The organism is Diaphorobacter limosus, assembly GCF_033100095.1.
In the GTDB taxonomy this organism is placed as follows: Bacteria; Pseudomonadota; Gammaproteobacteria; order Burkholderiales; family Burkholderiaceae_C; genus Alicycliphilus; species Alicycliphilus limosus.
In genome coordinates this window covers 538,316-594,548 of the sequence record NZ_CP136921.1, presented here as the reverse complement: position 1 = coordinate 594,548, position 56,233 = coordinate 538,316, and the positions used below count along the sequence as shown (strand labels likewise).

Sequence of the window (56,233 nt, the reverse complement as noted above, 5' to 3'; positions counted from 1 at the left end):
AGGCAGATATCGAGGGAGACGGGGCTATCGAGGAACACGGTGGCCAAGTGGCTCGATGAGGTTGAGTCGCTCGAGCCCAAGTACCGCCGGGAGGCGGTCAAGACCACGAAGCTGTCGGCCTATGAGGCCGAACTCACACAAGCGTTGAAGGCCGATGCCAGGCGGCCCAAGAAGGAGCGGCGCACGGCCAAGGCGCTGTTTGCGCAGATCAAGGCGGCCGGATACGAGGGTGGGTACACACGGGTGACGGACTTCATCCGCAAGTGGCGCCAAGGCAAAGGCCAGGGCGATGCAGCCAAGGCTTTCGTGCCCCTGACGTTCGAGCTGGGCGAGGCCTTCCAGTTCGACTGGAGCGAAGACGGGCTGGTGATCGGTGGGGTGTACTACCGGCTGCAGGTCTCGCACATGTTGCTGTGCGCCAGCGGCGCGTTCTGGCTGGTGGCCTACCCCAGCCAGGGCCACGAGATGCTGTTCGATGCCCACACACGCAGCTTTGAGGCCCTGGGCGGCGTGGCGCGCCGGGGTATTTACGACAATATGAAGACGGCCGTTGACAAGGTCAAGAAGGGCAAGGGCCGCGTGGTCAACGCCCGCTTTGCCGCCATGTGCGCGCACTACCTGTTCGATGCGGACTTTTGCAACCGCGCCAGCGGCTGGGAGAAGGGGCGCGTGGAGAAGGACGTGCAGGACAGTCGCAGGCGCATCTGGCTGGAGGCCGGGCAGCGGCGCTTTGGCAGCTTTGCCGAACTCAACGCCTGGCTGGGCGAGCGCTGCCGGGCCCTGTGGCAGGAGTTGCGCCACCCGCAGCACAAAGAATTCAGCATCGCTGAGATGCTCGAACTCGAGCAAGAGCACCTCATGCCCATGCCTGCGGCGTTTGACGGCTACGTCGAGCACCCGGTGCGGGTCAGCAGCACCTGCCTGGTGACAGTGGCGCGCAACCGCTACTCGGTGCCCTGTGAATGGGCAGGGCAGATGGTCAGCACGCACCTGTACCCGGCGCAGATCGTGGTGGTGGCCGGCGATACCGTGGTGGCCACGCACGAGCGCCTGAGCGAGCGCAACCAGACACGCTACGACTGGCAGCACTACGTGCCACTGATCGAGCGCAAGCCAGGGGCGCTGCGCAACGGCGCTCCGTTTGCCGATCTGCCCGACCCCTTGCAACGCATGCGGCGCGCCCTGCTGCATCAGGACGGCGGCGACAAGGTCATGGCGCAGGTGCTGGCCGAAGTGCCCAAGCAAGGGCTGGACGCGGTACTGGTGGCGGTGGAGCTGGCGCTGCAGAGCGCCCCACCCTCAGGGCGGGTGAGCTGCGAACACGTCATCAACGTGCTGGCACGCTTGCAGGCACAGCCCCTGCCCGAGACAGTTGCGACCATCCTGCAGGTGAGCCAGGCCCCCCTGGCCGACACGGCACGCTACGACAGCCTGCGCACAGACATTGTCGTGCAGGAGGCCGATCATGCGTGAGTTGGACAAAGAGCTCAAAGAGCTGCGCCTGTATGGCATGGCGGGGGCCTGGGAGGATCTGGTCAAGCAAGGCGGTCATGCGACATTGGAGAGCTCGCGCTGGTTGCTGGAGCACCTGCTGCAGGCCGAGGCGGCGACCGTGCCATGCGCTCGATCAGCTACCAGATGCACACGGCCAAGTTCCCTGTGCACCGCGACCTGGCGGGCTTTGACTTCGAGTGCTCGCCGGTGGGCAGAAAGCTGATCGAACAGCTCGCAGGCATGGCGTTCACCGAGCAGGCGCACAACGTGGTGCTGGTAGGTGGCCCCGGCACGGGCAAGACGCACCTGGCCACGGCCATCGGCGTGGCGGGCATCACGCGCCATGGCTCACGGGTGCGGTTTTACTCCACAGTGGATCTGGTCAACGCGCTGGAGCAGGAGAAGGCCCAGGGCAAGGCGGGGCGCATCGCAGCGAGCTTGCAGCGCATGGATCTGGTCATCCTCGATGAACTGGGTTATCTGCCCTTCAGCCAGGCTGGAGGTGCCTTGTTGTTCCATCTGCTCTCCAAGCTCTACGAGCACACCAGCGTGATGATCACGACCAACCTGGACTTCAAGGAGTGGTCCAGCGTGTTTGGCGACGCCAAGATGACCACGGCGCTGCTGGATCGGCTCACGCACCATTGCCACATCGTGGAGACGGGCAACGAGTCGCACCGCTTCCTGCACAGCACGGCCGTGGCCAAGAAACGCATCAAGGCACGTGAACAGGCACACAAGGGGCAGCCGTTTTGAAGGCCAGAAGGCAAGCCGCTGGCGCGGCTTGCCTTCTTCAATACCGATGACAACAGTCCTTCAAGGAGATTACTAACCGGGATCAGGCACTACACTTATCCACAGCCGGCCCTCTCAGGCTGGCTTGCAGCCCTGGCTCAAAATTCAAGCGGCACGGTGGCTCAATTTTGAATCGGCGCCAACAGGCTGATCCGCCTGTGGGCTTGGCTTGGCCGGGCGCATAGCCTAGGTGATGACTCATCTCGGCGCCCAGCGCCCGCTCAAGAATTGACTTCTTGAACTGATCGAACAGCCCTTGGACTTGGCCCGGCGTCATGGGCCCGGTCACCAACTGGTCAAGCAGCTCGGCCGGGATGTGAAATTGCGGCTGTGCCGCCTGGTCCGCCAAAGCGGTGGGTTTGGTCTTGCGTGGCATTCATGCTCCTTGTCGACATGCTATGCCTCACACACAAAATTTCTGACAAGCTCCGGGCTTCTTTTCCAGGCAGCGCCAGTAAGGGACTACGCAGCAGCCTTCACTTTGTCGATCAACGCCAGAGCGACATGTTCCTGGCCTACTTCACCGATGGCTTTATCCAGCGCAGCCAACAGTTGTGCACGGAGTTGCATGTGTGCATTCACCCTTGCGATGTACTGTGTAGATGACATAGGAACCTCAGGTAGTAGTAGTTGAAATAGATCGCAAAACAAGCCAACGACCTTCCTTCTTCGCATCAAAGTCGGAGCCCGATGACTGAAGAGTCGCTAGTAGCGTAGTAAGCAACTTTAGCATAGCTTCATTCCGCCCGTACAACTTCAAGGTATCCGCGTTGTGCTCAAGCTGCGCATCAAACGCACCAGAAACCGCAGTGCGATACGCCATGACAGCAGTTTGGATAGCCTCCACATCCCCCGCTTCAACCTTCGCTTCCACCTCAGGGGAGAGGATGACGCTCAAGAGCTTCAGCCAGCGCTCATTCATTGTCTTCCGAGAAATGACCAGCTCGCATACCGCTGCCGGTACGTCTGAGCCCACGGTGAAAACGCCATACGCCAACGACCGATAGTTCGGGTCACCCTTGCCGTTAGACAAAAGTTCACCGACCCAGCGAAGTTTGCGCTCTACCTCGTGAGGGAAAACGTCATTGGCATCAGCCTCCCATGTCCAGCGCTCCAAGGTGGCTTTGTAGCTCTGTTCGTTGAGTTGTTCAAACTGCATCGCTTCTCCTTCTTTCTTATCCATTCTATGGCTCACAGTCCATGTTGGAGTCTGCCCGGCACTCTTCAAGGTGCCCGTACAGCAATGCCATCAGCCAGAGTGCCCTACCAATTCGAAGTGTTGGGCTATTTGTTGGGCTATTTCCACGGAAAAGAAAAAGGACTTAGCTCCTTTCGAAGCTAAGTCCTTGATATAAATGGTCGGCGTGGCGGGATTCGAACTCGCGACCCCTTGCACCCCATGCAAGTGCGCTACCAGGCTGCGCTACACGCCGACAAGACTTGGATTCTATACCGAAAAATCAGCACTAAAAAAGAAGTGCGCGAATTTCTTCCAATTCCGTTCTGAGCGCATTGGAGTCCAGCGGCAGGGCCAGGGCGGGGGCACGATCAATCGGCTGATCGTCCAATGCATCCGGCGGCAACGCGGCGTCACGCGCTCCCTTGTCTGCCTGCGCCAGCTCATGCAGTCGGTTGCGTGCGCCGACGATGGTGAAACCCTGGTCGTACAGCAGGTCGCGGATACGGCGGATCATCAGCACCTCGTGGTGCTGGTAGTAGCGCCGGTTACCCTGGCGCTTCATGGGGCGCAGCTGGGTGAACTCCTGTTCCCAATAGCGCAGCACATGGGGCTTGACGCCGCACAACTGCGCCACCTCACCAATCGTGAAGTAGCGCTTGACTGGTATGGCGGGCAGCGACTGGCTCATGGTGATGCGTTGACGCGGCGAAAGCGTTGAGAGTACTGCAGGTCTATTGCGGCCACCAGGCTTGCCACCGGTTGCAAAAGCAAAGCAGTGTCAACCTGGCATTGGCGCCGCTCACCCCTGGATCTGCTCCTTGAGCTTGCTGCTGGCATGGAAGGTGACCACGCGGCGTGCCTCGATGGGAATGGCCTCGCCAGTGCGCGGATTGCGCCCGGGCCGCGCGGCCTTGGTGCGGATCTGGAAGTTGCCAAAACCCGAGAGCTTGACATCTTCGCCAGCGATCAGGCTTTGCGCGATCAGGTCGAAAAACGCGTCCACCATGTCCTTGGACTCGCGCTTGTTCAGGCCGATATGCTCGAACAGCAAATCGGCCAGCTGCGCCTTGGTGAGCGCCGGCGACTCCAGACTGTCCACGGCAAACTCGATTGCCATCGGCTCGGATTCCATCGTCATCGCAACCTCGCTGCGGTTTGCTGGGTCAACGCCTGCAGCACGGACTGCACGGCGGCATCAATTTGCGCATCGGTCAAGGCCTCGGCGTCGCTGCCCAGGGTCAGGCGAATGGCCAGGCTCTTCTCGCCCTGGGCGATGGCACCAGCAGCCATAGCCTCACCTGCGCGTTGCGGCTGAGGGCGGAAGACGTCGAACAGCACAGCCGAGCGCAACAGTTCACCCGGCAACGAGCCTCGGATGGCACGCATCACCTCGTCATGCGTAACGCGCTCGGCCACCACCACGGCAATGTCACGCTCCACCAGCTGACGCTTGGCGACGGCGCGGAAGGCCGGCACCTGGCGCTGCAGCACGGCGTCGAGCTCCAGCTCGAACAGCATTGGTGCCGTCGGCAGATCCCAGGACTGGCGCCACTGCGGATGCAGCTCGCCGACATAGCCAATGGCCTGGCCGGCCAGCAGCACACGGGCGCAGCGGCCCGGGTGCAGCGCGGGGTGCGTGGCCGACTCGAACGTTGGGCGCAGCGGCGCCAGCAGCGCCTCCACGTCGCCCTTGGCGTCGTAGAAGTCCACGGCCTTATCCTTGCGGCCCCATTGCAGCGCATCGGGCGCGCCATAGGCCAGACCGGCCACGCGCATGGGCTGATGAAAGCCCTCCACCGTGGTGTCGGTGTTCTTCACGCTGGCATCACGCAGGAATACACGGCCCAGTTCAAACACGCGCACGCGGGCAGCCTTGCGATCCAGGTTGAACTTCAAGACCTGCAAGAGCGAACCCAGCAACGACGAGCGCATCACGCTCAGCTGGCTGGCAATGGGGTTGAGCAGCTTGATGGGCGTGTCATTGCCGGCCAGCTCCTTCTCCCAGTGCTCTTCGACAAAGCTGAAGTTGATGGTTTCCTGGTAGCCCAGGGCGGCCAGTTCGCGGCGCACGGCAAAGCTGCTGCGGTGCGACTCCAGGCGTAGCTTGGGCGTGATGGGCGCCAGCGGCGGCGTCGTGGGCAGGTTGTTGTAGCCGACCACGCGGGCGACTTCCTCGATCAGATCCTCCTCCAGCCGCAGGTCGAAGCGAAAGGACGGTGGCTGCACGGTGAGCACGCCCTCGCCCTGCTGCACCGGCAGGCCCAGGCGCTTGAGCGCATCCACGCATTGCGCCAGCGTCAGCGGCATGCCAATGACCTTGGCGGCACGCGCCACGCGCATGCGCACCGGGTTCGGCGCGGGCAGATTCACCTGCTGGTCATCAATGGGGGCACAAGCCGTCTCGGGCGTGCCGCAGATCTCGACGATGAGTTGCGTGATGCGCTCGATATGTTCCACGGTGAGCTGCGGATCGACGCCGCGCTCGAAGCGGTGGCCGGCGTCGGTCGAGAAGTTGTAGCGGCGCGAGCGCCCGGCCACAGCCTCGGGCCACCAGAAGGCGGCCTCGACGTAAATGTGGCGCGTGTCGTCGGACACGGCCGTGGCGTCGCCGCCCATGATGCCGGCGAGCGACTCGACTGCACGCTCGTCGGCGATCACGCCGACCTTTTCGTCCAGCGTGACGGTGTTGCCGTTCAGCAGCTTGAGCTGCTCGCCCGCAGCTCCCCAGCGCACATCCAGACCGCCGTGGATCTTGTCCAGGTCGAAGATGTGGCTGGGCCGGCCGAACTCGAACATCACGTAGTTGGAGATGTCCACCAGCGGCGAGACGCTGCGCTGGCCGCAACGCGCCAGGCGGTCCACCATCCACTGCGGCGTGGCCGCGCGGGTGTTGACGTTGCGGATCACGCGGCCGGAGAAACGCCCACACAGATCGGGCGCGCTGATGATCACCGGCACGCGGTCGGCGATGGAGGTTGCGGCCTTGGGAAATTGCGGCTGCGCGAGCGGCGCACCGGTCAGCGCAGACAGCTCGCGCGCAACGCCATAGACGCTCAGGCAATGCGCCAGATTCGGCGTCAGTTTCAGCGTGAACAGCGTGTCGTCGAGCTTCAGGTAGTCGCGAATGTTCTGGCCCAGGGGTGCGTCTGCAGGCAGCTCCAGCAAGCCGCCATGGTCTTCAGACAGCTTGAGTTCGCGCGCCGAGCACAGCATGCCGTAGCTCTCCACACCGCGCAGCTTGCCAACCTTGATCAGGAACGGCTTGCCATCGTCGCCCGCAGGCAGCTCGGCGCCCACCATGGCGCAGGGCACCTTGATGCCCACACGGGCGTTCGGCGCGCCGCAGACGATGTTCAGCAGGGCGCCCTGCCCCACGTCCACCTGGCACACGCGCAGGCGGTCGGCGTCGGGGTGCTGCACGGCCTCCTTGATCTCGCCGACGACAATCTTTGTGAACGGCGGGGCCACGGGGGCGAGCTCTTCGACCTCCAGGCCGGCCATGGTCAGGGTGTCGGCCAGCTCTTGCGTGGAAAGTGCGGGGTTGCAGAATTCGCGCAACCAGGATTCGGGAAATTGCATAGTCAGATTCTTTGGCGTGCTCTTTAAAAATGAGCTTATTGCGCTTGCTATACGTGCGTTTCAATATGAAAACGTGTTGAAATCCAATCAGGACAAGCGCGAACAACTCACCTTTTTGCGTTACTGGAACTGCGACAGGAAGCGGATGTCGCCGTCGAAGAACAGGCGCAAATCGTTCACGCCATAGCGCAGCATGGTCAGGCGGTCCGGCCCCATGCCGAACGCAAAGCCGATGAAGCGCTCGGGGTCCAGCCCCATGTTGCGCACCACGTTGGGGTGCACCTGGCCGCTGCCGGCCACCTCCAGCCAGCGGCCGGCCAGCGGCCCGCTCTGGAACTGAATGTCGATCTCGGCGCTGGGCTCGGTGAACGGGAAGAAGCTGGGGCGAAAGCGCAGTACCAGGTCATCGCTTTCAAAGAAGGTCTTGCAGAAGGCCGTGAAGATGACCTTCAGGTCCTTGAAGCTGACGTTCTCGCCAATCCACAGGCCTTCGCACTGGTGGAACATGGGCGAGTGCGTGGCGTCGCTGTCGACGCGGTAGGTGCGGCCGGGCGCGATGACGCGGATCTCGGGCATGGCCTGGCCGGCGTCAATCAGGTCGCGGTATTTCTTCACATGCTGCACGGCATGGCGGATCTGCATCGGGCTGGTGTGCGTGCGCAGCAGGTTGGGCGCTGTGGCGGTGCCTCCTTCCACGTAGAAGGTGTCGTGCATGGAGCGCGCCGGGTGGTCCTCGGGCGTGTTCAGTGCCGTGAAGTTGAACCAGTCGGTCTCGATCTCGGGGCCGTCGGCCACGTCAAAACCCATGGAGCCGAAGATGCCCTCGATGCGCTCCAGCGTCAGCGACACCGGGTGCAGACCGCCACGGCCTTGCTTGCGGCCGGGCAGCGTCACGTCCAACGCCTCGGCCTGGAGTTGGCGTTCCAGCTCGGCCTGGGCCAGGGCCTGGCGACGTGCCGTCAATGCGGCCTCCACAGCCTGCTTGGCGACGTTGATGGCTGCGCCGCGCGTCTTCTTGTCCTCGGGCGAGAGCTGCGCCATGCCCTTCATCAGTTCAGTCAGGCGGCCCGACTTGCCCAGAAACAGCGCCTTGGCGTTTTCCAGGTCGGCAGGGGTTGCAGCATGCGCGAAGGCTTCGCTCGCGCTTGTCACCAGGGAATCCAGCTCGTTCATATCGACTCTTGAAATAAAACAAGGGCTAGCGCCTTTTCAAGCCCTAGCCCTTGCTGTTTGTGCGCAGACAGCTACAAAACAAGTAGCTATCTATCGTGAACTCAAGCAGCCAGCTTGGCCTTGACTTGCTCCACGATGCTGCCAAAGGCAGCCTTGTCGTGCACCGCGAGGTCGGCCAGCATCTTGCGGTCGATCTCGATGGCGGCCTTCTTCAGGCCGTTGGTGAACTGGCTGTAGGTCAGGCCCAGTTCACGCGCAGCAGCGTTGATACGCGTGATCCACAGACGGCGGAACACGCGCTTCTTGTTGCGGCGATCGCGGTAAGCGTACTGACCAGCCTTCATCACCGCCTGCTTGGCGATGCGGAAGACATTGCCGCGGCGACCGCGAAAACCCTTGGCCAGGGCGAGAACCTTTTTGTGACGGGCGCGGGCCGTTACACCACGTTTGACGCGAGGCATGTGTTTTCTCCTTGTTCGTCAGTTGATTACAGGCCAGCCATGGGCAGCATCTTGGCGATGGAGCCCATGTCACCGTCGTGCACATTCACGATGCCACGCAGTTGGCGCTTGTTCTTGGTGGTCTTCTTGGTCAGGATGTGACGCTTGAAGGCTTGACCGCGCTTGACGGTGCCACCCGGACGAACGCGAAAACGCTTCTTCGCGCTGCTCTTGGTCTTCATTTTGGGCATTTGCATGCTCCTTTGATTTGTGCTCGTGAGGCGTCTGCACACCACTGTGCATCCTTGCTGGCCCCGAGCCACTTTTTAAAACGGCAGGCTTTACAGTCCGCCGTGCGGCAATGCTCTCGCACCGCCTATCGGCTGGCGCCCATCTCGCAATGGACGCCGGCCAAATTTTCTTTGCTTACGCCGCTTCGCTGCCGCTGGCGACCGGCGCGGCATCTGCCGCCGGCTTGACCCCAGGCTTCTTGCGCGCCGGCGCGATCATCATGATCATCTGACGGCCTTCGAGCTTGGGAAACTGCTCGACCAAAATGGTGTCGGCCAGGTCGTCACGCAGGCGGTTGAGCAGTGCTAGGCCTAGTTCCTGATGCGTGATCTCGCGGCCACGAAAGCGCAGCGTGATCTTGCATTTGTCACCATCGGCCAGGAAGCGACGGATGTTGCGCAACTTGATGTTGTAGTCGCCATCATCCGTACCCGGACGGAATTTCACTTCCTTGATGTCGATGACCGTCTGCTTGGCCTTGGCCTCGGCCGCCTTCTTCTGCTCCTGGTACTTGAACTTGCCGTAATCCATCAAGCGGCAGACGGGAGGACTGGCCGTAGCGGCGATTTCCACCAGATCCACATCCAGGTCGCCCGCCATGCGCAGGGCTTCCTGCAGGCTGACGATGCCGATGGGCTCATTTTCAGGACCAGACAGGCGCACTTCAGGCGCCGTGATTTCACGGTTCAGACGGTGCTTGCGTTCCTCACGCTGGCGACGGTCACGAAATTCAGTAGCGATGGCTTTCACCTTCAATCAAAAAAGCTACGAAAAGCGTAGCTGCTCACGCACCACCTGTGCGCTTCAAAGCGATGTTTGATTCTCAAAAATCAGGCTTTGGAGGCGATGTCCCGTGCGATCAGTTCGACAAAGGCGTCGAGGGACATCACACCCAGGTCTTTGTTGCCCCGGGCGCGCACTGCGACGGCTCCGGCGGCCTTTTCCTTGTCGCCGGCGACCAGGATGTAGGGCAGCTTTTGCAGCGCATGCTCGCGTATTTTATACGTAATCTTTTCGTTGCGCAGATCGGTCACCACCCTAAGGTCTTGATGGGGCAGTGCTTTTTGCAGCTTTGCGGCAATTTCGCGACAGTAGTCCTGCTGTGCATCGGTGATGTTGAGCACCGCCACCTGCAGCGGCGCCAGCCACACCGGCAGCGCGCCCGCGTGCTGCTCGATCAGGATGCCGATGAAGCGCTCCAGCGAACCAACGATGGCGCGGTGCAACATCACCGGACGGTGGCGGCCGCCATCCTCGCCGACGTATTCGGCGTCCAGGCGCTCGGGCATGGAAAAGTCCACCTGTATCGTGCCGCACTGCCAGTGCCGGCCAATGGCGTCCTTCAAGGTGTATTCGATCTTCGGGCCGTAGAAGGCGCCCTCGCCGGGCGAAATCTCGAACGCGCAGCCCGACGCCTCCAGGCTGTGGATCAACGCCGCCTCGGCCTTGTCCCAGCTCTCATCCGAGCCGATGCGCGCCTCGGGGCGCGTAGCCACCTTGTAGATGATGTCGCTATAGCCAAAGTCGGCGTAGACCTTCTGCAGCAACTGCGTGAAGGCCAGCACCTCGGGCTGGATCTGGTCTTCGGTGCAGAAGATATGGCCATCGTCCTGCGTGAAACCGCGCACGCGCATGATGCCGTGCAGGCCGCCGGTGGGCTCGTTGCGGTGGCATTGGCCAAACTCGCCGTAGCGCAGCGGCAGGTCGCGGTAGCTTTTGATGCCCTGCTTGAAGATCAGGATGTGGCCCGGGCAGTTCATCGGCTTCAGGGCATAGTCGCGCTTTTCCGACTCGGTCGTGAACATGTTCTCGCGGTACTTGTCCCAGTGGCCGGTCTTCTCCCACAGGGTCTTGTCCAGGATTTGCGGACCCTTGACCTCCTGGTAACCGTTGTCCTGGTAGACGCGGCGCATGTATTGCTCGACCTGCTGCCAAAGCGTCCAGCCCTTGGGGTGCCAGAACACGGTGCCGGGCGAATGCTCGTCGATGTGGAACAGATCGAGTTCACGCCCGAGCTTGCGATGGTCGCGCTTCTCTGCCTCTTCCAGCATGTGCAGGTAGTTCTGCAGTTCGTCCTTGCTGGCCCAGGCCGTGCCGTAGACGCGCTGCAGCATCTCGTTGCGATGGTCGCCACGCCAGTAGGCCCCGGCCACCTTCATCAGCTTGAAGTGCTTGAGCTTGCCGGTGCTGGGCACGTGCGGGCCACGGCACAGGTCTTCAAACGCGCCTTCACGGTACAGACTGACGTCTTCGTTGCTGGGGATGCTGGCAATGATCTCGGCCTTGTAGTGCTCGCCCAGGCCCTTGAAATACGCCACGGCTTCGTCGCGCGGCAGCACGCGGCGCACCACCGGTTCGTCCTTGGCGGCCAGCTCGGCCATGCGCTTCTCGATCGCCACCAGATCCTCGGGCGTGAACGGGCGCTTGTACGCAAAGTCGTAATAAAAGCCGTTGTCTATCACCGGGCCTATGGTGACCTGCGCGTCCGGGAACAGCTCTTTGACGGCGTAGGCCAGCAGGTGGGCGGTGGAGTGGCGAATGACCTCCAGGCCATCGGCATCCTTGGCGGTGACGATGGCCAGCGGGCTGTCTTCGGTGATCAGGTGGCTGGTATCGACCACCCTGTCACCGATCTTGCCGGCGAGGGCTGCCTTGGCCAGGCCAGCGCCGATCGAGGCGGCCACCTCGGCCACGGTCACCGGGCCGGGGAATTCGCGTTGGGAACCATCGGGCAGCGTGATGTGAAGCATGTGAGAAATCCTTGGGAATTGCGGTTGCGGCGCGCGCTTTGAGGCCCAGAAGCAAAAAAGCGCGGTACAAAAGTCCGCGCTTTGGTGAGGGTGAGAAAAGCTCTCGTGCAGGCGCGAACGGCCAGCCTTAGCGGCCGGTGGAGGTCTCCGTCGTAGTTCGCGGTGTCATAACCGACATTGCCTTTCTCGCCCTTGTTATCTTGTAAAGCGCATATTCTAGCCGGCAGTGGCCTGGAGCTGCGCTCACGGCGCGCGCGCCGCCTCCACCAGGCGCTGCGTGTAGGGGTGCTGCGGCGCATCCAGCACCTGCTGCACGCTGCCGGACTCCACCACCTCGCCGTCCTTCATGACGATGACCTCATGCGCCATGGCGCGCACCACGGCCACATCATGGGTAATGAGCAGGTAGGACAGGGCGTGCTCCTTTTGCAGCCGCTGCAGCAGCGACAGCACCTGCTGCTGGATGGTCACGTCCAGCGCGCTGGTGGGCTCGTCCAGCACCAGCAGCTGCGGCTGCACGATGAGGGCGCGCGCGATCGCCAGGCGCTGGCGTTGGCCGCCCGAGAATTCATGCGGGTAGCGCGCGAGCAGGCCGGGAAACTGCGCCTCGGTCAGGCCCACCTCGGCCAGCATGGCGGCCACGCGCGCGCGGCGTTCAGGCAGCGGCAGCTGGGGTGCGTGCACCTGCAGGCCCTCGCCGACAATCTCTTCCACGGTCATGCGCGGCGACAGCGACGAGAACGGGTCTTGGAACACCACCTGCACCTGCTGGCGCAAGGCCTGGTTATGGGAGCTGTTGCCATGCGACGGCTGCTGCCAGGCCTGGCCCGCCACCTGCAACTCACCCGTTGACGGCAACAGGCCCAGCAGTGCCTGGGCCAGCGTGGACTTGCCCGAGCCCGACTCGCCCACCACGCCCAGGGTGCGCGCGCTCTGCAGTTGAAAACCCACGCCGTTGACCGCCACGAACTCGCCCTTGGCAAACCAGCCACGAAAACCCGGCAGTGGCACGGGATAGGCAACGCGCAGTGCATCGGCCTGGGCGGCGGGGGTGGCGCCTTCGGCCGCCGCACCCTCGATCACGTCGCGCTGCGGCGTGCTGCCGATCAGGCGGCGCGTGTAGTCATGTTGCGGGGTACCAAACACCTGCGCCACCGCGCCCTGCTCCACCAGCACGCCCTGCTCCATCACCGCCACGCGGTCGGCAAAGCGGCGCACCAGCAGCAGGTCGTGCGTGATGAGCAGCACGGCCATGCCGGTCTGGCGCTGCAGGTCGGACAACAGATCGAGGATCTGGCCGCGCAGCGTGACGTCGAGCGCCGTCGTCGGTTCGTCGGCCAGCAACAGCTTGGGCCGCGAGGCGAGGGCCATGGCGATCATGGCGCGCTGGCGCTGCCCGCCCGAGAGCTGGTGCGGGAAGCTGCCGGCGCGTCGCGCGGGCTCGGGGATGCCCGTGCTTGCTAACAATTCGATAGCTGATTGCGCGCTCTGTGCCTTGGTCAGGGCCTGTTTCAGCATCAAAACCTCGGCCACCTGCTCGCCCACGGGCATGAGCGGGTTCAGCGCGGTCATGGGCTCCTGGAACACCATGGCGATGTCGCCGCCGCGCACGCCGCGCAACTCGCGTTCGCTCAGTTGCAGCAGATCGCGCCCGGCCATCAGCGCGCTGCCCGTCAGCTGGGCGTCGCCGGCCAGGCGCAGCAGGGCCAGCGCCGTCACGGTCTTGCCCGAACCCGACTCGCCCACCAGGGCCAGCTTCTCGCCGGGGGCGATGTCAAAGCTCACGCCGTGCACCACCTGCTTGGCGCCAAAGCGCACCTCCAGATCCCGTACTTGCAAGAGCGGGGGCGACTGAGGGTTCATGGGGGCAGTGGCGCGCATGTCAGTGCTCCGCCTTGCGGGGGTCGAGGGCGTCGCGCAGCGCGTCGCCCATGAAGGTGAGCAGCAGCAGCGTGGTCACCAGCACGGCGAAGGTGAAGATGGAGATCCACCAGGCGTCGATGTTGTTCTTGCCCTGCGATAGCAGCTCGCCCAGGCTGGGTGTGCCCGGCGGCACGCCCAGGCCCAGAAAATCAAGCGAGGTCAGCGCCAGGATGGCCGCGCCCATGCGAAAGGGCAGAAAGGTGACCACCGGCGTCATGCTGTTGGGTAGTATGTGGCGCCAGATGATGTGGCCGCTTTTGACGCCCAGGGCGCGCGCGGCCTTCACGTAGTCGAGCTGGCGGTTGCGCAGAAACTCGGCGCGCACATAGTCCGACAGCCCCATCCAGCCGAACAGGGAGAGCAGCACCAGCAGCAGCGCAATGCTGGGCGCAAACACCGCACTGAAGATGATGAGCAGGTACAGCTCCGGCATGGAGCCCCAGATCTCGATGAAACGCTGGAAGGCCAGGTCGGTCTTGCCGCCAAAGAACCCCTGCACGGCCCCGGCCGCCACGCCCAGCGCCACGCCGACCACGGTGAGCGCCATGCCGAACAGCACGCTGACGCGAAAGCCGTAGATCAGCTGCGCCAGCAGGTCGCGCCCGCGGTCGTCCGTGCCCAGCCAGTTATCGCGCGACGGGCCCGAGGGGTTGGGCTGCTTGGCGAAGTAGTTCAGGGTATTGGCGCCGTAGGGGTTGAGCGTGTACAGCGCCCAGTTGCCGCCCTCGGTGATGCGCCGGCGCACATAGGGGTCGAGGTAGTCGGCGGGCGTCTGGAAGTCGCCACCGAACGTGGTCTCGGGGTAGTCCTTGAGCATGGGGAAGTAGGTCTGCCCCTGGTAGCGCACGATGAGCGGCCGGTCGTTGCTGACCAGCTCGGCAGCCAGGCTGATGACGACCAGGGTGCAGAACAGCACCAGGCTCCAGAAGCCCAGGCGGTTGGCACGGAAACGCCGCCAGGCGCGGCGGCCGGGGGACAAGGATGGGCTTGCGGCGCTCATGCGGTAAAGGGGTTGAGCAGGCCTATGCCGCAGCCGTCAAAGTCGCGCACATTGCGCGTGACCAGGGTCAGGGCGTGGATCTGGGCGGTGGCGGCGATGAGCATGTCGGCCTGGCTGCGCACCACGCCACGCCGGGAAAAGCCCGTGCGCATCTCGCCGGCGCGATAGGCAATGGTCTGCGTCACGGGCAGTACCTCGTTGCGGCCGATGAAGCCGTCAAACCAGGCCTGCAAACCCGCATCCTGCTTGCGCGCCAGGCCGTACATGATTTCATCGACGGTCACCGCAGAAATGGTCACTTTTCCATAGGTGGCATCGACCATCTCGCGCCACGCCAGCGCGCCCGCATCCGGGCGTTTGCGCATGAGTTCAGAAACGACATTGGTATCGGCCAATTGCATTGCCAGCGTCCCCATCAATCCCAGTAATGCGGGTCATCGACCATGGGGTTGTAGCGGGTGGTGCGCGGCGGCAGTTCGATACCGTCCTCGCCCCGCGCGGCCAGCAGCGCCCGGATCTCGTCGAACTGCTCGGCCAGCGTGGGGCGTTTTTTCTGCGCCTGCCAGGCCTTGAACTCCTCGTACTCCTGCGCCGAGATCAGCACCGCCACGGGTTTGTCGCGGTTGTAGATGGCCTGCGGCTCCTCGGCTGTCAGGCGCACGACCTCGGAGAACTGCTGTTTGGCACTGGCGATGTTCCAGGTCATGATGCACCTCCAGACGATGAATGATGGACAAGTTGGATATAAATTATGTCCATTTTTAACCCAGGCATCAATCGAACTTCACGCGCGGATCGACCCACACGTAGCACAGGTCGGAGATCAGCTTGGTCACCAGGCCGATCAGCGTGAACAAATACAGCGTGCCCAGCACCACGGGGTAGTCGCGGCGGATCACGCTCTCGTAGCTGAGCAGGCCCAAGCCGTCAAGCGAGAACAGCGTCTCGATGAGCAGCGAACCCGCGAAGAACGCGCCAATGAAGGCTGAGGGAAAGCCGGTGATGATGGGGATCAGCGCGTTGCGGAACACATGGCCCCAGAGCACCTGGCGTTCGGTGAGGCCCTTGGCGCGCGCCGTGAGCACGTATTGCTTGCGGATCTCCTCCAGAAACGCGTTCTTGGTCAGCATGGCCGTCACGGCAAAGCTGCCCGCCACCATGGCGGTGATGGGCAGGGTGATGTGCCAGAGGTAGTCGGTCACCTTACCCATCAGGCTCAGTTGCTCCCAGTTGCTTGACGTCAGCCCGCGCAGCGGAAACCACTGCAGCTGCCCGCCAAACACCACCAGCAGCGCCACGCCCAGCACAAAGCCCGGAATCGCATAGCCGACCAGGATGATGAGCGTGGTCACCAGGTCAAAGCGCGAGCCCGCGCGCACCGCCTTGGCCACGCCCAGCGGCACGGCGACCAGGTAACTGATGAAAAAGGTCCACAGCCCCAGGCTGATGGACACGGGCAGCTTTTCCTTGACCAGCTGCCACACGTCCTTGTTCTGAAAAAAGCTGCGCCCCAGGTCGAAGCGCGCGAACTGCCCCAGCATCTGGATAAAGCGCTCGTGCGCCGGCTTGTCGAAACCGTACAGCGCCTTGATCTGCTCCAGGCGCTTGGGGTCCACGCCCTGCGCGCCGCGGTAGGCCATGCCGCCGCCCTCGCCGCCGCCCCCTGCACCGGCGGCGCCCGCCTTGGCCTCGGCCAGGTACTGCTCCACCGGGCCGCCGGGCACGAACTGGATGACGACGAAGGTCAACAGCAGCACACCCAGCAGCGTGGGCAGCATGAGCAGGATGCGCTTGAGGATGTAGGCAAACATGGGCGTCGATGATATTCAGAGCCAGCGCCGCACCAGGCGCAGGTACTGGCGGTATGGCTCGCCAAAGTTCTGTGCCAGCGCCCGCTCCTCGGGCAGGATCTGAAAGCGCGTGATGTAGGCCACGAATGCCACCAGCGCCAGCAGCGCCAGTGGGTTGCGCAGGTACGCGCACCAGCCCAGCAGCTGCAGGGCCACGCCGACATACATGGGATTGCGCGTGAAGCGGTACGGCCCGGACTGCACCACGGCACGCGCGCGTTCGGGCGCCAGCGGGTTGGGCGTGGTGCGGTGGCAACGAAACACCCACAGGCCCCACAGCTCCAGCGCCAGGCCGGCCAGGGCCAGCAGCAGCGCCACGGCCAGCGCCAGCCGAGCCGACCACGGCAACGCCAAAGCTGGCGCGGCGCCGGCCAGCAGCCAGGCCAGGCCGGCGCAGGCCAGGCCGACGACCGGCGGGGGGATCTTGTGTTCCAGATTGAACATTTTGATTAAAACAGGCTGTAGCCCTTATCCATCAAGCGCAAACAGCTATGGTTTTTTAGACCACCAGGTATCGATGACCCACATCTCGCCCGGCGAGTACGGCGGCACCACCGGGGGCTTGGCCAGGCGCCAGGCGTCATACACCATGCGGTGCGTGGAGGCAGACCATTGCGGGATCAGGTAATGCTCGTGGGCGATGATGCGGTCCAGGTCGTGGCAGGCGGGCAGCATCTGCTGCAGCGTCTTGGCCGACACCATGGCGCGGATCATCGCGTCCACGGCCGGGTTCTTCACGCCGGGGAAGTTGCCCGAGTCCTCCTGGTCCGCCGCCTTGCTGCCGAACAGGTCGGCGAACTCCTGGCCGGGGTTGTTCGTGCCCTGGTAGGCGATGGTGGTGATGTCGAAGTCGAACTTCTGCAGCCGCTGCTGGTAGAGCGCAAAGTCCACCGAGCGGAACCTGAGCGTTATGCCCAGCTTCGCCAGGTTGCGCTGCCACGACGACAGCGTGCGCACCCCGCCCTCGTTGCTGTCCATGTACTCCAGCACAAAAGGCTCGCCCTGGGCGTTGCGCAGCACGCCGTCCTTGACCTCCCAGCCGGCTTCTTTCAACAGCACCAGGGCGCGCCGCAGGTGCTCGCGCAGCGCCATGGCGTCCTTGGTGACCGGCGGCTCGAACATGGGGCCGAAGACCTCGGGCGGCAAATTCTGGCGCCAGGGCTCCAGCAGGGCCAGCTCCGCCGCAGTGGGCAGGCCATGGGTTTCGCACATGGTGTTGCCGAAGATGCCGTGTACGCGCCGGTAGGCGCCGTAGAACAACTGGCGGCTCATCCATTCAAAGTCGAACGCCAGGCCCAGGGCCTCGCGCACGCGCCGGTCTGCCAGCAGTGGCCGGCGCGTGTTCAGCACATAGCTCTGGAAGCCCGTGGGCAGCTTGTTGGCAAATTCGGCCTTGACCAGCTCGCCGGTATCAAACTTCTTGCCGTTCACGCGCCGCGCCCAGTCGCCGGCGCTGAAAAAACGCATCAGGTCGAACTCGCCGGCCTTCAGCGCCTCCAGCCGTGCCGTGTTGTCCTTGTAGATCTTGATCAGCACCCGGTCGAAGTTGGCCGTGCCGCGGCGCACGTTGAGGTCGCGCGCCCAATAGTTGGGGTCGCGCACGTAGGTGATGTCCTTGCCGAAGTTGACCGGGCCAACACGATACGGCCCGCTGCCTATCGGAATATCCATGACCACCTGGTCAAAGGGCTTGGGCTTGCCGTCCTCGCCCAGGCCCCAGTCGCGACTGAAAACCGGCAGGCCGCCCACGGTCAGCGGCAGCTCGCGGTTGGGCGCCTTGAAGCGGTAGCGCACCGTGTGATCGTCCAGCACATCCACGCCGGCCACCTCGATCAGCAGGGTCTTGAAGCCTGGCGAGGTGTAGGGGCCGACCAGCGTGTCGTAGCTGTGCTTCACATCCTGGGCCGTGACCGGCTTGCCGTTGTGAAAGCGCGCTGCGGGCCGCAGGCGGAAGGTGGCCGACAGACCGTCAGGCGCCACGCTGACGTCCTCGGCCAGCAGGCCGTAGCCGGTGGCGGTCTCGTCCATCGAGCCGGACAGCAGCGTGTCGAACATCAGCGCCGACAGGTAGGCCGGCGCGTTGCCGCGGATGGTGAACGGGTTGTACTTGTCGAAGGTGGATGCGCGCAGGTTGCTCACCAGGCGCAGCTCGCCGCCCTTGGGCGCATCGGGGTTCACATAGGGCAGGTGCGCAAAACCGGCCGGCAAGGCGGGATCGCCCCACATGGCGTAGGCGTGCGCGGCCCGCGCAGGCGCGCCGGGCCACAACGCCAGGCACGGGAAGAACAGTGAACAGATCAGCCAATACCGCATGCGACAATTCTGCATTACCTCTGAACGCATCCACAGGAGAACGAATATGGGTTTTCTCGCCGGCAAGAAGCTGCTCATCACGGGCGTACTGTCCAACCGCTCCATCGCCTACGGCATCGCCCGCGCCTGCCACCAACAGGGGGCCGAGCTCGCCTTCAGCTACGTGGGCGAGCGCTTCAAGGATCGCATCAGCGAGTTTGCGGCAGAGTTCGGCTCCAAGCTGGTGTTTGACTGCGACGTGGCCGACGATGCACAGATCGAGAAGATGTTTGCCGACCTGTCCGCCACCTGGGGCAAGTTTGACGGCTTCGTGCACAGCATAGGCTTTGCGCCGCGCGAGGCGATTGCCGGCAACTTCCTCGAAGGCCTGTCACGCGAAGGCTTTCGCATCGCGCACGACATCAGCGCCTACAGCTTCCCGGCCATGGCCAAGGCCGCCCTGCCCTACCTGAACGATAAATCGTCGCTCTTGACCCTGTCCTACCTGGGCGCGCTGCGCAGCATCCCCAACTACAACACCATGGGCCTGGCCAAGGCGAGCCTTGAGGCCAGCGTGCGCTATCTGGCAGAGGCCGTGGGCCGCACGGCGGACGGCCGCGCCATCCGCGCCAACGGCATCAGCGCCGGCCCCATCAAAACCCTGGCCGCCAGCGGCATCAAGGACTTCGGCAAACTGCTCGGCCGCGTGGCCGACGCCGCCCCGCTGCGCCGCAACGTGACGATCGAGGACGTGGGCAATGTGGCGGCCTTCCTGCTCTCCGACCTGGCCAGCGGTGTGACGGCCGAGATCACCTACGTGGACGGGGGCTTCAGCCAGACGGCGGGGCTGAGCGCGGATCAGGTATAAACCGCCGCAAAGCCAAAAAACCCAGCCCTGCGGCCAATGCGGTGCGCAGGGCTTTTTAGCGCCAATACTGGGCATACTTGTGCGGACTGGTGGTCTTGATGACTTTCCGTCACCCATCAGAAACCGGTCTGCAGATTGCGCTTCTTCTGGTCCGTCACGCTTTGCCAGCGTCCGGATCGTAGTAGAAATTGGCCGTCGCACCACCGTCGATCAAGAATTCACTGCCAGTGATAAAGCCGCCTTCCGGCCCCATGATCAGCCCAGCCACTTCGTCCGGCGTACCGGCGCGTCCGGCTGGCATCTTCTTCAGCATCGCCTGGGAGAAGTCCGCGCGTTCGCCATGCAGTTCGTCGTGCGCCAGCGGCTTCACGATGATGCCGGGCGGATCGAATTGACCTGCGCGCCGCGCTTGGCCCACTGCACTGCCTCGCCGCGCACGCGCAGCGAGTTGCACGCATGCAGCGTGCTTTCGACGTTCTTGACGAAGTCGAGTGCCAGCAAGTCGTCCGCCGGCGCGGTCGCCAGCAGCGCATCCTGTGCGGCAGTCAGCGCCGGCATGCGGTAGCCGGACTGCGAGGAGATCACCACGCCCAAGCCGCCTTTGGCAATCACCCGGCCGAACTCTTCCAGCAGCATCGAGATGCCGTACAGATCGACCTTGAGGATCGCCTCGATGAACGCCTGCGAGGGCGACACGCCCGCCACCTGCACCAGCGCCTTGATCTGCCCCAGTTCCTGCGCCTTGCGGATCACGGCCTGGATCGAGTTTCGATCCGAAACATCGGCCTGCATGGCCGTGGTTTCGAATCCCGCGTTCTCGAGCAATTTGGCGGCCGCGTCAGCGGCTTCCTGACGGTGATCGGAGAGCAGGACATGGCGGCCGCTGCTGATGCGGTGGACAATCGCCAAGCCGATGCCGCCGGCGCCGACGACTACGGTTACATCTGTCCTTTCAGTTCTCTTTCTGAGCTTGGGAGTCGATCTTTCATATATGTGTTGACGCCGACCGAAAACTGAGCCACTTTTTGCGGTGATGCCGACGCAAATTTGAGCCAGGTGTTTTACCTACCCTGCTGCATTTTTGAGCAGGGGAATGAAGAAGGTGATCACCATGGACATGATTGGCAAGATCAGGCGGATGCACCGCCGGGACAAGAAGACGAAGAGGCAGATCTCGAGGGAGACGGGGCTATCGAGGAACACGGTGGCCAAGTGGCTCGATGAGGTTGAGTCGCTCGAGCCCAAGTACCGCCGGGAGGCGGTCAAGACCACGAAGCTGTCGGCCTATGAGGCCGAACTCACACAAGCGTTGAAGGCCGATGCCAGGCGGCCCAAGAAGGAGCGGCGCACGGCCAAGGCGCTGTTTGCGCAGATCAAGGCGGCCGGATACGAGGGTGGGTACACACGGGTGACGGACTTCATCCGCAAGTGGCGCCAAGGCAAAGGTCAGGGCGATGCAGCCAAGGCTTTCGTGCCCCTGACGTTCGAGCTGGGCGAGGCCTTCCAGTTCGACTGGAGCGAAGACGGGCTGGTGATCGGTGGGGTGTACTACCGGCTGCAGGTCTCGCACATGTTGCTGTGCGCCAGCGGCGCGTTCTGGCAGGGCAAGGGCCGCGTGGTCAACGCCCGCTTTGCCGCCATGTGCGCGCACTACCTGTTCGATGCGGACTTTTGCAACCGCGCCAGCGGCTGGGAGAAGGGGCGCGTGGAGAAGGACGTGCAGGACAGTCGCAGGCGCATCTGGCTGGAGGCCGGGCAGCGGCGCTTTGGCAGCTTTGCCGAACTCAACGCCTGGCTGGGCGAGCGCTGCCGGGCCCTGTGGCAAGAGTTGCGCCACCCGCAGCACAAAGAATTCAGCATCGCCGAGATGCTCGAACTCGAGCAAGAGCACCTCATGCCCATGCCTGCGGCGTTTGACGGCTACGTCGAGCACCCGGTGCGGGTCAGCAGCACCTGCCTGGTGACAGTGGCGCGCAACCGCTACTCGGTGCCCTGTGAATGGGCAGGGCAGATGGTCAGCACGCACCTGTACCCGGCGCAGATCGTGGTGGTGGCCGGCGATACCGTGGTGGCCACGCACGAGCGCCTGAGCGAGCGCAACCAGACACGCTACGACTGGCAGCACTACGTGCCACTGATCGAGCGCAAGCCAGGGGCGCTGCGCAACGGCGCTCCGTTTGCCGATCTGCCCGACCCCTTGCAACGCATGCGGCGCGCCCTGCTGCATCAGGACGGCGGCGACAAGGTCATGGCGCAGGTGCTGGCCGAAGTGCCCAAGCAAGGGCTGGACGCGGTACTGGTGGCGGTGGAGCTGGCGCTGCAGAGCGCCCCACCCTCAGGGCGGGTGAGCTGCGAACACGTCATCAACGTGCTGGCACGCTTGCAGGCACAGCCCCTGCCCGAGACAGTTGCCACCATCCTGCAGGTGAGCCAGGCCCCCCTGGCCGACACGGCACGCTACGACAGCCTGCGCACAGACATTGTCGTGCAGGAGGCCGATCATGCGTGAGTTGGACAAAGAGCTCAAAGAGCTGCGCCTGTATGGCATGGCGGGGGCCTGGGAGGATCTGGTCAAGCAAGGCGGTCATGCGACATTGGAGAGCTCGCGCTGGTTGCTGGAGCACCTGCTGCAGGCCGAGGCGGCGACCGTGCCATGCGCTCGATCAGCTACCAGATGCACACGGCCAAGTTCCCTGTGCACCGCGACCTGGCGGGCTTTGACTTCGAGTGCTCGCCGGTGGGCAGAAAGCTGATCGAACAGCTCGCAGGCATGGCGTTCACCGAGCAGGCGCACAACGTGGTGCTGGTAGGTGGCCCCGGCACGGGCAAGACGCACCTGGCCACGGCCATCGGCGTGGCGGGCATCACGCGCCATGGCTCACGGGTGCGGTTTTACTCCACAGTGGATCTGGTCAACGCGCTGGAGCAGGAGAAGGCCCAGGGCAAGGCGGGGCGCATCGCAGCGAGCTTGCAGCGCATGGATCTGGTCATCCTCGATGAACTGGGTTATCTGCCCTTCAGCCAGGCTGGAGGTGCCTTGTTGTTCCATCTGCTCTCCAAGCTCTACGAGCACACCAGCGTGATGATCACGACCAACCTGGACTTCAAGGAGTGGTCCAGCGTGTTTGGCGACGCCAAGATGACCACGGCGCTGCTGGATCGGCTCACGCACCATTGCCACATCGTGGAGACGGGCAACGAGTCGCACCGCTTCCTGCACAGCACGGCCGTGGCCAAGAAACGCATCAAGGCACGTGAACAGGCACACAAGGGGCAGCCGTTTTGAAGGCCAGAAGGCAAGCCGCTGGCGCGGCTTGCCTTCTTCAATACCGATGACAACAGTCCTTCAAGGAGATTACGAACCGGGATCAGGCACTACACTTATCCACAGCCGGCCCTCTCAGGCTGGCTTGCAGCCCTGGCTCAAAATTCAAGCGGCACGGTGGCTCAATTTTGAATCGGCGCCAACACTCGGTGGAGCGGCGCATCACACACCCGGCTGTATCCGTCATCACCGCCACCGCGCGCGGCAAGCTGTTCGCACGCCACCCGCCGTGACGGCCGCAGCGCGTGCGGGCAGGCGGCGCGCCGGGGTTGGCGGGAGGGTTATTACGGGACTAGAGCCGCTGCACGACAATGAAACCATCGTCTCTCCCACGGGTGCTGTATATGTCCGGTCGTGCGTTGGCGTTTTTGCTCGTTATTTCTCACCCGATGGCCTTCGCGGGCGTCCCCAGTGTCCCGCCGGCACCGACCGCAGCCGCAGCCGGCGAGCAGGCCTTGTCTGGTTGCCCGGCGGTGCTCAGGCACAGGTTTCCCAGATTGCAAGATGACAGCCCGCAATCGCTGTGCCAGTACCAGGGCAAGGTGATCCTGGTGGTCAATACGGCCAGCTATTGCGGGTTCACGTACCAATACCAGGGCCTGGAGGCGCTGTTCCAGAAGTACAAAGACCGCGGCCTGGTCGTGCTGGGCTTTCCCTCGAACGACTTTTTCCAGGAAAAAAACGACAACAAGGAAATCGCGGACTTTTGCTACAACACCTATGGCGTGATCTTCCCGATGTTCGCGCGCTCTGCGGTGCGGGGCTCGGATGCCAACCCACTCTACAAACAGCTGGCGCAGATGACCGGCAAAGTGCCGGGATGGAACTTCAACAAATACCTCATTGACCGATCGGGGCTTTCGGTCACCCACTACCCGAGCACGGTCGAGCCCGAAAGCACGGCGTTTCTGGGGCAGTTGGAGAAACTGCTCGCCAAACCCTGATGAGGCGCCGAGCCATTGTTACAGGCACTGGCTACGGGTTTCGACCCCAGGATCAGCGCGCCATACGCTACGATTTTTACTATGATTTTCGCAGCAGCTGCGCCAGGGCCGCTGCCAGCTGGGGATGGCGCCAGGCAAACCCTGCCCCCTGCGTGCGGCGCGGCGCCAGGCGCTGGCCCCCGAGCAGCAGCACCGACATTTCGCCCAGCGCCAGGCGCAGCACCCAGGCCGGTGCGGGCAGCACGGCCGGGCGGCCCAGCGTGCGCGCCAGGGTCTGGGTGAATTCGGTGTTGCGCACCGCCTCGGGTGCGCAGGCGTTGTAGGGGCCGCTACAGGCATCGTTGTGCAACAAGTGGTCCATCAGAGCCACCTGGTCGTCCAGATGGATCCAGGGCATCCACTGCTGGCCGCTGCCCAGGCGCCCGCCCAGGCCCAACCTGAAAGGCGGCAGCAGCCGCGCCAGCATGCCCCCCTGCGGGGCCAGCACGGGCGCGGTGCGCAGCAGCGCCACGCGCACGCCCCACTGGCGCGCGCGCTCGGCCTCTTGCTCCCAGGCCACGCACAGGCGGCTGCCGAAGTCGGCGTTGCCCGGCGCGCTGTCTTCGGCCAGCCATTGCTCGCCGCGGTCGCCATACCAGCCGACGGCCGAGCCTGACAGCAGCACGCGCGGGGGCGCGGCTTGCCGGCCCATCCAGTCGACCAGGGTGCGCGTCAGATCCACACGGCTGTGCCACAGCAGGTCGCGCCGCGCAGCGGTCCAGGGGCGGTCGGCAATCGGCGCGCCTGCGAGATTGACCACGGCGTCCAGCGGCGCGCTACCGTCAAGCGCTTGCAGTTGCGCGATGCCCTGTGCGCCGCTGCACAGGCGCGGTACTTGAGCCGTGTCACGGCTCCAGACGAAAAGGTCGTGGCCCTGTCGCTGCCAGTGCTGGCACAAGGCCCGGCCGATCAGGCCGGTGCCGCCGGTGAGCAGAATGCGCATGGTGCGTTTCCTTCCAATCGTTGTGCGGGTTACCAACGCAGGCGCTGGCCGTCATAGGCCCAGAAGCCCCCGCTGTCCTCGGGCTGCAAGCCATCGATCACCGCCAAGAGGTCGCGCGCAGCGTCGCGGGCAGGCCGCCAGATTTGCGCGCCGCGAAACGGGGCCGAGAGCGCCGAGTCCACGGTGCCCGGGTGCAGCGCTGCGACCACCGCCTGCGGGTGGGTGCGGGCCAGTTCGATGGCCGCCGTCTTTACCACCATGTTCAGCGCCGCCTTGGAGGCGCGGTAGCTGTACCAACCACCCAGGCGGTTGTCGCCAATGCTGCCGACTTTGGCTGAAAGCACCGCGAGCACGCTGCGCTCGCCGTGCGCCAACTGCGGGGCGAAATGCGCCAGCGCCAAGGCTGGCCCAATGGTGTTGACGGCAAAGCTAGCCGCCATGTGCTCGGCACTCAGGTCTGTCAGACGCTTTTCGGGCTTGCCCGTGGGACCTTGCAGCATGCCTGTGGCCACCAGCACCAGGTTCCATGGGCCTTGTGTAAACAATGAGTGCGCCGCCTCGGCAATGCTGGGCGGGGCGTCGAAGTCCACAGCTGGCGTGGTGGAGCGCCCCAACGTGAGCATCTTTGCGCAGTATGGGTCGTCTCGCAATTGGGCGGCCAGTGCACCACCGATAGCGCCTGAGGCGCCAAGCACCAGCGCGCGGTAACCAGCAGGTAGGGATTGCATGGAGAGTCCTTTCGGGTGCTGTAGTCAGAGCGTGTCCAGCCGTTCGCGCAGATGCCCGGCTTGCGTTCGCAGCGCCGCGCGCTGCGCGTCGGACATTTTTTGCAGCTGGCGGTACACCAGCGCCAGGCGCCGGTTGCCTTGCAACGTCGGGGCGTGACGCTCAAAAAAGTCCCAGTACAGGGCGTTGAAGGGGCAGGCGCGCGCGCCGGTTTTTTGCTTTGGGTCGTAGGCGCAGCCCTGGCAGTAGTCGCCCATGCGCTGCAGATAGGCGGCGCTGCTCACATAGGGCTTGGTGGCAATCACGCCGCCATCGGCGCGCTGGCTCATGCCCAGGGTGTTGGGCAGCTCCACCCACTCGAAGGCGTCGATGTAGATACCCAGGTACCAGCGGTGCAGCGCCTGCGGCTCCAGCCCGGCAAGCAGCGCGAAGTTGCCGATCACCATCAGCCGCTGGATGTGGTGCGCGTGCGCCGTTTGCAGCGACTGCGTGATGGCAAGGTGCAGGCAGCGCATGTGCGTCTCGCCGTTCCAGAACCAGCGCGGCAGCGGGGCGTGATGACCGAGGGCGTTGCGCGTCTCGTAGCCGGGCATGTTGGCCCAGTAGATGCCGCGCACGTATTCGCGCCAGCCCACGATCTGGCGCACAAATCCTTCTACGGCAGCCAGCGGCGCCTGGCCCCCGCGCCAGGCGGCTTTGGCGCGCTGCACCACTTCCAGCGGGTGCAGCATCTTCACATTGAGCGCAAACGACAGCAGCGAATGGAACAGGCGCGGCGCCTGGGCGGCCAGTGCATCCTCATAGTCGCCAAAATGCGGCAGCGCTGTGGTGATGAAGGCATCCAGGCAGGCCAGCGCTTCTGTGCGGTTCAGCGGCCAGCGCAGGGCGGCGGCTTGCGGGTCGCCAAAGCTTTGCACCCCGGCGCGCTGCACCATGCGCCACAAGTCGCTGTGGTCATGCTGGGGGCGCCAGTCGGCGGGCACGGGCGGGGTGCCGGGCCAGCGTTTGCGGTTGTCGTGGTCAAAATTCCATTGCCCGCCTTCGGGTGCGCCGTCGGCGTCCAACAACAGCTTGTAGCGGCGGCGCATGTGGCGGTAGAAATGTTCCATCAGCCACTGCTTACGCTGGCCCATCAGTGCGGCAAGCTCGCCGCGTTGGGTCAAAAAATGCTCGCTGTCCATCACCGCCCAATCCAGCGGCTGGGCGGCGCCCCAGGCCTGCAGTTGGGCGTCCAGCCGCCATTCGTCGGGCTGCTGCCACTCGATGCGCTGGGCGGCGTAGTGCGCGGCCAGTGCTGCCAGGTTGCCGGGGATGGACTGGCGGTTGCCGGGGTCGTCCAATGCGACGTAGCGCACGCGGTGGCCGCCCGCGCGCAAGTAGCGCGCAAAGTCGCGCATGGCGGCGAAGATGGCGAGGATTTTCTGCGCGTGGTGCAGTACGTAGTCGGTCTCCTGGCGCACCTCCATCAGCACATACACCACTTGCTCGTCCACCTGGGAAAACCAGCTGTGGCCTGGGTGCAGTTGGTCGCCCAGCACCAAGCGCAGGGTGTGGGCGGCCGTCATTCCTGCAACCCCGATGGCGGATGCGGGGCCTTGCGCTGGCGGCGACAGCGCTCGGAGCAGAACTTCACCTCGTCCCACACCTTGGCCCATTTTTTGCGCCATGCAAAGAGGCGCCCGCAGCACAGGCAGTGCTTTTGCGGCAGATGCGGCTTGCGGTGCATGGCTCAAAAATCCAGGCTTTGCTGGGGGGAGGTGAACGGCAGCTGGCGGCGGCCGGCGGTGCGGCGCAGCAGGCGCGAGCCATGCTTTTCCACGATCGCCGCCTTGGCCGCCCGTATCGGTTCCTGGTTGCGCAAGGCGTGTAAGCGCGCCTTGGCGGCCTTGGTGGCGCTGGCCAGATCGACCAATGGCGTCGCAATGTCCTGCCCAACGCGTACGCCACAGCGCGCTTGCACCTCGGGCGGCATGCGCCAGGGCTCGAACAGCCAGGCATCGGGCACGCGCCGCAGCGCGGGCAGCCAGCGGCGCACGAACACACCATGGGGGTCGTGATCCTGCGCCTGCTTGATGGGGTTGTAGACGCGCGTGGTGTTGATGCCGGTGGTGCCGGCCTGCATCTGCATCTGGCTCCAGTGAATGCCGGGCTCGTAGTCCAGAAACTGCCGCGCCAGCCACAGCCCCACGGCGCGCCAATGCAGCCACAGCGGGTAGGCAGCCACCGACACCAGCATGGCGCGCATGCGAAAGTTGACCCAGCCGGTCTCGCGCAACATGGCCACGCAGGCGTCCACCATGGGCCAGCCAGTACGGCCCGCCTGCAGGGCATCGAAGTGGGCGGGGTTCCAGTCCTCTTCACGCAGGCCGTCGTAGCCGCGGTGCAGGTTGCGCCACTCCAGTTCGGGCTCGGATTCGAGCTTCTGGATGAAGTGGCAGTGCCAGTGCATCCGGCTCATGAAGGCGGCCAGGCCCTGGCGCAGGCGCGCCGCCCGGGGGTCATCCGCGGACTTGAGCTGCACTTGCCGCAGCTGCGTGGCCTGCACCACTTCGCGCATGCCCAGGCAGCCCAGCGCCAGGTACGGCGACAGGCGCGAGCAGGCCGTGGGTGCTGTCAACGGAGACGAAATGCCGTCCCGATACCAGGCCCCGCGCATGTGCAAAAAATCATGCAGCACCTGCTGGCCCGGCGTGCGCCCGCCACGCTGGCGCTGGGGTGGATCGTGCGCGTCGGCCAGCTCCATGGTCTCGGGCGCGGGCCAGGTGTCGCTCCAAGGTAAAGAAATAGATCGCAGGCTGGCCGGCAGCGGCGGCGGCAGGCAGGGCGCCTGCATATGCGCCTGCCACAGACCGTGCCAGCGCTCGCGCGAGGGCAGGCGCCGCACCACGCCGTGCTGCGGCCATTCCTGCCAGGCCACGCCCTGCCGGCGGCACCAGCGGGCTACGGCCAGATCGCGGGCATAGGTGGCACCGTTGCCGGTTTCCTCGTGCGACACCAGGCGCGCAAAGGGCTGCAGTGCGTGCAGCCGGGCCAGTACCTCTGGCACCTCGCCCAATGCCAGCTGCAGCCGCGCGCCGCAACTGCGCAATTGCTGCGCCAGGTCGCGCAGGCTCTCGCGCAGAAACTGGTAGTGCTGCAGCGCACTGTCTGGCTGCGCCCACAGGCTGGGCTCCACCACGTACAGGCACAGCACCGGGCCATGCGCGGCGGCATGTGCCAGCGGGGCATGGTCGTGTACCCGCAAGTCGCGCTTGAACCAGACGACGGTGTAGCCCATGACTCACATCCGCTCAATGCGCCGGATCCTGGCGCTCGTGCGGTACCCAGATCAGCGACGAGGTATCGACGCCCAGCGCCTGCGCCCGCGCCACGATGGCGTCGCGCTGCGCGGCGGGCAGCTGCTTGTCGCGCGCCAGAATCCAGCAGTAGTTGGTGTCCGGCCCCAGCACCAACGCCCAGCGGTAGTCCGGGTCCAGCGCGGCGACGTGGTAGCCGCCGTAGAACGGCCCGAAGAAGGATACCTTGAGGGAGCCCGTGGTGGGCGCGCCGGTGAACAAGGCCTTGCCCACGGCCTCGCGCCACTGGCCGGTGGCGCTCGCATAGCCGCGGTTGACCACGCGCACGCTGCCGTCAGCCTGCGCGGTGTAGGTGGCAGTGACATCGGTCATACCGCGCTCGAACGCGTGATCGAGCCGCGCCAGTTCGTACCAGCGGCCCGCGTAGCGCTGCACGTCAAAAGGGGTGACGGCCGTGACGCCGGGCGGCGGGCGCGTGCTGGCGCAGCCGGCCAGCAGCAGGCCAGTGCCGACCACCAGCAGGGCCAGCAGCCCGAGGCGTTGGCGGCGCGACAGGGGGGTGCGTGCGCTGGCTAACGTGCGTGCAATGAACTGCATGGCCAATCCTTCCTTCGGTCAATGGGCGTGGCGCCACTGCGCCACCAAGGGCTGCAAGCCCGACAGATGCTGTACGGCGCTGATGCCGGGCAGCGGCCATTGGTGTAGGGCGGTACACGCGCCGCCCACCCACAGTGCGGTGGTGGCCGGCAGTTGGGCGCGCAGCTCGCGCAGGCTGGTCTGCACCACGGCAGCCTTGTGCAGGTTGCTGAAGCTCAGCGCCACCACATCGGCGCGATGCGCCAGCGCCGCCTGGGCGATGTCGGTCAACGGGGTCTGCGTGCCCAGCGACACACAGGTGCAGCCCTCCAGCGCCAACAGCGCCTCGACCATCAGCAGTCCCAGGCTGTGCTGCTCTTGCGGCACGGTGGTGAGCAGCACCTTGGGGCCTTGTGGCACGGGCTGCGGGGTCAGCGAGGCGATGGCATGGCGCAACACGCCGGTGATGACCTCGGTGTACAGATGTTCTTCAAAGACTTCAAAACACCCCTGCGCCCAGGCTTCGCCCACCGCCGTCGTCAGCGGCGCCACCAGATCGGTCACGAACGGGGCCAGCCCCATGCGCAACTGGGCATGGCTGAGGCCGTGCCGCAGGGCGCGCGGGTCGTGCGTGCCAATGGCGTGAAGCAGCGCCTCAATCAGGGGATCAGCGCCTGCATTGTCCATGATTGTCTTGGACAAAATGACAGCCGATACCGGGGCGTGCTGCGTCAACAGGTCTTGCAAAGCAGCCTGACCCAGGCCGACCACCTTGCCAGGGCGCAAGCCGGAATCGAGCAGCCGACTGATCAGCTTGAGCTGCTGCACCTGCTCCAGGCTGTACAGCCTGTCGCCCGAGGAATCACGCGACGGCGTGGGAAACCGATAGCGCCGCTCCCACACGCGCAGCGTGTCCTTGCCCAGGCCGGTTTCGCGTTCGACAGCGGCAATCGGCAGCCCGGCATTGCCGGGCGCGGGCGGTGCCGTGACGGTCGGAGGGGTCAGTGAATTCATGGCGATTGGGGCTGGTTCGTTTAATTGTCTAGGACAAAAATGTTTTTGTCTAGTACATTACGCCACAGGAGCAGCGCAACCGTGCTGCACGGGCAAGCATCACGGATCGGAAAAGTCCATGAAAGTCGCAGTCATTGGATCGGGCATTTCGGGCCTGGCGGCCGCACACCGGCTGCGCGGGCAGGCGCGGGTCACGCTGTTCGAGGCGGGTCGCTACTTCGGCGGCCACACCCACACCGTGGATGTGTCCTTGCCCGATGCGCATGGCCAAACCGTGACGCACGGGGTGGACACCGGCTTTCTGGTGTTCAACGAGCGCACCTACCCCGGCTTGATCGCGCTGCTGGACGAGTTGCAGGTGCCCACGGCCGCGTCGGACATGTCGTTTTCCGTCCAGGTGCCGGGCGCGGGCGCGTTGGGCGCCGGGGCGCTGGAGTGGAGCGGCTCCAGCCTGACCACCGTGTTTGCCCAGCGGCGCAACCTGCTGCGCCCGCGCTTTTTGGGGATGCTGTCGGAGCTGCTGCGCTTCAATCGCCTGTGCACTGCGCTGGCCGACAGTGGCCAGGAGCAGGCGCTGGCCCAGCCGCTGGGTGAGTTTTTGGACCAGCACGGCTTTGGCGCGGCGTTTCGCCACTGGTATTTCCTGCCCATGCTGGGCTGTATCTGGAGCTGCCCGACCGATCAGATGCTGCGCTTTCCCGTGGCCACCATGGTGCGCTTTTGCCACAACCACGGCCTGATCCAGGTGCAGAACCGGCCGCAGTGGCACACCGTGGCGGGCGGGGCGCGGCAGTATGTGCATGCCATCCTGGACGGCCTGGATGCGCGGCTGCAAACCCCTGTAGAGCGCATCGAGCGCAATGCCGCTGGTGTATTTATCCGCACTGGCAGCGGCGTGGAGCACTTCGATGCCGTGGTGCTGGCCGTACACAGCGACCAGGCATTGCGCCTGCTGGCGCGGCCCAGCGCCGCCGAGCAGCGGGTGCTGGGCGCCATCCGCTACCAGCCCAACCGCGCCGTACTGCACACCGACACCCGCGTGATGCCAAGGCGCCGCGCCGCCTGGGCGGCATGGAACTACGAGCGCGCAGCCAACGGCACGCAGGAGTCTGCCCGCGTCTGCCTGCATTACTGGCTCAACCGCCTGCAGCCGCTGCCGTTTGCGCAGCCGGTGCTGGTGTCGCTCAACCCCGTGCGCGGCATCGACCCGGCGCGGGTGCTGGGCGCGTTCGACTACGACCACCCGGTGTTCGACCTGGGGGCGCTGGCCGCGCAAAAGCAGCTGCCGCTGCTGCAAGGCGCGCAGCACACCTGGTTTGCGGGCGCATGGACGGGCTATGGCTTTCATGAGGATGGCCTGCAGTCGGGCTACCGCGCCGCCGATGCGCTGCTGGCGCAACTGCGCCGGCGGGAGGCAGCATGACCCCGGCAATGCACCTGGCCGCCCCGGCGGGCAACGTGCCGCACATCGGCTTTGGCCATGTGTGGCACACCCGGCTGCGCCCGCGCCGCCACCGCTTCATCGTGCCCACCTTCTTTCTGCTGCTACCCATGCGCACACTGCGCGGGCGGCCCGAGGCAGCGGGCGTGCTGGCGCTCAACCGCGCGGGTGCGCTGTCGTTTCGCGACGCCGACCATGGCGGCGGCAAAAACCCGCGCCAGGGCGGCGCGCTGGCCTGGCTGGAGACGCTGCTGCAGGCCGAGGGCATCACCGATGCGCAGGGCGAAATCTGGCTGCAGTGCTACCCGCGCGTGCTGGGCTACAGCTTCAAGCCAGTGAGCTTTTGGTACTGCCACCGCCAGGACGGCAGCCTGCGCGCCATCGTGGCCGAGGTGAACAACACCTTTGGCGAGCGCCACGCCTACCTGCTCGACCACCCGCACTACGGCCAGGAGCTGCGGGCGCGCAAGGCCTTCCACGTCTCACCGTTTTGCGCCATCGATGGCGGCTACCGCTTTGAGTTTCGCCGGGGTGGGGCCGACGGCCTGCAATCGGCGCGCGTGCGCATCGACTACCACGACGCCGAGGGCCCCGTGCTGCTCACCGGCATGGCCGGGCGGCTGGAGCCGCTCACCGCCGCCAGCCGCCGCCGCGCGCTGTGGCGCTACCCCCTGCTGACGCTGGGCGTGATGGCCCGCATTCTCTGGAACGCCTTGCTGCTGTGGCTCAAGCAGGTGCCGTTCCACACCAAGCCCCAGGCGCCGGCGATGCCTGTGTCCCGTTCATCTTCCCGTTCATCTTCATCCGACCACTGACCATGAACACCACGACCACTGCGTTTCAACTTTCGTTGCCTGCCGGCCTGCCGGCCCCTGCGCGCCACGGCCTGCGCCTGCTGCAGCGCCTGCAGCACGGCACGCTGCACCTGGAGCTGCCCGACGGCAGCACGCTGCAACTGGGCCAGGGCAACCAGCCGCACGCCAGCCTGCGCCTGCACGATTGGCGGGTGTTTGGCGCGGTGCTGCGCTCGGGCGACATCGGCCTGGCCGAGGGCTATATCGATCAGCACTGGAGCACGCCGCACTTGGGTGACTTGCTGCGCCTGCTGATGGCCAACCGCGAGGCACTGGAGTCGCTGGTGTACGGCGCCTGGTGGGGGCGGCTGGCCTACCGGCTGCGCCATCTGCTCCACCGCAACACGCGCACCGGCAGCCGGCGCAACATCCAGGCCCACTACGACCTGGGCAACGCCTTCTACCAGTTGTGGCTGGACCCGAGCATGAATTACTCGTCCGCCTGGTTCCAGGGCGATCTGGCGGGCGATTTGACCGCCGCGCAGCATGCCAAGGTGCGCCGCGCGCTGCACAGCGCCGGCGTGCAAGCGGGTAGCCGGGTGCTGGAGATTGGCTGCGGCTGGGGCGCGCTGGCCGAGATGGCGGCGGGCGAGTTTCAAGCCCGGGTGACCGGCGTGACGCTCTCCAACGAGCAACTGGCGTTTGGCCAGCAGCGCTTGCAGCGCGCCGGGCTGGCGGCCCGGGCCGAGCTGCGCCTGCAGGACTACCGCGACATCCAGGACGCGCCGTTCGACGCCATCTGCTCCATCGAAATGGTCGAGGCCGTTGGCCAGGCCTACTGGCCCAGCTACTTTCGCACCGTGGCGCGCTTGCTCAAACCGGGCGGGCGCGCCTGCGTGCAAAGCATCGTCATCGACGACGTGCTGTTCGAGCGCTATGTGCAGGGAACGGACTTCATCCAGCAGTACGTCTTCCCCGGCGGCTGCCTGCCCAGCCCGGCGCGCTTTCGCGCGGCGGCGCAGCAGGCCGGTCTGCGCGTGGTGGAGGAGCTGGCCTTTGGCGCCGACTACGCCGAGACCTTGCGCCGCTGGCACCGCCAGTTCACCCAGCAGCATGCCCAGGTGCTGGCGCAGGGTTTTGATGCGAAGTTCCTGCGCACCTGGGAGTTCTACCTCGCGTACTGCGAAGCCGCCTTCGACAGCGGCAGCACCGATGTGGTGCAGTACACATTGGTGAAAAATTAAAAAATGATAGCTGCCAGCGCTTGATGCATATGCCTTACCGCCTGATTTCACCATTGATTTACCTGGCGAGAGTCCGCGTGCTGGCCGCAGCGGTGGCCATGGGGGTGGCTGTTGCCAGCGCGGGCCCTGGCGTATCGGCAGCGGACGCATCGGCCCCGCCCGCCTTCATACACCAGGCGCTGCCCGATGCAACGCTGTGGGGCCAGGGGCAGATGCGATTTTTCGGGCTGCGCATCTACGACGCGCGCCTGTGGGCCGGCCCGCAGTTTGAAGCGGCCAACTTTGGTGCCTACCCGCTGGCGCTGGAGCTGACCTACCACCGCGCCTTTACCGGCGCCGCCATTGCCCAGCGCTCCATCGAGGAGATCGAGCGCCAGGGAGATCTGGCGCCAGCGCAGGCCCAGCGCTGGCAAAGGGCGCTGGCCGCCGTGCTGCCCGACGTCCAGCCGGGCGAGCGCCTCACGGGTCTGTACCAGCCTGGCCTGGGAATGCGCCTGTGGCGCGGCCAGCAGGCCCTGGGTGCGATTGACGACGCGGAGCTGGCACGCCGCTTTTTCGGCATCTGGCTGTCGCCACGCACGTCAGAACCCGGCCTGCGCAGCGCCTTGCTGGCGCGCAAGCCAGGAGCCGGGCCATGACCCACACCGTGCCATGGGATGCGTCGCAGGTGCTGCCCTGGCGCGCCGGGCTGGCCTACGGGCTGCTGGGCTTGCCGCTGGCCTTTGCCGCGCTGCCGCTGTACGTGGTGCTGCCGCACTATTACGCCAGCAACCTTGGCCTGCCGCTGGCCAGTGTGGGGGCGCTGCTGCTTCTGGTGCGGCTGATCGATGCCGGGGCCGAACCGCTGCTCGGGCGCCTGAGCGACCAGTTGTACCGCCGCACCGCGCACACCGTGCTGTGGGTGGCGGGGGCGGCGGCGCTGCTCTTGAGCGGCGGCATGGCGGGGCTGTTTTTTCCGCCGGTGCGGGGGCCGGGGGCACTGGCGGCGTGGATGGTGGCGGGCCTCTTGTTCACCTGCCTGGCGCACAGTCTGCTGGTCATTGCCCACCAGGCCTGGGGAGTGCGCCTGGGGGGTGACACCGTGCAGCGCAGCCGCATCGTGGCCTGGCGCGAGGGGCCGGGCTTGATCGGCGTGGTCACGGCCAGCGCGCTCTCGGTGGCCTGGGGCGCGGGCACCATGCTGGGCGTGTTCGCACTGGCATTGCTGGCCGGTTGGCTGGCGCTGTGGCAGGCGCCGCGTCCGCCGTTTTCAGCCGCGCCGCAGGAGGGGCATGAGGGACGGGAGCCGCGCTATCGCCAACTTTGGCAGCCGCTGACCCAGGCGCCCTTCCGCCGTCTGCTGACGGTGTTTCTGTGCAATGGCATCGCCAGCGCCATACCAGCCGCGCTGATGTTGTTCTTCGCCCAGGATCGGCTGCAGGCTACGTCGCCGCAGATTGCGCTGTTCCTGGTGCTGTATTTCGTCAGCGGTGCGCTGTCCATGCCCGGTTGGCTGCGGGTGGTGCGCCGCTTCGGGCTGGAGCGGGCGTGGCTGGCCGGCATGTTGCTGGCGGTGGCCTGCTTTGGCTGGGCGGCCGCGCTGCAGGGCGGGCAGGTGGCGGCATTTGCCGTGATCTGCGTGCTGTCGGGCGCGGCGCTGGGCGCCGACCTGGCCGTGCCCGGCGCACTGCTGGCCTTGCTGATCGAGCGCAGCGGCGCACAGGGAACGAATGACGGAGCCTACCTGGGCTGGTGGAACCTGGCCACCAAGCTCAACCTGGCGCTGGCGGCCGGGGCCACGCTGCCGCTGCTGCAATGGCTGGGCTACCTGCCGGGCAGCCAGGATCCGCTGGCACTGCAACGCCTGGCATGGATTTATGCGCTGCTGCCCTGCGCGCTCAAGCTGATGGCGGCCTGGTTGCTGCATCGCCTGTTGATCGCCTCTCAAAACCCACCCCAAGGAGTGACACCATGAACACACGCCGCCATGTCTTGCTTGCCCTGCTCGCGGGCTCGGCTGTGCTGGCCGGCTGCGCCAGCCCCCAGGTGAACGACTACGCGCAGCAGCGCCCAAAGCTGGAGCTGGATCGCTATTTCAATGGCCGCATCCGCGCCCACGGCATTTTTCAAAAACGCGGCGGCGAGGTGGTGCGCCGCTTCACCGTGGTGATGGACTGCCACTGGGAGGGCAACCAGGGCGTGCTGGACGAGGCCTTCAGCTATTCCGACGGCAGCACCCAGCGCCGCGTCTGGCGCCTGGCCAAACTCGCGGATGGCCGCTACACCGGCCGTGCCGATGACGTGGTGGGCGAGGCCAAGGGGCAGGAATCTGGCAACGCCTTCCGCTGGAACTACACGCTGCGCCTGCCGGTGGACGGCAAGGAGTACGACGTGCAGTTTGACGACTGGATGTTCCTGGTCGATGAGCGGGTGATGCTCAACCGCGCCACCATGAGCAAGTTTGGCATCACGCTGGGCGAGGTGCTGCTGTCTTTCACCAAGGACTAACGCCGTGCCGCTCAATCCCCCCATCACCGACTGGCGCGGCCAACGCGTGTGGCTGATCGGCGCGTCCAGCGGCATTGGGCGCGCTGTCGCGTCGCTGCTGCACGCACGTGGCGCGCAGGTGTGCGTGTCGGCGCGCCAGCAGGCCTTGCTCGATGCCTTCGTGCGCGAGCACCCCGGCAGCCAGGCGCTGGCGTTGGATGTGACCGACGCGCAGGCCGTCGCCGGCGCGGCGCAGCAGCTGTTGGCGGGCGGCCTGCTGGATTTGGTCTGCTACTGCGCCGGCCACTACCGCCCCATGTCGGCTGGCGCGCTGGACTTGCCCGAGCTGCTGCAGCACCAGAGCGTGAACGTTACGGGCGCGCTGCACGTGCTGGCCGCCGTGGTGCCCGCGTTGCTCCAGGCCGCCGGCGCTGGGCGCGCGCCGCACCTGAGCCTGGTGGCCAGCGTGGCCGGTTGGCGCGCCTTGCCACAAAGCCTGGCCTACGGGCCCACCAAGGCGGCGCTGATTAACCTGGCGGAAAACCTGTTTCTTGACCTGCGCCCTCAGGGCGTGGGCGTCAGCCTGATCAACCCCGGTTTCGTCGATACCCCGCTGACGGCGCAAAACCAGTTTGCCATGCCGGCACTGCTCACGCCGGAGCAGGCGGCACAAGCCATCATGCGCGGCTGGGAGCGGGGGCAGTTCGAGCTGCACTTTCCCAAGCGCTTCACGGGCGTGCTCAAGCTCATGCGCTGCCTGCCGTACCGCTGGTATTTCCCGCTGGTGCACCGTTTCACGGGGCTTTGAGCATGCGCGTTTCCACCCCGATCGTTTGCGGCGACACCCAGGCCACAGCGCAGGCCGCCACCCAGCGGCTGATTGCGCTTTACGAGCAGCTCTCGCCCGAGCACCTGGCCACGCTGGACGCCTATTACGCGCCCGACGCGCATTTCAAGGACCCCTTCAACGACGTGCACGGCGTGCCCGCCATCGCGCAGATTTTTGCGCACATGTTCGCCACGCTGGATCAGCCCCGCTTTGCCGTCACCCAGCACATCGTGCAAGGCGACCAGGCCTTTATGGGCTGGGAGTTCCGCTTTCGCATGCGCCGCTGGCGCCCGCAGGTGGAGCAATGCATCCACGGTGCCACCCTGGTGCGCTTTGACGCCCAGGGCCGCGTGGCGCTGCACCGCGACTATTGGGATGCCGCCCAGGAGCTGTACGAAAAACTGCCCGTGCTGGGTGGCCTGATGCGCTGGCTGCGCCGATCCGCCTCGGCTACTTTAACCACCAAGGTGCCCCATGCTTACCGTCCATCACCTTGAAACGTCGCGCTCGCAGCGCATCCTCTGGCTGCTCGAAGAGCTGGCCGTTCCCTATGACATCCGCCTCTACCGGCGCGACCCGGTGAGCCGACTGGCGCCTGCGGCGCTCAAGCAAATCCACCAGCTGGGCAAGTCGCCCGTGGTGACCGATGGCGATACCGTGGTGGCCGAATCGGGCGCCATCATCGAATACTTGGTGGAACGCTTTGGCGCCCAGGCACGGAACGAACTGGCCCAGCTGGAGCCGGCGCGGGGGACACCCGAACATCGCCAGTGCCGCTTCTGGATGCACTACGCGGAAGGCTCGTTGATGAACTGGCTGGTCATGAAGCTGGTTTTCGACACCATTCCGCGCCAGCCCATGCCGTTTTTTGTGCGCCCGATCGCACGCGCCCTATGCAGCAAAGTGCAGCAAAAACTCATTCACCCCAACGTTCAAACCGCGCTGGCGTTCATCGATGGGCATTTGGCCAAGAACCGCTGGTTTGACGGCGAGCACCTGAGCATGGCCGATTTTCAGATGAGCTTTTCCGTTGAGGCCGCCCTCGCGCGGGGCGGCGACGAGTCCCAGTGGCCGCACCTCGTTGCCTACCGCCAGCGCATGCAGGAACGGCCGGCTTACCAGCGAGCGCTGGACAAGGGCGGGCCGGTGTTGATGCAAGCCTGAAGCCCAACCAAGATGACAGCCCCAGCCCACACCGACACGCAACAGCCGCCTGCCAGTGCAACAAGCGCCCTGGTCTGGCTGCGCCGCGACCTGCGCTGCGGCGACCATGCCGCGCTGTACCACGCGCTGCGCCGGTATCCGAGGGTGTATTGCGCCTTCGTGTTCGATACCGACATCCTGGACGCGCTGCCCAATCACGGGAATCAGCGCCAGGATCGCCGTGTGGAATTCATCCACGCCAGCGTGCTGGAGCTGCACGACGGCCTGCAGCGGCTGGCCGCGCAAAGCGGCGCGCCCGGCGGCGGGTTGATCGTGCGCCATGGCCCCGCGCTGCCATGCATCGTGCAGCTGGCGCAAGAGCTGGGCGTGCAGGAGGTGCTGGTCAATCGCGACTACGAGCCCCAGGCCATCGCCCGCGACCAGCACGTGGCCCAGGCCTTGCATGCGCTGGGCATTGCCTTCAGCGACTACAAGGATCAGGTGCTGCTCGACCGGGACGAGGTGCTGACCCAGCAGGGCCGGCCCTACAGCGTGTTCACGCCCTACAAGCGCGCCTGGCTGCAAAGTCTTGACGATTTCCAGCTCACACCCTACCCCGTCGATCGCTACGCCCAGCACCTGGCGCCGCTGCCCGCCGGTGAACGCCTGCCCACGCTGTCAGAGCTGGGCTTTGGCCCCACCAATTTGCACGAGCTACCCCTGCCCACGGGCATGAGCGGCGCACAGCGGCTGCTGCAAGACTTTGTGCCGCGCATGGCGGCGTACCAGGAGGCGCGTGACTACCCTGGGCGCAAGGGCGTGTCCTACCTGTCGGTGCACCTGCGCTTTGGCACCGTGTCCATCCGCCAGCTGGCGCGGCTGGCGGCAAAACAGGCTGTCCAGGGCTGCCAGGGCGCACAGACCTGGCTATCCGAACTGGCCTGGCGCGACTTCTACTTCATGATTCTGTGGCACCACCCGCAGGTCGTCACGCAGTCGTTCAAGCCCGAGTACGACCGGTTGCAGTGGGAAGAAGCGCCCGCGCTGTGGCAGGCTTGGCGCGAGGCGCGCACCGGCTACCCGCTGGTCGACGCCGCCATGCGCCAGTTGCTGCAAACCGGCTATATGCACAACCGCCTGCGCATGGTGGTGGCGAGCTTTCTGACCAAGGATTTGGGCATCGACTGGCGCCGCGGCGAGCGCTTTTTTGCCCAGCACCTGAACGACTACGACCTGGCGGCGAACAACGGCGGCTGGCAGTGGGCAGCGTCCACCGGGTGCGACGCCCAGCCTTACTTTCGCATCTTCAACCCCATCATGCAGTCGCAGCGCTTCGACCCCGACGGGGGTTTCATTCGCCGCTACCTGCCCGAGCTGGCGCGCGTGCCCGATGCGCACATCCACTTTCCCGCAGCCATGAAACCCGCCGCTCTGGCCGCCTGCGGCCTGCGCCTGGGCGTGGACTACCCGCTGCCCGTGGTGGACCACGCGCGAGCGCGCCAGCGCACGCTGATGCGTTTTTCGATTCTTTCAGAAAGCGAAATTTCATGAAGGCGCAAAATTATGGAATTACGTCACCTTCGTTACTTTTTGGCGGTTGCTGAGGAGCTCCACTTCGCCCGTGCTGCAGAACGGTTGCATATCGATCAGTCGCCCCTGTCCCGCGCCGTCAAGGAGCTGGAAGAGGAACTAGGAGCACGCCTGTTTGTTCGCACCACCCGCAGCACTCAACTGACCCGTGCGGGGCGACTTTTCCTGGAACACGTTCCACGCGTCTTTGCCTCCATAGAGCAGGCACGCGACAGCGTCAGATCGGCCGCCAATGGTTTTCACGGCCAGTTGCGCATCGCCTTGTCGGACGGTATCACGCCATCGCGACTACCGGCGCTGCTAGTGTAGCGTTCGATTCTTGATTGAACTTAAAAAGTCGGCTGGTATCCCATGCTTAACTGGAGCTTGAAAGGGAGCCAATCCATGCGAGTTGCGCCAAAGATCGAATTGACGGATGAAGAGCGTGCGGCGTTGACGAAGCTTTGGCGCTCGGGCCTGACGAGCGTACGTCTGGCGCAGCGCGCACGCATCATCTTGCTGGCAGACCAGGGCCTGAACAACAAGGATATTGCCGCGCAACTGGGCATCGGTCGCATGCAGCCGGCGCGCTGGCGCGAGCGCTACCTGCAAGGCGGCATCAAGGCTATCGAGCGCGACTTGCCACGCGGCGCGCCGCCGGTAAAGGTGGACGTGGCCCAGCTGGTGCAGTTGACAACCCAGAGCAGCCCCGAAGCGATCACGCACTGGAGCACCGCAAGATGGGCACGCTGCTGGGCGTCAGCGCCAGCACCGTGATGCGCCATTGGCATGCGCACGGGCTCAAGCCGCATCTGGTGCACAGCTTCAAGGTCTCGCGTGACCCCCAGTTTGCCCAGAAGCTCGAAGACATCGTGGGCTTGTACATGTCCCCGCCTGAGCATGCCCTGGTGCTGTGCTGCGACGAGAAGAGCCAGGTGCAGGCGCTCGATCGCACGCAGCCGGAACTGCCCCTGAAGAAGGGGCGTGCGCAGACGATGACGCACGACTACAAGCGCCACGGCACGACCACATTGTTTGCGGCGCTCAACGTGCTCGATGGCCAAGTCATCAGCCAATGCCAGCAGCGCCACACCCATGTGCAGTGGTTGAAGTTCCTCAAGCAGATCGACCGCGAGACACCCAAGGACAAAACGCTGCACCTGATCGCCGACAACTACGCCACGCACAAGCACCCGGTGGTGCAGGACTGGCTGGCCAAGCACCCGCGCTTTCACATGCACTTCACGCCGACCTCGGCGTCGTGGCTGAACATGGTCGAGCGTTTCTTTCGTGACCTGACCACAGAACGGCTGCGCCGCGGCGTATTCACCAGCGTGCCGCAGCTGGTGGCCGCCATTGATGAATACGTGGCACATCACAATACCAACCCCAAACCGTTCATCTGGACCAAGAGCGCCCGCGACATCCTGCAGAAGGTCATTCGGGCCAATAGCCGATTAAGCTCCAAACAGAATGGAACACTACACTAGCCTCGCGTAGCCCGCTGCCCCCCGAGGGGGGCTTTTCATCTTGGGGCGGCCCGGCAATGAAAAAACCCTGCCAGCAACAATGGCCTGCGGGGCTGGATGGTTCAGGCAGGCAGCATCAGGCTTGCGCCCCGTCCACGCGTCGCAGGTGCGCGTAGATCTGGTCCTTGAGCAGCAGCTTCTCCTTCTTCAGTTTCTCGATCTCATGGATCGTGGCGGCGACGATGCGCGCCTCCATGTTCTTGATCAGTTGGTCCAGCTCGTTGTGCTTGTCAAACAGGCGCGTGAAGTGGCCGTCCTGGCCCTTGATCTTGGTAATCAGGTCGCGATACTCGGGAAACATCGGTGCTCCTTAGGGGGGTGAATGACGCCTACAGTTTACGGGCTCGCCCCCGCCTCCCGAATTCACCACCGAGGCCGCCGCACCACCGCTGCCCCTGTGCAAGCATGTTCATGCGGCCTCGACAAGCCACCCGGGAGATCCCATGCGCCGCGTTGATGCCACTTTGCGCCCGAACCGCCATGATACTGAGCATGTTTTTCACATGCAGCGCTTATATATAAAGCGTTTGCAGCTATGTTTTTTGATGATTTTGGGTTGCATGGCGGCGCATGCCGCTCCGCCCTCGCCCACGTTGGCACAGCGTTACCACCCTGGAATAGACGTGACCGCCTACCGGGTCAGCGAGAAATACGACGGCGTACGCGCGCTGTGGACGGGCAGCCAGCTGCAAAGCCGCCAGGGCCTGCCGATTCGCGCACCCGCCTGGTTTACCGCCGGCTGGCCGGCAGAGCCCCTGGATGGCGAGCTGTGGGCCGGACGCGGCCGGTTCGCCGCCGCGCAGGCCGCAGTGGCGGCCGGCGCGCCCGACGACGCGCAGTGGCGCGGCCTGCGCTACATGGTGTTCGATGTGCCCAGCGCGCCGGGTGGTTTCGATGCCCGGCTGCCCACTCTGCAACGCCAGGTCGAAGCCATTGGCCAGCCCTGGGTGCAGGCGGTGCCGCAGTGGCGCGTGGCCAGCCATGGCGAGCTGATGCAGCAGCTGCGCGCCCACGACAAGGCCGGCGCCGAGGGCCTGATGCTGCGCCGGGGGGATGCGCCCTACCGCGGCGGGCGCAGCGAGGATTTGCTCAAGCTCAAGTCCTTCGACGATGCGGAAGGCCTGGTGGTGGGCCATGTACCGGGACGCGGCAAGTACGCGGGCCAGACCGGGGCGCTGCTGGTGCAAATGCCGGACGGCCAGCGCTTTCGCCTGGGCAGCGGCCTGAGCGATGCACTGCGCCGCGATCCGCCACCGCTGGGCACGCTGGTGACCTACCGCTTCAACGGCACGCACGCCGGCGGTCTGCCACGCTTTGCGCGCTTCTGGCGCGTGCGGGCGGATCAGCCACCGGGTGAAAAAACTAGCCAAATCGGGCCCTAGCGCCCGTCCATAAAGCGCTATCAGCTATCAAAACAATGGCTCAAGTAGCGATTCCTATTGACGCCGAATGACAAGCCTACCGAGCGTGGCACGGGCCAATCAACAGATATCGCTACTTGAGCCAAAACAATAGAAAAAACCGAGGGCCATAGCTCACCCTCGGTTCTGGCCTGACCGGTATGCCAGGTGGCGCGTCAGAGGGTGCGGCCGAAGGGGCCGTCGCTGCCCACTTGCACCAGCTTATCCTTGGCCGATGCACGTGCGCTACGCGCCTTGGGCGCAGCGGTGGCGCCCGGCTGGGCCACGCAGTCAGCGTAGTAGTGCACGTTACCGCTTTCGTCCTCGATCTCCACCAGGCCGTGGATGTCGGTTTCGAAACCGGGACACAGCTTGGCGAACTCGCGCGCGAACTTGAGGTAGTCCACGATCTTCCTGTTGAAGACCTCACCCGGGATCAGGAGCGGAATACCCGGCGGGTACGGCGTGATCAGACTGGTGGTGATGCGGCCTTCCAGCTCATCGACGGGCACGCGCTCGGTCTTGCGCTTGGCAATGTGGGCATAGGCGTCGCTGGGCTTCATGGCCGGGGTCAGGTCTGAGAGGTACATCTCGGTCGTCAGGCGCGCGATGTCGAACTTTGCGTATAGCTCGTGCACATGCTGGCACAGGTCACGCAAGCCCATCTTCTCGTAGCGTTTGTGCTGCTGGCAAAACTCTGGAAGGATGCGCCACATCGGCTGGTTCTTCTCGTAGTCGTCCTTGAACTGCTGCAGCGCGGCCAGCAGCGTGTTCCAGCGACCCTTGGTGATGCCAATGGTGAACAGGATGAAGAAGCTGTACAGCCCCGTCTTCTCGACCACCACGCCGTGCTCGGCCAGGTACTTGGTGACGATGGAGGCCGGAATGCCGGTCTTGCCAAATTTTCCGTCCAAGTTCAGGCCGGGGGTGACGATGGTGGACTTGATCGGATCCAGCATGTTGAAGCCATCGGCCAGATCGCCAAAACCGTGCCACTTGCTGGCATTGGCGGCGCCGTTCTTCTTTTTGCCCTTGCTGCGGAAGACCCAGTTCTCGGCCGTGCCCAGGCCCTCATCCACGAGCTCCTCGGGGCCCCAGACCTTGAACCACCAGTCGTCCTTGCCGAATTCCTCGGCCACCTGGCGCATGGCGCGGCGAAAGTCCAGCGCCTCGACGATGCTTTCCTCCACCAGCGCCGTGCCGCCGGGCGGCTCCATCATGGCGGCCGCCACGTCACAGCTGGCGATGATGCTGTACTGCGGGCTGGTCGAGGTGTGCATCAGGTAGGCCTCGTTGAACAGGTGGCGGTCGAGCTTGGTGGTCTGGCTGTCCTGCACCAGCACGTGCGAGGCCTGGCTGATGCCGGCCAGCAGCTTGTGCACCGACTGCGTGGCATAGACCACCGAATGCTGTGGCCGCGCGCGCTTCTTGCCCATGGCATGGAAGGTGCCGTAGAACGGGTGGAAGGCCGCATGCGGAATCCAGGCCTCGTCAAAGTGCAGGTTATCGACATAGCCATCGAGCATGCCCTTGATGGTCTGGGTGTTGTAGAGCACGCCGTCGTAGGTGGACTGCGTCAGCGTCAGCACGCGCGGCTTGATTGCGGCCGCATCCACATCCTTGAGCAAGGGGTTGGCGCGGATCTTTTCCTGGATGGTGGCTGGTTCGAACTCGCTTTGCGGTATCGGGCCGATGATGCCGAAATGGTTGCGCGTGGGCTTAAGGAACACCGGAATGGCCCCGGTCATGATGATGCTGTGCAGTATCGACTTGTGGCAGTTGCGATCCACCACCACCACGTCGCCCGGCGCCACCGCGTGGTGCCAGACGATCTTGTTGGACGTGCTGGTGCCATTGGTGACGAAGAAGCAGTGGTCGGCGTTGAAGATGCGCGCGGCATTGCGCTCGGACTCGCCAATCGCGCCGTTGTGGTCCAACAGCTGGCCGAGTTCTTCCACCGCGTTGCACACGTCGGCGCGCAGCATGTTCTCGCCATAGAACTGGTGGTACATCTGGCCGACCGGGCTCTTCAAAAACGCCACGCCACCCGAGTGGCCTGGGCAGTGCCAGCTGTAGGAGCCATCCTCGGCATAGTCCAGCAGCGCCTTGAAGAACGGCGGCTGCACCCCCTCCAGGTAGCTCTTGGCCTCACGGATGATGTGCTTGGCCACAAACTCGGGCGTGTCCTCGAACATGTGGATGAAGCCGTGCAGCTCGCGCAAGATGTCGTTGGGCAGGTGGCGCGCGGTCTTGGTCTCGCCGTGCACGTAGATCGGCACCTCGACGTTCTTGCGCCGCACCTCCTCGATGAAGGCGCGCAAGCTGTGCACGATGGGATCCTGCCCCGTGCCCAGGGTGAACTCCTCATCATCGATGGACAGGATGAAGGCGCTGGCGCGGCTTTGCTGCTGGGCAAATTGGCTCAGGTCGCCATAGCTGGTCACGCCCAGCACCTCGAAGCCCTCGGCCTCTATGGCCTGGGCCAGCGCCCTGATCCCCAGGCCGGAGGTGTTTTCTGAACGATAGTCCTCGTCGATGATGACGATGGGAAAGCGAAATTTCATGCGCTGCCTCCGGCAACCTGGTCAATAAACAAAATAGGCGCGAAGTGTATGAAAAATGGGCTTGTTACCTATGAAACTGCTGGTATTTCGCCCAAAATTCGTCGCACTGGAAACAAAAAACCACAATACGAGCCAAGGAGATACAACATGAACCTCAATCCCGCCACTCTCTGGTGGCTGATGGCAGGTGTCACCGTGGCCATAGAGCTGCTCAGCGGCACCTTCTACCTGCTGATGCTGGCCATAGGTATGGCCGCAGGCGCCGTGGCAGCGCACATGGGCCTGGGCCTGACGATGCAGATCGTGACCTGCGCCGTGGTCGGGGCCAGCACGGTGCTGGTGGCCTATATCAAGCGCCGCTCACGCCCGGGCGAACCCAGCCCCCGGGCCGAGCGCAGTGTGAACCTGGACGTGGGCGAAACCGTCTTCATCGACGCCTGGCAGGCCGACGGCACCGCTCAGGTCAAATACCGCGGCGCCAATTGGACTGCCATCCACCGTCCTGGCATCACCCCGTCGGTCGGCGCTCATCGCGTGGCCGAGCTGGTGGGCAACCGGCTGCTGGTCGATCCGCTGTAACTTGAAATCACAGAAAGAATACCCCCCATGGAAGTCGCCATCGTCCTCTTCGTCATCGCCGTGATCTTCATCGCCCGCGCCGTCAAGATCGTGCCCCAGCAGCATGCCTGGGTGAAGGAGCGCCTGGGCAAGTACGCGGGTACCCTCTCGCCCGGCCCGAAGTTCATCATTCCCTTCATCGATCGCATTGCCTACAAGCACAGCCTGAAGGAAATTCCGCTGGACGTGCCCAGCCAGGTGTGCATCACCAGGGACAACACGCAGCTGCAGGTGGACGGCATCCTGTACTTTCAGGTCACCGACCCGATGCGCGCCAGCTACGGCTCAAGCAACTACATCAGCGCCGTGACGCAGCTGGCGCAGACCTCGCTGCGCTCGGTCATCGGCAAGCTGGAGCTGGACAAGACCTTTGAGGAGCGCGACCTGATCAATGCCAAGGTGGTCGAAGCCATCGACGAGGCGGCGCTCAACTGGGGCGTGAAGGTGCTGCGCTACGAGATCAAGGACTTGACGCCCCCAGCCGAGATCCTGCGCGCCATGCAGGCGCAGATCACCGCCGAGCGCGAAAAGCGCGCCGTGATCGCGACATCGGAGGGCAAGCGCCAGGAGCAGATCAACCTGGCCGAGGGCGAGCGTCAGGCCTTCATCGCCAAGTCGGAGGGCGAGAAGCAGGCCGCCATCAACAACGCCGAGGGCGAGGCCGCCGCCATCACCGCCGTGGCCGATGCCACCGCCGGCGCCATCGAGCGCATCGCCGCCGCCATCCGCCAGCCCAGCGGCGACCAGGCGGTGCAGCTCAAGGTGGCCGAGAAGGCCGTCGATGCCTACAGCAAGGTCGCCGCCGACGCCACCACTACCCTCATCGTGCCCAGCAACATGACCGAGGTCTCGGCCCTGGTGGCGTCAGCCATGAAGATGATCCAGACCAGCCAACGTTGATGCCTACTCCTGACTACCCGCGCACTGCACCAGCAGCCAGTCTCTGAAGCCCATGACCAGCGGCGTCTGCGCACGCGCTTCGGGGTAGACAAGGTAGTAGGCGTCGGCGCTCACAACCGCATCGTCAAACAATTGCACCAAGCCGGCGCTGGCCAGCTCCTGCGCGATCAAGAAGCGCGGCAACAGGGCCACGCCCTGGCCACACACCGCGGCCTGGGCAATCATGGCGAAATGCTCCAGGCGCGGGCCGCGCAGCGCCACGGTGGTGGGTGCGCCCACCTGTTCAAACCACTCGGCCCATTGCGTGGGGCGCGTGCTTTGCTGCAACAGCACCACGCGCGTCAGATCCTGCGGGCTGCGTATGCCATGCCCCTGGCGAAAGGCTGGGCTGGCCACGGGCACCACCTCTTCGCGCATCAGGAACTCGCACACGGCGCCAGGCCAGGTGGGGGCGCCAAAATGGATGGCGGCATCAAAAGGCGTGCCGGCAAAGTCAAACGGCTCGGTGCGCGCTGCACAGTTCACAGTTACATCAGGGTGCTGCGCCGTGAACGATCCCAGGCGCGGTATCAGCCAGCGCGTGCCCAGCGTGGGCAGCACGGCCAGGTTCAGCAGGCCGCCCGCGTGCGAGAGCGCCATGGCCTTCTGCGGGGTCTCCTCGTTTTCAGTGCAATAAGTGACGGTACGCAAAGCTAGCACTGGCGCGGGGGTGGTCTGGGTAGACCGTTGATTTCATTGACTTTCCTGTTCGCTTTGTAAACGGGTATGGTGCCCGTTTGCTTGGTTTTGATCTTTGCCCGCGGTTGAAGGAACTCAAACAGCGCCACCTCTTTGTGCCACGCGGCACCAAAGTGCCCGCAGAAATCGCTGCGGTGTGCGAAGCCAATGTCGACGTCGCTTTGATCGAAAAGCATTGGGATAGTCTGGTGCACCTGGCAGCCTCGGTCATGAGCGGACATGCCAGTGCGGTGGCAGCTCTTGCGCGGTTCGGTTCTGCCGCCCAGGGCGATCCAATCTATGAGGCTGGCGTGCAATTGGGGCGGTTGCTGCGTACGGCGTTTTTGGCTGACTACTTTGTCAAGGACGCTTTCAGGAACGAGTTGCGCCGGGTGCTCAATCGGGGCGAGGCTGTTAACGCCCTCAAGCGCGCCATTTATACCGGCCGGATCAGCCCGGCGCAGGCCAAACGTGTCGATGAAATGCAGGCTGTGGCCGATGCGTTGAGCCTGATGGCCAACATCGTGATGGCGTGGAATACCTCACAGATGCAGGCGGTCCCTGGATCGCTGGTCGAACCGCCGCCAGGTCATTCCACCGGAACTGATCGGGAAGATTGCGCCCACCAGGCTGGAGAGCATCAACTTGCGGGGTGTGTTTCGCTTCCCGGTTGACCGCTATGCTGACCAAATCCTGCCTTCGCGGCCAAATGCATCGATAACTGGCACCAATGGATGAAACCGACCACGGTTTGACGCCACGAATCGCAGATTTGAAAGTGAACAGGAAAGTCAATGAAATCAACGATCTACCAACACCACCTCCGCGCCAGTGCTAGCTTTTCGTACCGTCACTTATTGCACTGAAAACGAGGAGACCCCCTGAAAGCGTCCTTGACAAAGTAGTCAGCCAAAAACGCCGTACGCAGCAACCGCCCCAATTGCACGCCAGCCTCATAGATTGGATCGCCCTGGGCGGCAGAACCGAACCGCGCAAGAGCTGCCACCGCACTGGCATGTCCGCTCATGACCGAGGCTGCCAGGTGCACCAGACTATCCCAATGCTTTTCGATCAAAGCGACGTCGACATTGGCTTCGCACACCGCAGCGATTTCTGCGGGCACTTTGGTGCCGCGTGGCACAAAGAGGTGGCGCTGTTTGAGTTCCTTCAACCGCGGGCAAAGATCAAAACCAAGCAAACGGGCAGCTTTGCAATGGCGACGAGCAACGACCGCACGGGGCGAATTCCATCAATCAATCCCTCGCGGACCAGGGAGGCCCTGCTCGGTGGTTTGCGTTTCTGGGTTTCGGTGATCAAGGCTTCAAGACGGGCACGCAACTCAGCATCTGGCACCGCACCTTGCGCGCTCAAGGCAACAAGTTCGCCGAGCAGCGTTTTGTACATTGCGGCCCAATTGACGGTAGCGGGGACATCGGCGGCAGCCTGACGCCACAGATCGGCGATCCGGCGCTGCACCATAAGGATCAACTGGTCTGTGGTGGTGAACAGGCAATACCGAAGAAAGCATGCGACCTCCACGGTGCGCGCTGGCTCTTTGATCTTGGCTCCGGCTGAGGGCGGCCTGGAGACAAGTCGGCGCGCGTAGCGGCGCAAGATGAGATCGGGGATGTCTGCCAGGTGCTTATGAACGTCCAGCGTGTAAAGCAGGTCGATGCGCTCCAGTACCTCGCTGATTTGGCGGGTTGAGTGTTTCGCCGGTGCAGCCCATAGCCAACTCTGCTGGGTTTGTCCATCTGGGCGCAGCTCTGAAACTGAGGCTCGCCAGCGATCAAGTGTTGCTGGATCAACGCTGGCGGCGATGGCGGTGCCTGTTTCAACTTCAAACTGGGCAAGTGCCGCCGCAATCAGTGTCCGAATTGCCCGCTCGTGCACGATCACCAGCTTGTTCTTGTACAGCCATTGACGCGCCCGCACGAGTAGCTGATCGCGGTCGGCGCAGCGCGCCACTTCGTCGCGCAGTTCACGTACCAGTGAGCGGCGCTGGTGCTCGCTCATCCACTGGAATCCAAGGGCACCGTGCAGGCTACTTGTTGGTGATCGAATAGCGTGCGCCCGCGTTCATACATGGCTCTCAGCGAGGCGACTTCTGGTGCTGCAATGCCAAGCTCGTTGCCAAGGTGGCGCCACAAGGCTACTGGAATTACCCGAAAGGCACCGAGCAAACGCCCACTCATGCGCAGGAAACCAATATGGAGCGCCAGACCAAGCTTGTGGGAATCACCTCGGCGTGCATTGATTGCGTCGCGCTCGGCACCATCGAAGGTGAAAAATGCCTTCATCTCGAAGTCGCTGATATCGCGGGGGAGCCCACGCATCCCCAAAAACGTTGTGTGCCAACCCTGCATCGTGAACCTCAAAAGTGGGAGGCCACCATACCCGTTTACAAAGCGAACAGGAAAGTCAATGAAATCAACGGTCTACCCAGACCACCCCCGCGCCAGTGCTAGCTTTGCGTACCGTCACTTATTGCACTGAAAACGAGGAGACCCCTTGTAGGCCCAGGAATCGCGCCCAGAAGCAACGCCCAATGAGAAGTTGTCAAACAGCTTCGCGTCGTCGCTCTTTTTATCGCCCAAGACAATGAACTCGCCAAAGCTGTCATCACGCTGCTTGAGCCAGTCACCGTGTTCATCTGGGGTGATGCTGCTCCAGCCATTTTTGGCGGTAACACCCGCCAGGCTTTAGTAAGCAGCTATCTTTTCTAGCTTTTCCTCACGGCTCAGGTAGTTGCCAATGTCGTGAAAATAGATGCGGCCATGCTGTGCGGCATTCGGGTTTTTGACCAGCAGCGAAATCGCAATCGGTGCGCGGCTACCACTGCCAAAAATCTTGCCGCCCTCTTTGCGCGATGTCTCTCCGCTGGTGCGTTGATTCCCCCGCAAGTGAAACACATAAATGTTGGAGAACTCATCGGCCAGACATTTACGCAGGCCGTCGGCTTGGTTGGACTCAACCCATCCCGCATTGGTCACAAAACCAATCACCCCCGCATTGCCAATGCGGTCGGAAGCCCAGCGAATGGCGCGGATGTAGCTGTCATAGAGCTGCCTGACAGAAGTCATTACTGAGCCAGTCGCATAGGTAGAGCGGATGCGCTCGTCCAGGTGCGGGTAGTCGATATTGGCGTTGTTGTCGTTGGCGCTGGTCTGACCTACGGAATACGGAGGATTCCCCACAATCACCCGAATATCCAGCTTCTTCTGCCGCTTGCGCCGGGCGCTGTTATCCACCGTAAGGGCACTGACCAAATCGTCCTTCTCGTACATCCGGAAGGTGTCGGTCAAGCAGATGCCTTCAAATGGCACGTACTTGCCGCCCACCAGGCTGTGGTAGCTGGCCTCGATGTTGATGGCGGCGATGTAATAGGCCAGCAGCACAATTTCATTGGCGTGAATCTCGTGCTTGTACTTGTGCGGCAGCTCGTCAGGACTGATAAGGCCCGATTGCAGCAGCCGGGTGACGAAGGTGCCGGTGCCAGTGAAAGGGTCGATGATGTGCACGCCCTTGCTGCCCAGGGTCTGGCCGAACTCCTGCTTGAGCAGGTCATTGACGCTGTGCAGGATGAAGTCCACCACCTCCACGGGCGTATAGACGATGCCCAGGCGCTCGGTCATCTTAGGGAAGGCGTTGCGGAAGAACTTGTCGTACAGCTCCACCACGATTTTCTGTTTGCCTGCGGCGCTGTCGATGCCCTCAGCGCGTAGCTTCACGCTGTCATAGAACTTTTGCAGGGTGTCAGCTTCTTTGTCCAGGCGGTGCTCGTGCAAGGCTTCCAGCACGCCCTGCATGGCCTTGGACATGGGGTTGTGCTCGGCAAAGCTGTAGTCGGCAAACAGGGCATCAAACACCGGCTTGGTGATGAGGTGCTGGGCCAGCATTTCCACAATCTCGCCATCGCTGATGCTGCCGTTCAGGTCGTCGCGCAGCTCTTCGGCAAAGGTGGCAAAGGCTTGCTGCTCTTTGGTATTGGCGGGGTTGTCCAAGATGCCCTGGATGCGATCGATGTGGGTGCGGGCAATCTTGGCAATGTCGTTGGCCCAGTCTTCCCAGTGGTGGCGGTTGCCCACCTTTTGCACCAGCTTGGCGTAGATGGCTTTTTCCACCTCGCCCACCTCAAATTGCAGATCGCCTTGCAACTGCTCCTGGCTGGGGCCACCCGGCGCGTCAGGGTTGCCAATACTGAAGCCGTTGCGGCCAGCATTTTTGTTTTTGGGGAGGGTTTTGCCGTCACCGTCTTTGGACTTGCTGGTCTGCTTCTTGTCCACCTTGTCGGTGATGGCGATGACTTCCATCTTGGCAGGATCGCGGCCAATCAGATCCAGCTTGTTGACCAGGGCGTCAAACTTGTCGTCGTGGCTGCGCAGCGCTTGCAACACCTGCCACACCACCTTGTAGGTCTGGTTGTCGTTCAGGGCTTCGTGTGGCTCCACGCCTGCCGGGATAACCACGGGCAACACCACATAGCCGCGCTTCTTGCCGGGGGCATTGCGCATGACACGACCCACGGACTGCACCACGTCCACCTGAGAGTTGCGCGGGGTGAGGAACAGCACGGCATCCAGAGCGGGCACGTCCACGCCTTCTGAGAGGCAGCGCACGTTGGAGAGGACGCGGCAGGTGTTTTCTGGCGGTTCGTTTTTGAGCCACGTCAGCAAGGCCTCTTTCTCGCTGGCGTTCATGCTGCCGTCCACATGGTCGGCCTCGCACGTCAGGTTAAAGGACGGGCTGTTGCGTTCTTCGTCGCTCAGGTCGGTTTCACTGGCCTGGTAGGCTTCCACCACGGCCTGGAACATGCCCGCAATCTGTTTGGAGCTGACCTTGTGAGTCTTGCTGCCTTTCTTCTGCTCGATGACCTGGCAGAAGGCCACGGCGCGTTTCATGGGGTCGCCATCGCCCACCAAGTCGTCATGCAGACCCTGCTTGGCCAATGCTTTCCAGCAGCCAATGATCTTGGCGGCATCGTCCACGCGCAGCTCGTTGTTGTCGTTCTTGAGCAGGTCTTGAATGCGGCGACTGACGTGGCTTTCTTCAATCGCCAGAACCACCACCTTGTAGTCGCACAGCAGGCCCAGGCGCACAGCCTCCGAGAAGTTGATGACGTACAGCTCCGGCCCGTACAGCAGTGGGTCGTCCATGGAGCACAAAGCCACGTTGTCGGCTTCAGCCTTGACCTTGGCGTTGTCGCCATAGATGCGCGGCGTGGCCGTCATATACAGGCGCTTGCCCGCTGCAATGAATCCCGCGTCATGCACCTTGACGAAGTTGCTTTCGTCATCGTCTCCAAAGGTGGCCCCCGTAGTGCGGTGGGCTTCGTCGCACACGATGAGGTCAAACGCGGGCAGGCCGTGCGCTTTCTGCGCCTGGCTGATGGTGTCGATGGAGTGGTAGGTGCTGAACACCACGCTCATGTGGTCACCGTCATGGCGCTTGCCCATCTCCTGGGCCAATCGTGCAGGGTCTGTCGTGGCGGGGTAACGCAGCTCGTGGGTGAAGGTCTGCACCACGTCATCATCCATCTTGCGCTTCTTGCCCACGTCGCTGTCAGAACACACGGCAAAGCTGTGCAAGGGGATGGCGCTTTCCTGAGTCCACTCGGTCAGGGTCTGCGACAGCAGCGACAGACTGGGAACCAGGAACAGCACGCGCTTTCCTGCTCCTGCATAGGCTTCGGCAATTTTCAGGCTGGTGAAGGTCTTGCCCGTGCCGCAGGCCATGATGAGCTTGCCTCGGCTTTCACGTACAAAGCCTGTCAGCGTGGCATTCAAGGCGCTTTGCTGGTGCGGTCGTAGCGCCTTCTTGGGCTTGAGCGTGGGCGCTTGCTGCGGCTGGTACTTGGCCCAGTCGATCTGGCTCGCCTCCAGGTCACTCAGGTCAATCTTGCTGACAGGAGGCTGCTGGTCGCGCAGGGCATCTTCGGCGTGTTCACTCCAATGCAGGCAGGTGCTGACGATGATGCGGTGAACAAATGGCTTCTTGCCGGAAGCAGTAAAGAAGCTGTCGATATCGCTTTTTTGCAGGCGGTAGTCACTGGCGTACAGCTTGCACTGGATGGTGTGAATTTCGCCGGTCTGCGTCTGAGCCACCAGGTCAATGCCCGCATCGCGCTTGTCCAGGTCTTGCTCACCCGCCCAGTCGGCATACGTCCATACCTTGGCGTACAGGTCGCGGTAGCTGGCTTCGTTGCGCAGATAGGCCAGCATCAGCTCTTCAAAGTAGGTGCCTTTTTCGCGCTCGGAAGCGGCTGCATTGCGGTAGGTGTCCAGGAGCTGGGAGAGAGCGGTCATTGTTTTTGATTCTTCAGTGTTCAGGGCTGGGCATCGTCCACTTGGCGTGGCGCAACCTTGTTAGGTATTTCCACGGCAAAACTGCTTTCTTCTGGTACTTTGAATAAGCCTTGCGCGGTTTGCGGCGTTCCCGCCAGCCAGGCGTCCCACACCTGCGGTGCCAGTGGAATCACGCTTCGTTTGTCCTGCAGATCAGGTGGCAAGCGCGGATCTAGTTTGTGCATGCGCCGCATCAGCGGGTGATGATCGGCGTTGGCGGTAAGCATGGTGTAGCTCTCGTGAACTTCGCCGGAGGATTGGTCGATCCAGGTGTTCCATAGTCCAGCCAGACCCCATGGCTGACCGTCGGCACTCCTGAAGCGCCACCAGACATTCTTGCCAGTCTCCCAGCAAGGCTCATCGAACGATCTGGCCGGAATGATGCAGCGCTGACCGCGGGCCCAGGGCTGCTTAAATGTCGCCTTCGCGGCCAATTCCTCGCTGCGAGCGTTGTTGGTGCTGTACGGCAGCTTCGCCGCCTTGGCAAACCATGGGATCAGGCCCCACTGGCCGGTCACCAGCTCACGCCGATACCCCGCATCGTGCGCGGCTCTGCGGATGAAAACCCCCTTGCCACGCGGAAACACGACCTCATCCCACCATCGTCCAGGCTGGTCTCGTCCGACGTGCCAGGTGCGCTCGATTTCGCGCTCCTCGGGTGTTTCATAACGATTGCACATGTCGCAAGGATATAGCCATGCCCGTTCGTCGCAGCCGAGTTTTGCCTCGATTGGTACGCAACGTCGTTGGCGAGCAAGTCGGATGCGGGACTTATGGGTGTTCTACGATACGACCTCCTATCGATGAGAAAAAAAGACGTCGATATCGTATCTGTATCGCATACCATATATGTCTAAATATGAAAGGATATGATATGGCGCGCCCAGGAATCACCGCCGCCCACGTCGCAGCAGCCGCCGAGGCGCTGCATGCCGAGGGTCAGCAGCCCACCATTCGCGGGGTGCGCGAGCGGCTCGGCGACACCGGAAGCCCGAACACCATCCAGAGGCACTTGGCCGCGTGGCGCAAGGCACGCCCAGCAGCAGCACCTGGGCAGGAGCTACCGCCGGCGCTGGCCGCTGCCATTGCCGCCGAGCTGGCAGGCGCGGCAACCGCCGCGCGTGAAGCCGCCCAGGCCGAAATCGACCAGGCGCAGGCCGAGGCTGCGGATCTGGCCGCAGCGGGCGAGGTGCTGGAGGGCGAGCGTGACGAGCTGGCAGCGCAGGCACAGGCACTGCGCGGGGAGCGCGATACGCTCACGGGGCGGGTTGATGCGCTGCAGGCCGAAGGCGAGCGCCTGCGCGCTGTTCTCGATGCGGCGCGGGAACAGGCCATAACTGCGCAGCAAGCCGCAGCCGTGGCCCAGGCGCAGGCGCAGGCGGCGCTGGAGCGCGCCACGCGCGCCGAGACACTGGCCGCGCAGCAGGCCCAGGAGCTGGCCAAGGCCCAGCAGGAGGCCGCCCATCTCCGGGGCCGTCTGGAAGCTGCATGACAGTCCAAAATCACCCAGACGCTCACGCTGCTGCGTGAGTGCATTGAGGCACTGCGGCCTGACCGGCGGCAGCTGATGCGCTGCGGTCGCGGGCTACGTCCTGGGCGCGGACGTGAATGCCGAACACATCGCCCAGGCGCTGACCGCCCTGGTGGGTGATGCCTAAGCCTCTTGCAGCGGGTTGAGCAGGCGACCCAGGCATAGACAGCGAAACGACGCACGGCCAGCCGAGACAGGCAGCGCCAGATAGGTCAGTCGATTTATACTGTACGTATGTACAGCACAACTGAGAGTACCTCATCCCTGGGTGACACGATTGCGATCCCCATGGGGTCGGGGCGGGTCGATCCCGCTGTCTGCTATCTGCCCATGGCTGCGGCGCGCGCGGCGCTGGGCTTCCCATCGCCAGCCGAGGATTTTCAGGAAGACAGCCTTGACCTGAATGAATTACTCGTGCGCAACCCCGCGGCCACCTTTCTGTACCGCGCCGAAGGCTCGTCCATGATCGAGGCCGGCATCTGGGGGTCTCCTCGTTTTCAGTGCAATAAGTGACGGTACGAAAAGCTAGCACTGGCGCGGAGGTGGTGTTGGTAGATCGTTGATTTCATTGACTTTCCTGTTCACTTTCAAATCTGCGATTCGTGGCGTCAAACCGTGGTCGGTTTCATCCATTGGTGCCAGTTAT

At 64.1% G+C, this 56,233-nt stretch carries 48 protein-coding genes, 1 tRNA gene and 9 pseudogenes (2 of these 58 cut by a window edge); 24 read left to right on the top strand and 34 right to left on the bottom strand.

Annotation, left to right across the window (positions count from 1 at the left end; translation table 11 throughout):
• Both istA and istB (P4826_RS02910) read left to right on the top strand, forming a co-directional pair.
• A protein-coding gene (gene istA, locus P4826_RS02915) for an IS21 family transposase (RefSeq protein WP_317703696.1) crosses the window boundary here: on the top strand, positions 1-1,473 show its 3' portion. 54 nt of this gene lie to the left of the window's left edge; only the last 1,473 of its 1,527 coding nucleotides appear in the window; its start codon lies beyond the left edge, outside the window; the stop codon is at positions 1,471-1,473.
• Between the two features lie 58 nt (positions 1,474-1,531).
• Positions 1,532-2,250: pseudogene (gene istB, locus P4826_RS02910) on the top strand (IS21-like element helper ATPase IstB).
• Between the two features lie 193 nt (positions 2,251-2,443).
• Here the strand turns inward: istB (P4826_RS02910) and P4826_RS02905 are convergent.
• From P4826_RS02905 to P4826_RS02820, 18 genes and pseudogenes are all read right to left on the bottom strand, one after another.
• Positions 2,444-2,665: pseudogene (locus P4826_RS02905) on the bottom strand (IS256 family transposase); the annotation flags it as partial.
• Between the two features lie 240 nt (positions 2,666-2,905).
• A complete protein-coding gene (locus P4826_RS02900; RefSeq protein WP_317702471.1) occupies positions 2,906-3,472 on the bottom strand; it encodes a hypothetical protein in 567 nt (188 codons plus the stop codon).
• A gap of 173 nt (positions 3,473-3,645) precedes the next feature.
• A tRNA-Pro gene (locus P4826_RS02895) sits at positions 3,646-3,722 on the bottom strand.
• A gap of 33 nt (positions 3,723-3,755) precedes the next feature.
• Positions 3,756-4,157, bottom strand: a complete 402-nt coding sequence (locus P4826_RS02890) for a MerR family transcriptional regulator (protein WP_317702470.1) — start codon at positions 4,155-4,157, stop codon at positions 3,756-3,758.
• 111 nt (positions 4,158-4,268) lie between these two features.
• A complete protein-coding gene (locus P4826_RS02885) occupies positions 4,269-4,607 on the bottom strand; it encodes an integration host factor subunit alpha (protein WP_317702469.1) in 339 nt (112 codons plus the stop codon).
• Positions 4,604-7,048: a phenylalanine--tRNA ligase subunit beta gene (gene pheT, locus P4826_RS02880; protein WP_317702468.1), complete on the bottom strand. Its 2,445-nt coding sequence runs from the start codon at positions 7,046-7,048 to the stop codon at positions 4,604-4,606. Before pheT ends, P4826_RS02885 begins: the two co-directional genes overlap by 4 nt.
• A gap of 120 nt (positions 7,049-7,168) precedes the next feature.
• The gene (gene pheS / locus P4826_RS02875) at positions 7,169-8,221 is read right to left on the bottom strand and encodes a phenylalanine--tRNA ligase subunit alpha (protein WP_317702467.1); all 1,053 of its coding nucleotides are present in this window, start codon (positions 8,219-8,221) and stop codon (positions 7,169-7,171) included.
• A gap of 101 nt (positions 8,222-8,322) precedes the next feature.
• The gene (gene rplT, locus P4826_RS02870; protein ID WP_317702466.1) at positions 8,323-8,682 is read right to left on the bottom strand and encodes a 50S ribosomal protein L20; all 360 of its coding nucleotides are present in this window, start codon (positions 8,680-8,682) and stop codon (positions 8,323-8,325) included.
• A gap of 26 nt (positions 8,683-8,708) precedes the next feature.
• Positions 8,709-8,912, bottom strand: coding sequence for a 50S ribosomal protein L35 (gene rpmI / locus P4826_RS02865; RefSeq protein ID WP_317703695.1), 204 nt, complete (start codon positions 8,910-8,912; stop codon positions 8,709-8,711).
• 175 nt (positions 8,913-9,087) lie between these two features.
• Entirely contained in the window at positions 9,088-9,702 is a 615-nt protein-coding gene (gene infC, locus P4826_RS02860; protein WP_317703694.1) for a translation initiation factor IF-3, read from the bottom strand.
• An 80-nt stretch (positions 9,703-9,782) separates the two neighbouring features.
• Positions 9,783-11,702: a threonine--tRNA ligase gene (gene thrS / locus P4826_RS02855; protein WP_317702465.1), complete on the bottom strand. Its 1,920-nt coding sequence runs from the start codon at positions 11,700-11,702 to the stop codon at positions 9,783-9,785.
• A gap of 243 nt (positions 11,703-11,945) precedes the next feature.
• A complete protein-coding gene (locus P4826_RS02850; RefSeq protein WP_317702464.1) occupies positions 11,946-13,583 on the bottom strand; it encodes an ABC transporter ATP-binding protein in 1,638 nt (545 codons plus the stop codon).
• Position 13,584: 1 nt separating this feature from the next.
• Positions 13,585-14,625, bottom strand: coding sequence for an ABC transporter permease (locus P4826_RS02845; protein ID WP_317702463.1), 1,041 nt, complete (start codon positions 14,623-14,625; stop codon positions 13,585-13,587).
• Positions 14,622-15,026 carry a type II toxin-antitoxin system VapC family toxin gene (locus P4826_RS02840; RefSeq protein ID WP_317702462.1) on the bottom strand — a complete coding sequence of 135 codons (405 nt, stop codon included), beginning with the start codon at positions 15,024-15,026 and terminating at the stop codon, positions 14,622-14,624. The genes P4826_RS02845 and P4826_RS02840 overlap by 4 nt, the downstream gene beginning before the upstream one ends.
• A 14-nt stretch (positions 15,027-15,040) precedes the next feature.
• Positions 15,041-15,331, bottom strand: a complete 291-nt coding sequence (locus P4826_RS02835) for a type II toxin-antitoxin system Phd/YefM family antitoxin (RefSeq protein WP_317702461.1) — start codon at positions 15,329-15,331, stop codon at positions 15,041-15,043.
• Positions 15,332-15,398: 67 nt separating this feature from the next.
• Positions 15,399-16,436, bottom strand: a complete 1,038-nt coding sequence (locus tag P4826_RS02830; RefSeq protein WP_317702460.1) for a microcin C ABC transporter permease YejB — start codon at positions 16,434-16,436, stop codon at positions 15,399-15,401.
• 15 nt (positions 16,437-16,451) lie between these two features.
• Positions 16,452-16,919 carry a methyltransferase family protein gene (locus tag P4826_RS02825; RefSeq protein ID WP_317702459.1) on the bottom strand — a complete coding sequence of 156 codons (468 nt, stop codon included), beginning with the start codon at positions 16,917-16,919 and terminating at the stop codon, positions 16,452-16,454.
• Positions 16,920-16,964: 45 nt separating this feature from the next.
• Positions 16,965-18,788: an extracellular solute-binding protein gene (locus tag P4826_RS02820; RefSeq protein ID WP_317702458.1), complete on the bottom strand. Its 1,824-nt coding sequence runs from the start codon at positions 18,786-18,788 to the stop codon at positions 16,965-16,967.
• A gap of 46 nt (positions 18,789-18,834) precedes the next feature.
• Between P4826_RS02820 and fabI the strand changes: the two genes are divergently transcribed.
• Positions 18,835-19,635, top strand: coding sequence for an enoyl-ACP reductase FabI (fabI, locus tag P4826_RS02815; RefSeq protein WP_317702457.1), 801 nt, complete (start codon positions 18,835-18,837; stop codon positions 19,633-19,635).
• Positions 19,636-19,789: 154 nt separating this feature from the next.
• Here fabI and P4826_RS02810 read toward each other — a convergent pair whose 3' ends face one another.
• Both P4826_RS02810 and P4826_RS02805 read right to left on the bottom strand, forming a co-directional pair.
• The gene (locus P4826_RS02810; protein WP_317702456.1) at positions 19,790-20,005 is read right to left on the bottom strand and encodes a Rossmann-fold NAD(P)-binding domain-containing protein; all 216 of its coding nucleotides are present in this window, start codon (positions 20,003-20,005) and stop codon (positions 19,790-19,792) included.
• Positions 20,002-20,544, bottom strand: coding sequence for an SDR family NAD(P)-dependent oxidoreductase (locus P4826_RS02805; RefSeq protein ID WP_317702455.1), 543 nt, complete (start codon positions 20,542-20,544; stop codon positions 20,002-20,004). Before P4826_RS02805 ends, P4826_RS02810 begins: the two co-directional genes overlap by 4 nt.
• Positions 20,545-20,746: 202 nt before the next feature.
• On the opposite strand from P4826_RS02805, the gene P4826_RS02800 reads away from it, so the two are divergent.
• From P4826_RS02800 to P4826_RS02790, 3 genes and pseudogenes are all read left to right on the top strand, one after another.
• Positions 20,747-22,144 carry a Mu transposase domain-containing protein gene (locus P4826_RS02800; RefSeq protein ID WP_317703693.1) on the top strand — a complete coding sequence of 466 codons (1,398 nt, stop codon included), beginning with the start codon at positions 20,747-20,749 and terminating at the stop codon, positions 22,142-22,144.
• A 58-nt stretch (positions 22,145-22,202) separates the two neighbouring features.
• Positions 22,203-22,921, top strand: a pseudogene (gene istB, locus P4826_RS02795) (IS21-like element helper ATPase IstB).
• A 383-nt stretch (positions 22,922-23,304) separates the two neighbouring features.
• Positions 23,305-23,904: a glutathione peroxidase gene (locus P4826_RS02790; RefSeq protein WP_317702454.1), complete on the top strand. Its 600-nt coding sequence runs from the start codon at positions 23,305-23,307 to the stop codon at positions 23,902-23,904.
• A gap of 79 nt (positions 23,905-23,983) precedes the next feature.
• Here P4826_RS02790 and P4826_RS02785 read toward each other — a convergent pair whose 3' ends face one another.
• From P4826_RS02785 to P4826_RS02755, 7 genes are read right to left on the bottom strand one after another with little or no spacing between them, the layout of a single operon-like run.
• On the bottom strand, positions 23,984-24,886 hold the full coding sequence (locus P4826_RS02785) for a TIGR01777 family oxidoreductase (protein WP_317702453.1): 903 nt from the start codon (positions 24,884-24,886) through the stop codon (positions 23,984-23,986).
• A gap of 29 nt (positions 24,887-24,915) precedes the next feature.
• A complete protein-coding gene (locus P4826_RS02780; RefSeq protein WP_317702452.1) occupies positions 24,916-25,614 on the bottom strand; it encodes an SDR family NAD(P)-dependent oxidoreductase in 699 nt (232 codons plus the stop codon).
• Between the two features lie 24 nt (positions 25,615-25,638).
• Complete coding sequence (locus P4826_RS02775; RefSeq protein ID WP_317702451.1) at positions 25,639-27,177, bottom strand: cryptochrome/photolyase family protein; 1,539 nt, start codon at positions 27,175-27,177, stop codon at positions 25,639-25,641.
• Positions 27,174-27,338: a DUF2256 domain-containing protein gene (locus tag P4826_RS02770; protein WP_317702450.1), complete on the bottom strand. Its 165-nt coding sequence runs from the start codon at positions 27,336-27,338 to the stop codon at positions 27,174-27,176. Before P4826_RS02770 ends, P4826_RS02775 begins: the two co-directional genes overlap by 4 nt.
• Before the next feature lie 3 nt (positions 27,339-27,341).
• Positions 27,342-28,889, bottom strand: coding sequence for a cryptochrome/deoxyribodipyrimidine photo-lyase family protein (locus P4826_RS02765; protein WP_317702449.1), 1,548 nt, complete (start codon positions 28,887-28,889; stop codon positions 27,342-27,344).
• A 13-nt stretch (positions 28,890-28,902) separates the two neighbouring features.
• Positions 28,903-29,505, bottom strand: a complete 603-nt coding sequence (locus P4826_RS02760; RefSeq protein ID WP_317702448.1) for a lipocalin family protein — start codon at positions 29,503-29,505, stop codon at positions 28,903-28,905.
• Positions 29,506-29,523: 18 nt separating this feature from the next.
• Positions 29,524-30,498 carry a MerR family transcriptional regulator gene (locus tag P4826_RS02755; RefSeq protein WP_317702447.1) on the bottom strand — a complete coding sequence of 325 codons (975 nt, stop codon included), beginning with the start codon at positions 30,496-30,498 and terminating at the stop codon, positions 29,524-29,526.
• 118 nt (positions 30,499-30,616) lie between these two features.
• Here P4826_RS02755 and P4826_RS02750 point away from each other — a divergent pair, with 118 nt between their 5' ends.
• From P4826_RS02750 to P4826_RS02695, 12 genes and pseudogenes are all read left to right on the top strand, one after another.
• A complete protein-coding gene (locus P4826_RS02750; protein WP_317702446.1) occupies positions 30,617-31,921 on the top strand; it encodes an NAD(P)/FAD-dependent oxidoreductase in 1,305 nt (434 codons plus the stop codon).
• Positions 31,922-31,929: 8 nt separating this feature from the next.
• A complete protein-coding gene (locus tag P4826_RS02745; protein WP_317703692.1) occupies positions 31,930-32,754 on the top strand; it encodes a DUF1365 domain-containing protein in 825 nt (274 codons plus the stop codon).
• Positions 32,755-32,756: 2 nt separating this feature from the next.
• Positions 32,757-33,977, top strand: a complete 1,221-nt coding sequence (locus P4826_RS02740) for a cyclopropane-fatty-acyl-phospholipid synthase family protein (RefSeq protein ID WP_317702445.1) — start codon at positions 32,757-32,759, stop codon at positions 33,975-33,977.
• 77 nt (positions 33,978-34,054) lie between these two features.
• Entirely contained in the window at positions 34,055-34,615 is a 561-nt protein-coding gene (locus P4826_RS02735; RefSeq protein WP_317702444.1) for a chalcone isomerase family protein, read from the top strand.
• Positions 34,612-35,931, top strand: a complete 1,320-nt coding sequence (locus P4826_RS02730; protein ID WP_317702443.1) for an MFS transporter — start codon at positions 34,612-34,614, stop codon at positions 35,929-35,931. The genes P4826_RS02735 and P4826_RS02730 overlap by 4 nt, the downstream gene beginning before the upstream one ends.
• On the top strand, positions 35,928-36,464 hold the full coding sequence (locus tag P4826_RS02725; protein ID WP_317702442.1) for a DUF3833 domain-containing protein: 537 nt from the start codon (positions 35,928-35,930) through the stop codon (positions 36,462-36,464). The genes P4826_RS02730 and P4826_RS02725 overlap by 4 nt, the downstream gene beginning before the upstream one ends.
• Before the next feature lie 4 nt (positions 36,465-36,468).
• A complete protein-coding gene (locus P4826_RS02720; RefSeq protein ID WP_317702441.1) occupies positions 36,469-37,251 on the top strand; it encodes an SDR family NAD(P)-dependent oxidoreductase in 783 nt (260 codons plus the stop codon).
• Positions 37,252-37,253: 2 nt separating this feature from the next.
• Positions 37,254-37,769, top strand: coding sequence for a nuclear transport factor 2 family protein (locus P4826_RS02715; RefSeq protein ID WP_317702440.1), 516 nt, complete (start codon positions 37,254-37,256; stop codon positions 37,767-37,769).
• Entirely contained in the window at positions 37,747-38,436 is a 690-nt protein-coding gene (locus P4826_RS02710; protein WP_317702439.1) for a glutathione S-transferase family protein, read from the top strand. Before P4826_RS02715 ends, P4826_RS02710 begins: the two co-directional genes overlap by 23 nt.
• Positions 38,437-38,448: 12 nt before the next feature.
• Positions 38,449-39,966, top strand: a complete 1,518-nt coding sequence (locus P4826_RS02705; protein ID WP_317702438.1) for a cryptochrome/photolyase family protein — start codon at positions 38,449-38,451, stop codon at positions 39,964-39,966.
• Between the two features lie 12 nt (positions 39,967-39,978).
• Positions 39,979-40,308 (top strand): annotated as a pseudogene (locus P4826_RS02700) (LysR family transcriptional regulator); the annotation flags it as partial.
• A gap of 81 nt (positions 40,309-40,389) precedes the next feature.
• Positions 40,390-41,474: pseudogene (locus P4826_RS02695) on the top strand (IS630 family transposase).
• 115 nt (positions 41,475-41,589) lie between these two features.
• Here P4826_RS02695 and P4826_RS02690 read toward each other — a convergent pair.
• Positions 41,590-41,814: an HP1242/YdcH family protein gene (locus P4826_RS02690; RefSeq protein WP_317702437.1), complete on the bottom strand. Its 225-nt coding sequence runs from the start codon at positions 41,812-41,814 to the stop codon at positions 41,590-41,592.
• A 202-nt stretch (positions 41,815-42,016) separates the two neighbouring features.
• Here P4826_RS02690 and P4826_RS02685 point away from each other — a divergent pair, with 202 nt between their 5' ends.
• On the top strand, positions 42,017-42,895 hold the full coding sequence (locus tag P4826_RS02685; protein WP_425605207.1) for a DNA ligase: 879 nt from the start codon (positions 42,017-42,019) through the stop codon (positions 42,893-42,895).
• 194 nt (positions 42,896-43,089) lie between these two features.
• Here the strand turns inward: P4826_RS02685 and P4826_RS02680 are convergent, their stop codons facing one another.
• Positions 43,090-45,477, bottom strand: coding sequence for an Orn/Lys/Arg family decarboxylase (locus tag P4826_RS02680; RefSeq protein WP_317702435.1), 2,388 nt, complete (start codon positions 45,475-45,477; stop codon positions 43,090-43,092).
• Between the two features lie 147 nt (positions 45,478-45,624).
• On the opposite strand from P4826_RS02680, the gene P4826_RS02675 reads away from it, so the two are divergent.
• Both P4826_RS02675 and P4826_RS02670 read left to right on the top strand, forming a co-directional pair.
• The gene (locus tag P4826_RS02675; protein WP_317702434.1) at positions 45,625-46,056 is read left to right on the top strand and encodes an NfeD family protein; all 432 of its coding nucleotides are present in this window, start codon (positions 45,625-45,627) and stop codon (positions 46,054-46,056) included.
• Positions 46,057-46,083: 27 nt separating this feature from the next.
• On the top strand, positions 46,084-46,995 hold the full coding sequence (locus tag P4826_RS02670) for an SPFH domain-containing protein (RefSeq protein ID WP_317702433.1): 912 nt from the start codon (positions 46,084-46,086) through the stop codon (positions 46,993-46,995).
• A gap of 3 nt (positions 46,996-46,998) precedes the next feature.
• Here P4826_RS02670 and P4826_RS02665 read toward each other — a convergent pair.
• Positions 46,999-47,643: pseudogene (locus P4826_RS02665) on the bottom strand (LysR substrate-binding domain-containing protein); the annotation flags it as partial.
• A gap of 122 nt (positions 47,644-47,765) precedes the next feature.
• On the opposite strand from P4826_RS02665, the pseudogene P4826_RS02660 reads away from it, so the two are divergent.
• Positions 47,766-48,450, top strand: a pseudogene (locus P4826_RS02660) (Tn3 family transposase); the annotation flags it as partial.
• Positions 48,451-48,565: 115 nt separating this feature from the next.
• On the opposite strand, the pseudogene P4826_RS02655 reads toward P4826_RS02660, so the two are convergent.
• The 3 genes and pseudogenes from P4826_RS02655 to P4826_RS02645 form a co-directional block, all read right to left on the bottom strand.
• Positions 48,566-50,078: pseudogene (locus P4826_RS02655) on the bottom strand (Tn3 family transposase); the annotation flags it as partial.
• A 336-nt stretch (positions 50,079-50,414) separates the two neighbouring features.
• Positions 50,415-54,017, bottom strand: a complete 3,603-nt coding sequence (locus P4826_RS02650; RefSeq protein WP_317702432.1) for a DEAD/DEAH box helicase — start codon at positions 54,015-54,017, stop codon at positions 50,415-50,417.
• Between the two features lie 20 nt (positions 54,018-54,037).
• A complete protein-coding gene (locus P4826_RS02645; protein ID WP_317702431.1) occupies positions 54,038-54,736 on the bottom strand; it encodes an SOS response-associated peptidase in 699 nt (232 codons plus the stop codon).
• Between the two features lie 194 nt (positions 54,737-54,930).
• Here P4826_RS02645 and P4826_RS02640 point away from each other — a divergent pair, with 194 nt between their 5' ends.
• Positions 54,931-55,548 carry a DNA-binding protein gene (locus P4826_RS02640; protein WP_317702430.1) on the top strand — a complete coding sequence of 206 codons (618 nt, stop codon included), beginning with the start codon at positions 54,931-54,933 and terminating at the stop codon, positions 55,546-55,548.
• 369 nt (positions 55,549-55,917) lie between these two features.
• Entirely contained in the window at positions 55,918-56,100 is a 183-nt protein-coding gene (locus P4826_RS02635; protein WP_317702429.1) for a S24 family peptidase, read from the top strand.
• Between the two features lie 112 nt (positions 56,101-56,212).
• Here the strand turns inward: P4826_RS02635 and P4826_RS02630 are convergent.
• Positions 56,213-56,233, bottom strand: a pseudogene (locus tag P4826_RS02630) (Tn3 family transposase); its annotated part runs 351 nt beyond the window's last position; the annotation flags it as partial.

Excerpts from the sequence above, each read along its gene's own strand:
- P4826_RS02900 (WP_317702471.1), bottom strand. The coding sequence starts at position 3,472 with ATGGATAAGAAAGAAGGAGAAGCGATGCAGTTTGAACAACTCAACGAA.
- P4826_RS02890 (WP_317702470.1), bottom strand. The coding sequence starts at position 4,157 with ATGAGCCAGTCGCTGCCCGCCATACCAGTCAAGCGCTACTTCACGATT.
- P4826_RS02885 (WP_317702469.1), bottom strand. The coding sequence starts at position 4,607 with ATGACGATGGAATCCGAGCCGATGGCAATCGAGTTTGCCGTGGACAGT.
- pheT (WP_317702468.1), bottom strand. The coding sequence starts at position 7,048 with ATGCAATTTCCCGAATCCTGGTTGCGCGAATTCTGCAACCCCGCACTT.
- pheS (WP_317702467.1), bottom strand. The coding sequence starts at position 8,221 with ATGAACGAGCTGGATTCCCTGGTGACAAGCGCGAGCGAAGCCTTCGCG.
- rplT (WP_317702466.1), bottom strand. The coding sequence starts at position 8,682 with ATGCCTCGCGTCAAACGTGGTGTAACGGCCCGCGCCCGTCACAAAAAG.
- rpmI (WP_317703695.1), bottom strand. The coding sequence starts at position 8,912 with ATGCCCAAAATGAAGACCAAGAGCAGCGCGAAGAAGCGTTTTCGCGTT.
- thrS (WP_317702465.1), bottom strand. The coding sequence starts at position 11,702 with ATGCTTCACATCACGCTGCCCGATGGTTCCCAACGCGAATTCCCCGGC.
- P4826_RS02850 (WP_317702464.1), bottom strand. The coding sequence starts at position 13,583 with ATGCGCGCCACTGCCCCCATGAACCCTCAGTCGCCCCCGCTCTTGCAA.
- P4826_RS02845 (WP_317702463.1), bottom strand. The coding sequence starts at position 14,625 with ATGAGCGCCGCAAGCCCATCCTTGTCCCCCGGCCGCCGCGCCTGGCGG.
- P4826_RS02840 (WP_317702462.1), bottom strand. The coding sequence starts at position 15,026 with ATGCAATTGGCCGATACCAATGTCGTTTCTGAACTCATGCGCAAACGC.
- P4826_RS02835 (WP_317702461.1), bottom strand. The coding sequence starts at position 15,331 with ATGACCTGGAACATCGCCAGTGCCAAACAGCAGTTCTCCGAGGTCGTG.
- P4826_RS02830 (WP_317702460.1), bottom strand. The coding sequence starts at position 16,436 with ATGTTTGCCTACATCCTCAAGCGCATCCTGCTCATGCTGCCCACGCTG.
- P4826_RS02825 (WP_317702459.1), bottom strand. The coding sequence starts at position 16,919 with ATGTTCAATCTGGAACACAAGATCCCCCCGCCGGTCGTCGGCCTGGCC.
- P4826_RS02820 (WP_317702458.1), bottom strand. The coding sequence starts at position 18,788 with ATGCGGTATTGGCTGATCTGTTCACTGTTCTTCCCGTGCCTGGCGTTG.
- fabI (WP_317702457.1), top strand. The coding sequence starts at position 18,835 with ATGGGTTTTCTCGCCGGCAAGAAGCTGCTCATCACGGGCGTACTGTCC.
- P4826_RS02800 (WP_317703693.1), top strand. The coding sequence starts at position 20,747 with ATGGACATGATTGGCAAGATCAGGCGGATGCACCGCCGGGACAAGAAG.
- P4826_RS02790 (WP_317702454.1), top strand. The coding sequence starts at position 23,305 with ATGTCCGGTCGTGCGTTGGCGTTTTTGCTCGTTATTTCTCACCCGATG.
- P4826_RS02785 (WP_317702453.1), bottom strand. The coding sequence starts at position 24,886 with ATGCGCATTCTGCTCACCGGCGGCACCGGCCTGATCGGCCGGGCCTTG.
- P4826_RS02780 (WP_317702452.1), bottom strand. The coding sequence starts at position 25,614 with ATGCAATCCCTACCTGCTGGTTACCGCGCGCTGGTGCTTGGCGCCTCA.
- P4826_RS02775 (WP_317702451.1), bottom strand. The coding sequence starts at position 27,177 with ATGACGGCCGCCCACACCCTGCGCTTGGTGCTGGGCGACCAACTGCAC.
- P4826_RS02770 (WP_317702450.1), bottom strand. The coding sequence starts at position 27,338 with ATGCACCGCAAGCCGCATCTGCCGCAAAAGCACTGCCTGTGCTGCGGG.
- P4826_RS02765 (WP_317702449.1), bottom strand. The coding sequence starts at position 28,889 with ATGGGCTACACCGTCGTCTGGTTCAAGCGCGACTTGCGGGTACACGAC.
- P4826_RS02760 (WP_317702448.1), bottom strand. The coding sequence starts at position 29,505 with ATGCAGTTCATTGCACGCACGTTAGCCAGCGCACGCACCCCCCTGTCG.
- P4826_RS02755 (WP_317702447.1), bottom strand. The coding sequence starts at position 30,498 with ATGAATTCACTGACCCCTCCGACCGTCACGGCACCGCCCGCGCCCGGC.
- P4826_RS02750 (WP_317702446.1), top strand. The coding sequence starts at position 30,617 with ATGAAAGTCGCAGTCATTGGATCGGGCATTTCGGGCCTGGCGGCCGCA.
- P4826_RS02745 (WP_317703692.1), top strand. The coding sequence starts at position 31,930 with ATGCACCTGGCCGCCCCGGCGGGCAACGTGCCGCACATCGGCTTTGGC.
- P4826_RS02740 (WP_317702445.1), top strand. The coding sequence starts at position 32,757 with ATGAACACCACGACCACTGCGTTTCAACTTTCGTTGCCTGCCGGCCTG.
- P4826_RS02730 (WP_317702443.1), top strand. The coding sequence starts at position 34,612 with ATGACCCACACCGTGCCATGGGATGCGTCGCAGGTGCTGCCCTGGCGC.
- P4826_RS02725 (WP_317702442.1), top strand. The coding sequence starts at position 35,928 with ATGAACACACGCCGCCATGTCTTGCTTGCCCTGCTCGCGGGCTCGGCT.
- P4826_RS02715 (WP_317702440.1), top strand. The coding sequence starts at position 37,254 with ATGCGCGTTTCCACCCCGATCGTTTGCGGCGACACCCAGGCCACAGCG.
- P4826_RS02710 (WP_317702439.1), top strand. The coding sequence starts at position 37,747 with ATGCTTACCGTCCATCACCTTGAAACGTCGCGCTCGCAGCGCATCCTC.
- P4826_RS02705 (WP_317702438.1), top strand. The coding sequence starts at position 38,449 with ATGACAGCCCCAGCCCACACCGACACGCAACAGCCGCCTGCCAGTGCA.
- P4826_RS02690 (WP_317702437.1), bottom strand. The coding sequence starts at position 41,814 with ATGTTTCCCGAGTATCGCGACCTGATTACCAAGATCAAGGGCCAGGAC.
- P4826_RS02685 (WP_425605207.1), top strand. The coding sequence starts at position 42,017 with ATGCAGCGCTTATATATAAAGCGTTTGCAGCTATGTTTTTTGATGATT.
- P4826_RS02680 (WP_317702435.1), bottom strand. The coding sequence starts at position 45,477 with ATGAAATTTCGCTTTCCCATCGTCATCATCGACGAGGACTATCGTTCA.
- P4826_RS02675 (WP_317702434.1), top strand. The coding sequence starts at position 45,625 with ATGAACCTCAATCCCGCCACTCTCTGGTGGCTGATGGCAGGTGTCACC.
- P4826_RS02670 (WP_317702433.1), top strand. The coding sequence starts at position 46,084 with ATGGAAGTCGCCATCGTCCTCTTCGTCATCGCCGTGATCTTCATCGCC.
- P4826_RS02650 (WP_317702432.1), bottom strand. The coding sequence starts at position 54,017 with ATGACCGCTCTCTCCCAGCTCCTGGACACCTACCGCAATGCAGCCGCT.
- P4826_RS02645 (WP_317702431.1), bottom strand. The coding sequence starts at position 54,736 with ATGTGCAATCGTTATGAAACACCCGAGGAGCGCGAAATCGAGCGCACC.
- P4826_RS02640 (WP_317702430.1), top strand. The coding sequence starts at position 54,931 with ATGGCGCGCCCAGGAATCACCGCCGCCCACGTCGCAGCAGCCGCCGAG.
- P4826_RS02635 (WP_317702429.1), top strand. The coding sequence starts at position 55,918 with ATGGCTGCGGCGCGCGCGGCGCTGGGCTTCCCATCGCCAGCCGAGGAT.